This window comes from Oribacterium sp. WCC10 (assembly GCF_900113415.1).
In the GTDB taxonomy this organism is placed as follows: domain Bacteria; phylum Bacillota; class Clostridia; order Lachnospirales; family Lachnospiraceae; genus Oribacterium.
In genome coordinates this window covers 1-57,671 of sequence record NZ_FOPH01000003.1, presented here as the reverse complement: position 1 = coordinate 57,671, position 57,671 = coordinate 1, and the positions used below count along the sequence as shown (strand labels likewise).

46 protein-coding genes, 2 tRNA genes and 1 rRNA gene (1 of these 49 running past the window's edge) are annotated in these 57,671 nt (G+C 41.1%); 7 read left to right on the top strand and 42 right to left on the bottom strand.

All coding sequences use genetic code 11. The features are described 5' to 3' along the window. From BM294_RS02940 to BM294_RS02905, 8 genes are all read right to left on the bottom strand, one after another. Nucleotides 1-386 carry the beginning of an SDR family NAD(P)-dependent oxidoreductase gene (locus tag BM294_RS02940; protein WP_091204790.1) on the bottom strand. It extends 457 nt beyond the left edge of the window, so only the first 386 of its 843 coding nucleotides appear in the window; its start codon is at nucleotides 384-386; its stop codon lies off the left edge, out of view. 451 nt (nucleotides 387-837) lie between these two features. Beyond that, on the bottom strand, nucleotides 838-1,623 hold the full coding sequence (locus BM294_RS02935) for a response regulator (protein ID WP_091204788.1): 786 nt from the start codon (nucleotides 1,621-1,623) through the stop codon (nucleotides 838-840). 10 nt (nucleotides 1,624-1,633) lie between these two features. Next, nucleotides 1,634-2,989 carry a CPBP family intramembrane glutamic endopeptidase gene (locus BM294_RS02930; protein WP_091204787.1) on the bottom strand — a complete coding sequence of 452 codons (1,356 nt, stop codon included), beginning with the start codon at nucleotides 2,987-2,989 and terminating at the stop codon, nucleotides 1,634-1,636. A gap of 248 nt (nucleotides 2,990-3,237) precedes the next feature. Continuing rightward, entirely contained in the window at nucleotides 3,238-4,509 is a 1,272-nt protein-coding gene (locus BM294_RS02925) for a sensor histidine kinase (protein WP_175494466.1), read from the bottom strand. Between the two features lie 361 nt (nucleotides 4,510-4,870). Further along, the gene (locus BM294_RS02920) at nucleotides 4,871-5,524 is read right to left on the bottom strand and encodes a hypothetical protein (RefSeq protein ID WP_091204783.1); all 654 of its coding nucleotides are present in this window, start codon (nucleotides 5,522-5,524) and stop codon (nucleotides 4,871-4,873) included. 289 nt (nucleotides 5,525-5,813) lie between these two features. After that, nucleotides 5,814-7,418 (bottom strand): Na+/H+ antiporter NhaC family protein, encoded by a 1,605-nt coding sequence (locus tag BM294_RS02915; RefSeq protein ID WP_091204781.1) that lies wholly within the window; start codon nucleotides 7,416-7,418, stop codon nucleotides 5,814-5,816. A gap of 209 nt (nucleotides 7,419-7,627) precedes the next feature. Beyond that, nucleotides 7,628-8,707, bottom strand: coding sequence for an OmpA family protein (locus tag BM294_RS02910; protein WP_091204780.1), 1,080 nt, complete (start codon nucleotides 8,705-8,707; stop codon nucleotides 7,628-7,630). 86 nt (nucleotides 8,708-8,793) lie between these two features. Continuing rightward, on the bottom strand, nucleotides 8,794-10,368 hold the full coding sequence (locus BM294_RS02905) for a MotA/TolQ/ExbB proton channel family protein (protein WP_175494465.1): 1,575 nt from the start codon (nucleotides 10,366-10,368) through the stop codon (nucleotides 8,794-8,796). Nucleotides 10,369-10,696: 328 nt separating this feature from the next. On the opposite strand from BM294_RS02905, the gene BM294_RS02900 reads away from it, so the two are divergent. Together BM294_RS02900 and BM294_RS02895 are read left to right on the top strand one after the other, a co-directional pair. Next, nucleotides 10,697-11,278, top strand: a complete 582-nt coding sequence (locus BM294_RS02900) for a chromate transporter (RefSeq protein WP_242944399.1) — start codon at nucleotides 10,697-10,699, stop codon at nucleotides 11,276-11,278. Continuing rightward, nucleotides 11,271-11,825 carry a chromate transporter gene (locus BM294_RS02895; protein WP_175494463.1) on the top strand — a complete coding sequence of 185 codons (555 nt, stop codon included), beginning with the start codon at nucleotides 11,271-11,273 and terminating at the stop codon, nucleotides 11,823-11,825. The genes BM294_RS02900 and BM294_RS02895 overlap by 8 nt, the downstream gene beginning before the upstream one ends. A gap of 212 nt (nucleotides 11,826-12,037) precedes the next feature. On the opposite strand, the gene BM294_RS02890 is transcribed toward BM294_RS02895, so the two are convergent. The 10 genes from BM294_RS02890 to BM294_RS02845 form a co-directional block, all read right to left on the bottom strand. Further along, nucleotides 12,038-15,769, bottom strand: a complete 3,732-nt coding sequence (locus BM294_RS02890; RefSeq protein WP_091204776.1) for an EAL domain-containing protein — start codon at nucleotides 15,767-15,769, stop codon at nucleotides 12,038-12,040. A gap of 506 nt (nucleotides 15,770-16,275) precedes the next feature. Continuing rightward, on the bottom strand, nucleotides 16,276-16,779 hold the full coding sequence (locus BM294_RS02885; protein ID WP_091204775.1) for a QueT transporter family protein: 504 nt from the start codon (nucleotides 16,777-16,779) through the stop codon (nucleotides 16,276-16,278). Between the two features lie 221 nt (nucleotides 16,780-17,000). Then, entirely contained in the window at nucleotides 17,001-18,242 is a 1,242-nt protein-coding gene (locus BM294_RS02880) for a molybdopterin molybdotransferase MoeA (protein WP_091204773.1), read from the bottom strand. Between the two features lie 37 nt (nucleotides 18,243-18,279). Further along, nucleotides 18,280-19,185: a hypothetical protein gene (locus tag BM294_RS02875; protein ID WP_091204771.1), complete on the bottom strand. Its 906-nt coding sequence runs from the start codon at nucleotides 19,183-19,185 to the stop codon at nucleotides 18,280-18,282. A 106-nt stretch (nucleotides 19,186-19,291) separates the two neighbouring features. Next, nucleotides 19,292-21,451 (bottom strand): aldehyde ferredoxin oxidoreductase, encoded by a 2,160-nt coding sequence (locus tag BM294_RS02870; RefSeq protein ID WP_091204770.1) that lies wholly within the window; start codon nucleotides 21,449-21,451, stop codon nucleotides 19,292-19,294. Between the two features lie 12 nt (nucleotides 21,452-21,463). Next, a complete protein-coding gene (locus BM294_RS02865) occupies nucleotides 21,464-22,108 on the bottom strand; it encodes a ferredoxin-like protein (protein ID WP_175494461.1) in 645 nt (214 codons plus the stop codon). An 89-nt stretch (nucleotides 22,109-22,197) separates the two neighbouring features. Continuing rightward, nucleotides 22,198-23,013 carry an FMN-binding protein gene (locus tag BM294_RS02860; RefSeq protein ID WP_091204768.1) on the bottom strand — a complete coding sequence of 272 codons (816 nt, stop codon included), beginning with the start codon at nucleotides 23,011-23,013 and terminating at the stop codon, nucleotides 22,198-22,200. A gap of 312 nt (nucleotides 23,014-23,325) precedes the next feature. After that, the gene (gene fdhD, locus BM294_RS02855) at nucleotides 23,326-24,168 is read right to left on the bottom strand and encodes a formate dehydrogenase accessory sulfurtransferase FdhD (protein WP_091204767.1); all 843 of its coding nucleotides are present in this window, start codon (nucleotides 24,166-24,168) and stop codon (nucleotides 23,326-23,328) included. 21 nt (nucleotides 24,169-24,189) lie between these two features. Then, nucleotides 24,190-24,780: a molybdopterin-guanine dinucleotide biosynthesis protein B gene (mobB, locus tag BM294_RS02850; RefSeq protein ID WP_091204765.1), complete on the bottom strand. Its 591-nt coding sequence runs from the start codon at nucleotides 24,778-24,780 to the stop codon at nucleotides 24,190-24,192. A 103-nt stretch (nucleotides 24,781-24,883) separates the two neighbouring features. Further along, nucleotides 24,884-25,075: a hypothetical protein gene (locus tag BM294_RS02845; RefSeq protein ID WP_091204764.1), complete on the bottom strand. Its 192-nt coding sequence runs from the start codon at nucleotides 25,073-25,075 to the stop codon at nucleotides 24,884-24,886. 444 nt (nucleotides 25,076-25,519) lie between these two features. On the opposite strand from BM294_RS02845, the gene BM294_RS02840 reads away from it, so the two are divergent. The 3 genes from BM294_RS02840 to BM294_RS02830 all read left to right on the top strand — a co-directional run bounded on the left by BM294_RS02840 (nucleotide 25,520) and on the right by BM294_RS02830 (nucleotide 31,684). Next, nucleotides 25,520-29,185 (top strand): AMP-binding protein, encoded by a 3,666-nt coding sequence (locus BM294_RS02840; RefSeq protein ID WP_175494459.1) that lies wholly within the window; start codon nucleotides 25,520-25,522, stop codon nucleotides 29,183-29,185. Nucleotides 29,186-29,546: 361 nt separating this feature from the next. Further along, entirely contained in the window at nucleotides 29,547-29,894 is a 348-nt protein-coding gene (locus BM294_RS02835) for a hypothetical protein (protein WP_091204761.1), read from the top strand. Further along, a complete protein-coding gene (locus tag BM294_RS02830; protein ID WP_175494457.1) occupies nucleotides 29,834-31,684 on the top strand; it encodes an O-fucosyltransferase family protein in 1,851 nt (616 codons plus the stop codon). The genes BM294_RS02835 and BM294_RS02830 overlap by 61 nt, the downstream gene beginning before the upstream one ends. A 242-nt stretch (nucleotides 31,685-31,926) precedes the next feature. Here BM294_RS02830 and BM294_RS02825 read toward each other — a convergent pair whose 3' ends face one another. Further along, complete coding sequence (locus BM294_RS02825) at nucleotides 31,927-32,367, bottom strand: type IV pilin protein (RefSeq protein WP_091204757.1); 441 nt, start codon at nucleotides 32,365-32,367, stop codon at nucleotides 31,927-31,929. A gap of 364 nt (nucleotides 32,368-32,731) precedes the next feature. On the opposite strand from BM294_RS02825, the gene BM294_RS02820 reads away from it, so the two are divergent. Beyond that, a complete protein-coding gene (locus BM294_RS02820) occupies nucleotides 32,732-33,490 on the top strand; it encodes a hypothetical protein (RefSeq protein ID WP_091204755.1) in 759 nt (252 codons plus the stop codon). 268 nt (nucleotides 33,491-33,758) lie between these two features. On the opposite strand, the gene BM294_RS02815 is transcribed toward BM294_RS02820, so the two are convergent. The 9 genes from BM294_RS02815 to BM294_RS02775 all read right to left on the bottom strand — a co-directional run bounded on the left by BM294_RS02815 (nucleotide 33,759) and on the right by BM294_RS02775 (nucleotide 43,131). Continuing rightward, a complete protein-coding gene (locus BM294_RS02815; protein WP_091204753.1) occupies nucleotides 33,759-34,775 on the bottom strand; it encodes an RpnC/YadD family protein in 1,017 nt (338 codons plus the stop codon). Nucleotides 34,776-35,107: 332 nt separating this feature from the next. Continuing rightward, nucleotides 35,108-35,527: a type II secretion system protein gene (locus BM294_RS02810; protein ID WP_091204752.1), complete on the bottom strand. Its 420-nt coding sequence runs from the start codon at nucleotides 35,525-35,527 to the stop codon at nucleotides 35,108-35,110. Between the two features lie 67 nt (nucleotides 35,528-35,594). Beyond that, entirely contained in the window at nucleotides 35,595-36,815 is a 1,221-nt protein-coding gene (locus BM294_RS02805; RefSeq protein WP_091204750.1) for a type II secretion system F family protein, read from the bottom strand. A 293-nt stretch (nucleotides 36,816-37,108) separates the two neighbouring features. After that, nucleotides 37,109-38,161, bottom strand: coding sequence for a type IV pilus twitching motility protein PilT (locus BM294_RS02800; protein ID WP_091204749.1), 1,053 nt, complete (start codon nucleotides 38,159-38,161; stop codon nucleotides 37,109-37,111). Nucleotides 38,162-38,287: 126 nt separating this feature from the next. Next, nucleotides 38,288-39,193 carry a TraX family protein gene (locus tag BM294_RS02795; RefSeq protein WP_091204747.1) on the bottom strand — a complete coding sequence of 302 codons (906 nt, stop codon included), beginning with the start codon at nucleotides 39,191-39,193 and terminating at the stop codon, nucleotides 38,288-38,290. Between the two features lie 2 nt (nucleotides 39,194-39,195). After that, on the bottom strand, nucleotides 39,196-40,890 hold the full coding sequence (locus BM294_RS02790; protein WP_091204745.1) for a GspE/PulE family protein: 1,695 nt from the start codon (nucleotides 40,888-40,890) through the stop codon (nucleotides 39,196-39,198). 512 nt (nucleotides 40,891-41,402) lie between these two features. Then, nucleotides 41,403-41,861, bottom strand: coding sequence for a hypothetical protein (locus BM294_RS02785; protein ID WP_091204743.1), 459 nt, complete (start codon nucleotides 41,859-41,861; stop codon nucleotides 41,403-41,405). A 50-nt stretch (nucleotides 41,862-41,911) separates the two neighbouring features. Next, nucleotides 41,912-42,109: a hypothetical protein gene (locus BM294_RS02780; RefSeq protein ID WP_091204742.1), complete on the bottom strand. Its 198-nt coding sequence runs from the start codon at nucleotides 42,107-42,109 to the stop codon at nucleotides 41,912-41,914. Between the two features lie 203 nt (nucleotides 42,110-42,312). Then, nucleotides 42,313-43,131 (bottom strand): class B sortase, encoded by an 819-nt coding sequence (locus BM294_RS02775; RefSeq protein ID WP_091204740.1) that lies wholly within the window; start codon nucleotides 43,129-43,131, stop codon nucleotides 42,313-42,315. Nucleotides 43,132-43,415: 284 nt separating this feature from the next. Here BM294_RS02775 and BM294_RS02770 point away from each other — a divergent pair, with 284 nt between their 5' ends. Then, nucleotides 43,416-43,586 carry a DUF362 domain-containing protein gene (locus tag BM294_RS02770; RefSeq protein WP_091204739.1) on the top strand — a complete coding sequence of 57 codons (171 nt, stop codon included), beginning with the start codon at nucleotides 43,416-43,418 and terminating at the stop codon, nucleotides 43,584-43,586. A gap of 234 nt (nucleotides 43,587-43,820) precedes the next feature. Here BM294_RS02770 and BM294_RS02765 read toward each other — a convergent pair whose 3' ends face one another. The 14 genes from BM294_RS02765 to BM294_RS02700 all read right to left on the bottom strand — a co-directional run. Continuing rightward, a complete protein-coding gene (locus tag BM294_RS02765; protein ID WP_091204737.1) occupies nucleotides 43,821-44,753 on the bottom strand; it encodes a PfkB family carbohydrate kinase in 933 nt (310 codons plus the stop codon). A gap of 246 nt (nucleotides 44,754-44,999) precedes the next feature. Further along, entirely contained in the window at nucleotides 45,000-45,797 is a 798-nt protein-coding gene (locus BM294_RS02760) for a hypothetical protein (protein ID WP_175494455.1), read from the bottom strand. Nucleotides 45,798-45,834: 37 nt separating this feature from the next. Continuing rightward, nucleotides 45,835-47,232: a HAMP domain-containing sensor histidine kinase gene (locus tag BM294_RS02755; protein ID WP_091204734.1), complete on the bottom strand. Its 1,398-nt coding sequence runs from the start codon at nucleotides 47,230-47,232 to the stop codon at nucleotides 45,835-45,837. Beyond that, nucleotides 47,232-47,939 (bottom strand): response regulator transcription factor, encoded by a 708-nt coding sequence (locus BM294_RS02750; protein ID WP_091204732.1) that lies wholly within the window; start codon nucleotides 47,937-47,939, stop codon nucleotides 47,232-47,234. The genes BM294_RS02755 and BM294_RS02750 overlap by 1 nt, the downstream gene beginning before the upstream one ends. Nucleotides 47,940-48,034: 95 nt before the next feature. Next, complete coding sequence (locus BM294_RS02745; RefSeq protein WP_091204730.1) at nucleotides 48,035-49,285, bottom strand: ABC transporter permease; 1,251 nt, start codon at nucleotides 49,283-49,285, stop codon at nucleotides 48,035-48,037. 53 nt (nucleotides 49,286-49,338) lie between these two features. Continuing rightward, the gene (locus BM294_RS02740) at nucleotides 49,339-50,049 is read right to left on the bottom strand and encodes an ABC transporter ATP-binding protein (RefSeq protein WP_334292724.1); all 711 of its coding nucleotides are present in this window, start codon (nucleotides 50,047-50,049) and stop codon (nucleotides 49,339-49,341) included. A 147-nt stretch (nucleotides 50,050-50,196) separates the two neighbouring features. Continuing rightward, nucleotides 50,197-51,909, bottom strand: coding sequence for a biotin/lipoyl-containing protein (locus tag BM294_RS02735; protein WP_091204728.1), 1,713 nt, complete (start codon nucleotides 51,907-51,909; stop codon nucleotides 50,197-50,199). A gap of 182 nt (nucleotides 51,910-52,091) precedes the next feature. Beyond that, complete coding sequence (locus BM294_RS02730; protein ID WP_175494453.1) at nucleotides 52,092-52,685, bottom strand: GNAT family N-acetyltransferase; 594 nt, start codon at nucleotides 52,683-52,685, stop codon at nucleotides 52,092-52,094. 652 nt (nucleotides 52,686-53,337) lie between these two features. Then, the gene (locus BM294_RS02725) at nucleotides 53,338-54,465 is read right to left on the bottom strand and encodes an aldo/keto reductase (protein WP_207648042.1); all 1,128 of its coding nucleotides are present in this window, start codon (nucleotides 54,463-54,465) and stop codon (nucleotides 53,338-53,340) included. A 525-nt stretch (nucleotides 54,466-54,990) separates the two neighbouring features. Then, entirely contained in the window at nucleotides 54,991-55,737 is a 747-nt protein-coding gene (locus BM294_RS02720; protein ID WP_139225839.1) for a hypothetical protein, read from the bottom strand. A 665-nt stretch (nucleotides 55,738-56,402) separates the two neighbouring features. Continuing rightward, nucleotides 56,403-56,957: an ECF transporter S component gene (locus BM294_RS02715; protein ID WP_091204722.1), complete on the bottom strand. Its 555-nt coding sequence runs from the start codon at nucleotides 56,955-56,957 to the stop codon at nucleotides 56,403-56,405. Between the two features lie 288 nt (nucleotides 56,958-57,245). Beyond that, nucleotides 57,246-57,318: transfer RNA gene (locus BM294_RS02710), tRNA-Thr, on the bottom strand. 4 nt (nucleotides 57,319-57,322) lie between these two features. Further along, nucleotides 57,323-57,395 (bottom strand) — tRNA-Asn (locus BM294_RS02705). Nucleotides 57,396-57,559: 164 nt separating this feature from the next. Then, nucleotides 57,560-57,671 (bottom strand): 23S ribosomal RNA (locus BM294_RS02700); the annotation flags it as partial.

Below are 57,671 nucleotides of genomic sequence, written 5' to 3'. Positions count from 1 at the left end.
TGAACATTCTCAAGATCGATGGTGAACAGAGTATCTGTTCCTTCCTCCCTCTCATGGAAATGATCCTGTGGAACCTGTGCCGCCTTGATGGCACCTCCTGCACAGTTCACAAGAATATTGATATGTCCCCACTTATCAAGTATCTCCTGTCTTGCAGCAAGAAGACTATCCTTATCAAGAACATTACCGGCAACAGCCATGGCTTCTCCACCGTCTGCCTCTATGTCCTGAAGTACCTGTGCCCCGTTCTCCTTATTACGTCCAAGAACAGCAACCTTTGCTCCACAAGCAGCAAGTGTACGTGCATACATACCGCCGATAACACCTGTTCCACCTGTAACTACTGCAACTTCACCCGAAAGATCAATCTTGAATGGTAACTCCATAATTATTCTCCTCTACATATACTATGATGTGAGTGGTAAAAGTATTTGCCACTCACTGGTTAGCGCCAACGCACACATTCGTGTGCGTGCTGAGCATTATCGGCATCGCCACATGGATACGTATGCAAAAATAGTAAATACATACATATGTCCACGAATTGTCATACAATCTTGTACATGATAACAGACTTTTGTATTCTTTTAAATACGCTTTGTTCTACCAAATTTCTTTCCTTCATTTGTTGAATTCGGCAAATTGATAATATTTTGTCATACAATTTGGTGATTTTATCCAATTCTATGCCTCACCTCCTATTATGTATTTTGATGGTCTGATATCTGCCACACAAAAATAACGGAGCAGTCATCGAGACTGCCCCGTTTTATATTTGAAAAACTCCATGAATCCCCATACTTGTGATGAAAACCAAAAAGCATCGAAAAACAAACTCTATTCCAATGCACCCTTACTGTATTCTGCCCAGCTGAACTGATTCATATATTCACCGGTATAACGGACTTTTGCTTTTTCTCTGTCCTTTTTCCATTCATAGAGATCGCACTCCATCTTGTCAGGAACTATAGCTATGGTTCCCCTCTGTCTGACTATCACATCCGGGAAACCGGCTTCAGTAAGTGTCGAGATCATATCCGCACGCAGGTTCTGAAGATATGAGGCCTTCTTTTCAGGATTGGCATCGTCCTCCCATAGAACCCCGAGTATCTCTCCGTTACTGGTAAGGGCACCGCATCGGTCAACAAGATACGCAAAAAGTTCCTTTGTTTTACTGTACTGAAAACGAAGCACCTGATTGTTCTTCAGCACTTCAAAATTGCCGAATGTCTGAACACGCAGAACATCTTTCTTCTGATTATCTTCTATCGGATACCGGAGATCATCTATCTCCTTTCGAAGCTTGTCGAGAGTCACCGGCTTCATGATGTAGCCGCTGGCATGAAGATTCATAGCCTCTCCCACATATTCACTGTATCCTGTTGTAAAGATGACATTGATTCTCGGAAAACGTTCCTTCAGATGATCTGCAAACTGCAGACCGTTTATGTCCCTCATCTCAATATCCAGAAAAGCAATGTCAATATGTTTGCCCTCCAGATCCTCAATAGCCTTGAGAGCATTTCTGTAGGAAAATATCTCTGCTTCAGGCATAGCCTTCCTGATAACGTCAGTAAGACCCTCCAATGCTATCTTCTCATCATCAATAGCAAGTACCTGCATAATTCACTCCTTATCCCCATTCATTGTCACGTGGCTTGAAGAAGCCGAGACTCAGACTGTTTCTTGCAAAGATGTAAAGAACCAGAACACTTACAACCACCTGAAATACCAGTATCTGTTTTGAAAGAATGCGGCTGACATCACCATTTAAGTGACTCAATATGTACCATCCGGATCCGAGAGTCAGATGTAAACCTGTATTCATCAAAAAACTGTAGGTAATATCTGACTTCGCCCCAATTGATCTTTCCATACTGAAATCTGTGATATTGTGATTCTTTTCTACATCCTGCCTTCCATTGAAGTCATTGACTGCCTCTGCCATTTGAGTCTTTACATCCATGTCTTCTCCCACACTAACATCCACGGATTCATTTAGACTCATGGCCTTAGTCTTTTCCTTGTTGATATATCTTGTCTTTCTGCCTTTCTTCATTCTGTCCCTGATTGAAATGATATTGTCTCCCTTCCCCGATGAAACAAAAGCCTTTCTTGCAGCATGTCCGGCCATATAGTAGGACATGTTTCTGGCGCTCTGTGTCCTGTCATATACACAGTTCATCAAAAGTACTACCGGCATGATCATTATCGTAAACAGACTTCCGATATTAAAGAAAGCATAAACCACAGTCACCATGACAGCTGCGGTTATAATGGTTACATCCTTTCTCAGTGCATTCATGTTATGCACACGATAGATAAGTTCCTCTATAAAGGGCACTATAAGAGAAAACACCAAAATGCCCAGATATTCATTACCGCCTCTCCATATGAAACCGGAGTCCTCAAAAAGTCTAATGTAGGCATCTCTGTCCTTCAGCAAAAGGAAAACCCCAAGAATCAGAAGTCCGCAGGAAACACCTGTAAGAAAATGCAGAACATACTGAAGAAGTGCCTTTCTGGCTGTCATCTTCCTGTGTCGTATATCTCTGAACCTCTTCATCAGTCTCTTAAATCTGGCCTTAAAGCCCTTTTCCGTCATGTGAACAAGAATCTTGAAATCCCTGAACAAACTGAATTCCGACCATAAAGTTCTGCCATTTCCCGTCAGAATGATATGGTAAATAAAAAGAAACAGAACATTACCTATGAGATAATACACATTTCCATAACTTCCATAGAAGTCCTCTTTAGTCATACCCATATTAAGCAGAAGACCCGCCTGATATGCAAAGAAAACGCAGAGCATATACAAAAAAGGATACCTCAAAACATCAGAAAGCATCTTAAAAAGAGCTTTCGTATCTCCTATATAAGATGCCTTGATATCAGCTTCCATCCTTTTAGACACAGTCTTGATAATGTCTACTGTCGTTGTTCTTTTTTTCTTCTTATAATACTTTTTCCGATCACTGAATTGTTCCAAAATAACTCCCCTCATTCCCTAAACATAAAACCAGATAATTCTGAGTATATGCACATGAGGATATGTTAATCCTCTACCGTTACTATATTTTTCGTCAGAAAAACGTCAGAAATAACAATTAATTACTATATTTAGTTTGACATTAAAATATCATCCGTTAAATGGTGTATATCATCACCGTATAAGCTGTAAATGCAAACTATAACAGTCATTTTAATGAAGTGAGTGTCAAAAAAAATGCCACTCACTTATCTTTCCTTAGGGATAGTAATGGTTACAGTTGTTCCCTCTCCCGGCACACTTACTATATCAAGAGTTCCCTGGCACTGCAGTTTCAGTCTTTCACGTACATTCTGGATACCGATATGTGAACGTCCGTCATACTCTCTCTTGGCCTCAGTATATCCGCCGACTCCGTCATCATCCACGATGATCTCATACCTGTCATCATACTCCCGTGTTGATATAGTGACCGTTCCTCCATCCGGCGATTTACAGACACCATACTTGACAGCATTCTCAACTATAGGCTGTACACTGAGTGCAGGAAGCTTAAAATTCTTTACCTGAATGTCATATACTATGGTGAGGTCATCATCAAACCTCATCTTTTCAAGAGCAAGATAGTTCTGTATATGATCCAATTCCTTCTCAAAGGGGACAGGTTCCTTGGTTCTCAACGAATCCAGATTGCCACGAAGATAATCGGAAAACTCACCTATGGCCTTCTGTGCCATCTCAGGATCTTTTGTACACAAGTAGTATATGGAATTCAGCGAATTGTAAAGAAAGTGGGGCTGTATCTGACTCATCATGATGGAGAGTCTCTCCTGGGTCAATGCATTTTCCTTTCTCTTAAGCTCGATACTCTGCTGAACATGCATAAATGTATACACCATAAGGATACCAAGTGTTACCGAAAGATATATAAGGAGCGAACCGAACATGGGATACTTCATGGTGATAACTGTTGCAGTCATGGGAAATATCATGAATGAAATAATTCCTATAAAGTCAGATAGTTCAAGCTTTCTGAAATAGATAACGGCCAGTATAAGATCATATACGAGAATACTTGCACCCACTATCTGGGAATGAAGATACAATGGCCCATGTATGTATACACCGTCTTCAATGTAGAACACCTGACCATGAATGGGAGACGTCAGCCACATAAGTATTCCAAACAGGCAGACCGGAATTCCGATTCTCCCAAACCATACTGAAATGCTACATTTCTCTGCCAGGTAAAAATATATGTAATAGTTGAATGCTGCGATAGATGTATATAAAAGCGAAACGGAACTAATCGTGAATATCACATACAGAAAATCCACCATGTTGTTGTATTCAAGTATCCATGTAACCACATCCAACAACAACATGAGATTATTTGCCATAAGTATGATCATCAGGCAGTTTTTCTTTTGGCTTTTCTCATACGTGGTGTAAACTCCCGCAAATAGCACCAGAACAACCAGTGCCGCAAAGAATTCAGACACGATTTTAGCAATTAACATTATCCATTCCTCACATATTGGAATCATCAACCTGTTGTAGTCTAAGGAAATACCGATATAATCAACATTTCCTCAGCGCCTCCGGCGTTTGAGCACGGATTTCAAAAGGTAATTAATGCCTGGCATCGAAAATCCGGCAATGGAAACACCATAATCAGCATTTCTATAAGGTTCACAGAATAGCTCCTGACTAAAACCGGACTTAAAGCATTCTATAAACATATCGACCAATTCATCTGTTTTAATTATCTCATGTATTATTCTTTATGCAACAAAAAACCACTCAGCCCGTATCCGCTTAAAAAGAAGCCTGACACAGCGCGAGTGGTTCCCCCTCAAAATCTATACACTATAATGATCATTACTCCGGACTCTTGACCGGAAAGTCTGAAAATGCACTTACCGGAAGATAAACATTGATAACATCCTTTCCAAATGGACGAAAAGTAACTATCATATGCTTCCGGTCACGACTAGAAAAGCTTTTGGCTATCTCTCCGCGGCTCAGATTCTCAATGATCTCACACACCACCTCAAGAAAATTCATCTTGCTGATCTGCTTCATATGATAGTACTCGAGATACGGCACACCGTTTACATATATTCCATCAACTATCTCCCTGATAGTCGATGGTGCATTAACCAGGTTCCTGCCCTTTTCTCCAAAACAGTCCGTAAATCTTTTTGAATAGGTTTCTATGAGATTACGTGGTCTGTCGCTGGTGTCAGTCCCCCACCAAAAGCCATTGTTCTGGGGACTGAATCTATCATAGGACTTATATACCAAATACAGAAACTCATCATGCTTTTCCTGAGTCTGTTCACCTCTGGTCGCACTTCTCAAATACTCATCAAATTCATATTCGTCCGGTACTGTCGAGCGATTCACCGGCTTGACAAATACAAACTTAAAGTCCGGATTGCCCCTTACCAGGTCCATACTTTCCAGATACATGGAAACAGTTTTCTCCAGGATCACGTTATTCTGTTTTGTATTTGTCACACTTGTTTCCATCTGTAAAACTCCATAAATAAAAAATATTTTTGTCCTTACGCCTATGGTACAACCTGATTCATCACAAAACAGTCACAGTATTTTTAAATTTATTATAACTTTTATCATTTTTTACACAAGACGATATCACCGGACAGACTGAAATCTCTACATCAGATATCCGGACAACGCAGTGTTAACAGATAAAAAAAGAAAAGATGCAGTGCCTGGGCACTGCATCATGATAACAAAAATTTCTTCTAACTCATATACAACCGTAAATGCGATAGCAAAAAACAACTATATATTTTTACTCTTTTTCCTTACCTGTAGTCTTTTGGAAGAAGTAAAGAACAACTACCATCATGATGACACCGGCGATAAGTGAAACAGCCGCACTCTTTGTGATACCGGCCACAAGATATGTGATAGCAGAAATAACAGCTGCTGTAAGAGCGTAAGGAAGCTGAGTGGATACATGGTTGATATGTACGCACTGCGCTCCGGCACTTGACATGATTGTGGTATCAGAGATAGGTGAACAGTGATCTCCGCAAACTGCACCTGCCATACAAGCTGACATGGCAATGATCATCATAGTATGATCTGTACCTTCAAAACAAGCAACTACTATAGGAATCAATATACCGAATGTTCCCCATGAAGTTCCTGTTGCAAAGCTGAGTCCGATAGCGATAACAAAAATGATAACCGGAAGGAATCCGATGAAGTTAACAACCGAACTCTGTACAACACCTGCTACAAACTCCTTGGCACCAAGACTGTCTGTCATAGCCTTAAGAGACCATGCAAAAGTAAGGATAAGTATAGGTGAGATCATCTGCTTGAATCCGTCAGGAAGACAATCCATACAGTCATTGAACGGAAGTACATTGGTGATCAGATAGAAAACGATAGTGATCACAAGGGCTCCAAAGGATCCGAGAACCAGACCTACTGAAGCATCCGAGCCTGCAAATGCATCAATAAAGTTCTCTCCCTCAAAAAATCCGCCGGAATATATCATTCCGATGACGCAACATACTATAAGAGAAACTATAGGAACAAGCATGTTAAGGATATGTCCCTTTGTGTCGTCTGCTTCTTCCTCATCATCACCAAAAGCACGTCCCGGAGTAGTGAACAGATCATCATGTTCTATAGCATTGATCTCATGTGTACGCATAGGACCATAATCAACCTTGAATACAACAAGGAATATCATCATGGCAATGGTAAGTACCGCATAAAAATTGAACGGAATTGTCTGAAGGAACAGTTTCATACCATTCTCGCCTTCTACAAATCCTGATACAGCTGCTGCCCAGGATGAGATCGGAGCGATGATACATATAGGTGCTGCCGTAGCATCGATAAGATATGCAAGCTTTGCGCGGCTGACCTTATGCTTATCTGTCACCGGACGCATAACAGAACCTACTGTAAGACAGTTGAAATAGTCATCTATAAAGATAAGACATCCAAATGCGATGGTTGCAAGCTGAGCACCGGCTCTTGTCTTGATATGGCTTGAAGCCCATCTTCCGAAAGCCGCGGATCCGCCGCTTCTGTTCATAAGCTGAACCATAGCTCCAAGAATAACAAGGAAACAGAGGATACCAACATTGTAGCTGTCAGAAAGAACGGAAATGATTCCATCCTTAAATATATGATTGATGGTTCCCTCGAAATTATACCCTGAATATAGAAGCGCACCTGTAAGAACGCCCATAAAAAGAGAACTGTAAACCTCTTTAGTTATAAGCGCAAGTCCTATAGCTATAAGCGGTGGTGTAAGCGCCCAAAAGGACTGCTGAACAGTCTCCGGCGTAGTCAGAAATTTCGCAAGAATCAAAAATACCACTACAACGCCGAGAGCAGAGATTGTAAAAATGCGATTGCTCTTTTTATCCATATTACTCTCCTCTTAAGTCAAGAATTTTGCTGTTAAACCGATAAGTAAAAAAGGCTGTGATCGATTAAATAGCGAATATGATGATTATAATACACTTCAATAACTATTCATTCAATGCATATGTAAGCACTTTTTTATAATTATGCAATTTATACAGTATTATTAGCATTCAGGATTCCCGCTCTGTTAAATTTAAGTCATTGTCAGCTCTATGATTTCTTATCCTTTTCGCCGGAAACCGAAACTGTTTTGGATGAAGGTGCAGTTGCAACTACCGTACCGGAAGCTCCTTCGTCAGATTCCTTCGTATCACCATCCAAAGAGGAATCCGTACTTTCAGATGTAACGCTTTCCTGTTCATTGAGAATCTCTATCATCTCTCTGATCATATCCTCATCTTTAAGAGTAAACAGGAACTCTACTCTTCTGGATGCATCCATATTTACACTTCCGTCATCGTTAAGTATCGGATCAGTATACGACTTTCCGTTAGTTGATATGAGATCACGCATTTCCTTTTTCTGATCGGCAGAAAGAAGGGATGAATCATCACCCAGACAATACTCCGCAACCGAATATGCTCTCTTCTGCGAAAGATCCAGATTGAAGAGATAGTTACCCTGGGTATCAGTGTGACCCTCTATAGAAATGGAAGAAACATAATCACGATACTTGTCGCTTAGAAGGATTTTTGCATATCGTGGAAGGAACTCAGCCAGGAAGTCCTTACCGGTATCCTTAAGTTCATCCTTGTTGTACTCAAACAGAATGTTTGAATCCATGATTATGGCACCGGTTTTTTCATCAACGGAAATATTGAGACTTGAACCTGTAAACTCCTCCTTGAGTTCCTCGATAAGTTCAGATCTGATACCGATGATTCTGTCCAGCTTTGCCTGCTGCGTCTTCATGATTTCCTCAAACTCTGCGAGAAGTTGTGACTGCTCGTTTAGCGTAGCCTCCTGAGAGTTCAGTTTCTCTTCCTGAGTCAGAAGAAGTTCTTTCTGCGCATTAAGCTTTGCCTGCTGATCCTCCAGTTCTTCCTTCTGTGCAGCCACAACATTCTTCTGCTCGTCAAGTTCAGAAGCCTGAACAACCAGTTCCTGTTCTTTTCCGAGAAGCTGCTGTTCCTTCTGATCAAATTTTATCTGAGAATGAAGAGTGGTCAACGCTATGATAAGTACAAAACACAGGAGAAGCCCAGCCATCATATCAGAATATGAAAGCCAATATGTTGTTTCCCCGTCCTGTTTACGGGGATGCTTTTTGTTATTCTTTATTTTAAGCATATGTTTTCCTTGGTAGCATCCGAAAATGATTACCTTGTTACGGATGCTTAAAAAACGTGATTATACCGACTGTCTTTTAAAATTCATCATACACGCCTTGAGATGCCCGAAGTTCTCTTTGCATCCTGAATTGCAGCAGTGAACTCACTTACAGCTGCATTGGATCTGTCTACTGCATCCTGAAGGTCCCTGTAGCAATTGTTGATAAGCTTCGGAAGCTGATCATTTGCCTTCTTTATCTCAACAACCTGATTTACCAGATGTGACTCAACATTAACGAGGTTGCTGTCGATAACCTTAAAGGTATTATCTATATTCTTTGGAAGCTGATTTACTGACAGTCTGATGGAATCAAGAAGTTCCTTCTGTGCACTTAACTCATTATGTAATATCTTGACGGATTCATTGAGCATACCTCTGTATTTCTCAAGATCTCTCAGATACTGTCGATCATCCGCGATAAGTTTCTGGTTCTTTTCATTGGTAACCCAGAGGTCGTTCATGCTTCTCTTCATTTCCTGCTGAGCCTCATATACACTTGTCGCAAATCCAGCAAGCTGATCACCTATGCCCTTGGCCTCTTCATTAATCCTATGGGCAATTTCCCGTGTGCTTCCTGTCTCATCAAGAATCTGCTTCATGAGTGTCGCATTATTGTTCTGTATGTGATAACACTCGGTGATGGTCTGTGACATGCTTGCAAATGCTCCATCAAGGGAATTGTTCATCTCAACGATGAAAGCATTGACAACTGCCTTGAGAGCATCCGTCTGATTCTGTGTTGCAACATTGGTGAAATCCTTTATTGTCTTATTCATACGGTCAAACTGAGGAATGAGAATCCTTGAAAGGTCATCACCAAGCTTATCGCCCATACGGCTTATAGTGTTAAGCTGTTCCTTCTGAAGCGCTATGAGAATGTTTACACTGTCAAACTCACTGTCAGGCAGGACATACTTGCGGTAAGCATTAACAAAATCCCGTATGGAAGATTCCGCCTCATCAAGCTTACGTTTAAATGCATAATTGAAGGTAAGTGAAAAGATCAAACCATATATAGATGTATGGAATGCTACCTTGATACCGTTCATGAGCGGAGTAATACTGTTGGCAATCTCTTCTGTTGAACTCGTATTGAAGCCCTGAAGTCCCAGAGAAAGACCTATAAATGTTCCCAGGATTCCAAGTCCCGTCATAACACCGGCAACCTGATTCAGCTGATTTCTGTGCATAACATCATCGATGATCTCGTCATTTACAAAATCCTCTATGTCGCACTTGTAGCTGTGCTCCTTCATATCATTAATACGATTGAGCTCATACATATAATCCTGATAGATGTCCTTCAGGTACTGCTCTTCAAACAGCATCTCCTGATTGTCTCTATATGTCTTATAAAGAAATGCATGACTGTTCATGGCATCATTTCTGATCTTCTGAGTGACACGGTCAAAATCTGCTATAATGTGATTCATCGGTACAAAGCAGTTCCTGTCACTGCTGATGAGAATGATGGCAACGATAAAAAACATCGCAGCATTAACAGCGATATTGGCAATGCCCTCTCCCTGTCCGGAAAAGACATTGAGATAGACACAGAGTCCCACCATTGCGATGAAAGTCACCACAACCAGCCATTCATACCACTTCTTGTTCTGCATATTCATTTCCTCCGGAAATCATCTTTTATTACAAAGATTTATTACGTTAATTATATTTTATAGCAGATGATTCTTAAATAGAACTTAATTTACCTAAAACTTAAAATAGGATTACAAATAAAAAAGGAATAATTTTATCAGTATTTCCTTTGTACAAATGACAAAAATGTCATACTAATTTGATGATTTTGGCGTATACTATGTTGCAAGGGTCAAAAAGCCCTTTGATTTCATCGATTAGTTATGTCACCCATTTCTTTTTCCTGCACATGACTTTAATCCTTCGAAATACAGAATATATTCTTGGCTTTCAAAAAAGAGGAAAAACATGATGAATAAACCCGTTAAGTCAAAATCTTCACTACTTACTCTGTTCTTTGATTTCTTAAAATTCGGACTGTTTACATTCGGCGGAGGCTGGAGCATAGTCGCACAGATGGAGAAAATCTATGTTTCCGACAGAAAAGATATAAGCTCTCAGGAACTCATAGACCTGACCAGTGTGGGGCGAAGTCTCCCCGGAACCATGATAGGCAATATCGCTGTTCTCTTCGGCTACAGCCAGCGCGGTATCCCCGGTGCGCTTGTATGTCTCTTCGGCATGATACTTCCGCCATTTATAGTTCTTCTTATAGTCGCTTCCTGCTACACGGCTTTCAGAACAAACTACTGGGTGGCTGCTGCCATGAGCGGCATCCGGTGCGCAGTTGTTCCCATCATAATGTCTGCCGCATTAAAGATGATCAACGGTGCCTTCAGGTTTCCGCCCTGCTATTTTGTTACAATACTCTGTGTCATCCTATATCTCGTGTTTGATGTCAACTGCATTTACCTTGTCATACTTGGTTCCATATTCGGTCTTTTGATAAGTGAGATATACCAGAGAAAGGAGGCACGTAAACATGCATGACCTCATAACAGTATTTCAGCTTTACTGGAGCTTTTTAAAGATCGGTTTCACCAGTTTCGGAGGATTGTCAATGATTCCTCTTATAACCAGTGAAATGATGGGACACGGCTGGATGAAAGCCTCTGAAATATCCGATATCGTAGCCATCGCAGAGATGACACCTGGTCCATTGGGACTTAACTGCGCAACCTTTGCAGGCTTAAAAGCCGCCGGTCTTCTTGGAGCCACTGCTGCAAATCTAGGAGTTCTTACACCGTCTCTCTCCCTTGGCATACTAGGCGCCATATTCTTTGCTAAGTTCAAGGAATCCAATATCATGCAAAACATCCTTGTTGGAGTTCGCCCTGCATGTATAGCCATGGTCATCGGTGTTGTAGTAACTCTTTCCATGTCAAACTACGTGACTGACGCAGGTATCTCACTTATATCCATATGCATCGGTATAGTTGATCTTCTTCTGCTGAGATTCGGGAAACTCGGTATACCAACAGTCATTATCATCAGTGCCATCATCGGCATCATCGTTTTTGGCGTTTTGAACCTCTGATGACTGTATCCCGAATCATTATGAAAGAAAACCCAAAACTGATCCGGTTATTTCTACTCACATCTTATGATGTGAGTGCCATAAGTCTATTTCTGACAGCATCTCAAAATCTCCTGTAGAAATAAACTTATGGCACTTATGTCAAAACAAAACCCCCGATTCTGAAGACCTACTGCAAATCACTGTAAAACACTTCAGAATCGGGAGTTTTTTCACTTCTTACCGCCTTTATCCTCAGCCTCTCCGTACAGCTTTTGTATCTCTTCCATATTGATGAATACGGTTGAGAATGTTCCGACTGTATTTGATGGCGCGGCGATGAAATTCATCCAGTGCTTAAGACTGTAACTGAATGCCCTGTCATGTATGTACTCTCCATAAGCCGCACGATAGCCTATGTCAATCCATCTGTCATTAGGCGGCTGTTCGAACACTTTAGTATAGGTTTTTCCTACAAGCTCTGAAGCACTCTTTCCGGCCACCTCACAGTACCTGTTATTTACATAGATATACTCTATGTCTATAGCATTCTTGTTTTCCTTGTCCATGATCGGCTTAGCCACAACATAAGGAAGCGGCAGGTAATTCACGTAGCCTTTCATCATATTGAGCTTCTTCTCGCCTTCCTCATCACTGTTCTTCAGCTTCATCAGTCTGGTCTTTGCAAGCTCGATAACCTCCTGAACATTCTCTTTTTCAGATCCATGGGCATATGCGTATTCACCGTGAACCATAACCTGACGTCCGTCTATCTCTCTTATCTGAGATATGCTGTCGAGAAGTTTCTTTGCAGACTCACGTACCATATCAGGAGGCATATTTCTCTTACAAATTCCGAAATTACATCCGTATACTCTGAAAATCGATGCAACGCTTCCGAAACATTCAACTACCTTGTCAGCAATCTCCTTGACCAATCCTTCAGCAATTTCTCTTCCGTAATCCTCACGGATCTCCTCAAACTCGGGAACATCAAACACAATATATGCAAAGTCTTCACCGTTGGTTCTCAGATTGTCATCGAGCTGAGTGATGGTAACCATCTGACCGTAAGTATTCATGAAGCCTGTCAAAGGATCTATGAGACTTTCCTTCTTAAGCTCCTGATCCGACTCCACATCCTGTTCAATATCTATCATATATCCCATTAGTCCCGTTATCTCACCACCGTGATAAACAGGGAACTTTGTTGCCGCAATATAATGTGTAACACCGTCAACAATATTCTGTCCGATATTGTTGTGGATGACCTCGCCCTTTTGAAGAACTCTTTCCTCATCACTCATGAACGGCCCGTCGTCTACATGCCATCCAACGTCCTCATCAGTCTTTCCTACCACCACATCCTGAGATTTGAATCCATAATAATCAAGGAAGGCATTGGAAACACCGATAAATCTCCTCTTCTTATCCTTCCAGAAAAATCTGATTCCGGAATTAAGCCTTATGGCCTCCATCAAATCGTCATTGATGTTGTATCCATCACGGACAGGCATACGCATACCCATAGAATCAAGATATGATTTCACATCCTTTTCTATAGAAGAAGGCTTTATGCATACCATCGCCCTTCTGTTCTCTACATCAGACAGAAGCACAACCATAAATTCCATCCATTTATAGCTGCCGTCTGATGATTTCACACGGAATACATCAGAAAAACACATATCCTGACGTTCATTTATCTTTATCTTATATAGTTCAGGATTAATAAAATCATGCCATCTTCTTTCATCATCCGGATGAACCATACCCGGCTTATAATCCTGATAGAATGAGTGAAGATCATATATCACATCTCCGACCTTTTCAGTCTCGAGATTACTGTACATAACAGTTCTTGTATCCTCCTTGAAATCAAGAAGATAAACACAGTCAATTATGGATACAATATTTCGCATTATACGATCATATTCATGAACCTGCTCCTGATCCTCATAGCGCTTTCCGTCTATTGTGGCAAGGAGCATACTGCCCTTACGACTGTCCGCTATCTTTTTGAAGCTTACAAAGAAGTATCTGTCGTTAGCTATAAATGTCATGAATTCTTCTCTATGACTAAGCATCGTTTTTGCTGCAAGTTCATGGAACTTACGTGAGGTGATGGAACTCTCGTCATTAAGGACAGCTTCAATATCCTCATCCGACTCTCTCCTCATCTTTTTGGTGATATCATGATAGTATTCATTACCATAAAGCAGTTTGAACTTTAATTTATCGTAAAACAGTAAAGCTATGGCCTGATCGGTTACAACATCAACAAGACCAACTCTGTCATAAACAGATTTCTCTTCTCTGGTTTCATACATCAGACCATGCTGAATCATATACTTATGAATATCGGAAACCGGAAGAGGTTTGGAATAGTAGTAACCCTGTATTCTTTCACAACCTATCTCTTTCAGAAATTCCAGATGTTCCTCAGTCTCAACGCCCTCTGCCAGAGTATGTATACCAAGCTCTTTGGCCATCTTTACAGCCATTGTAACGATGGTTTTGGACTTCTCACTGAAATCCCTGAGGAAAAGCATATCAATCTTGATTTCGTCAAACTGATAATCTTTAATGACATTAAGTGAAGAATATCCCGAACCGAAATCATCCATCCAGACTTCTATGCCGGCCTCATGGAACCGGTCTATCTCCCGCTTTATGATACCGGTATCATTCATGAGAGCTGTCTCAGTTATCTCAACGGCGATGACATTTCTCCTGAGATTATACTCACTGAGAGCGCTTGTGATGATGTCAACAGGCTTGCAGTTATCAAAGTCAGAGCGTGAAATATTTACGGAAACCGGCACTATGGGATTACCCACGTTAACACTTCTTGCCTGTAACTCCGCAACACGCTTTATGATAAATGTATCCAGCTTATATGAAAGGCTGTTCTCTTCAAGTAAAGGAACAAAATCACCCGGAGATATAAAACCGTATACCGGATCCACCCAGCGTGCCAATGCTTCAAATCCGCACACTCTGCCTGTCAACGTACGAATAACAGGCTGCAGATAGATGGTCACCCAGCCTTCATTAAGGGCCTGATCTATATGGCTCAGAATATACTCGGCCTTCGTGTAACGAAGACCCATCTTTTCGTCGAAACTGCCGTACCTTGACCCGTATTTTCCCTTTTGTGCTTCACAGGCCATTCTTGCATAATCGCTGACAAGATTGGCAGACATTCCGTCACGGAAGATACATGTACCTATCTTTACCGGAAGTGTTTTTCCTGCATTGGCCACATAAAGTTCTTCTATAAGAGCCTTTAGTTTATCCTCTAGTCCGTCATTCGGCGCAAATGCAAAGAAATTGTCCTCTCCGAATCTTGAACAGTTGTCATTATCAAAATATTTCCTTATGAGATCCGCAAAAATGCATAGAAATCTGTCACCTTCTTTTACGCCGTTCCGGGCATTGAAGCCCTTCATGCCGCTCAAATTGAAGGCGATAATAGCCGGAACTTTATCCTCCCCAAGCATTTTCGCAGCATAAGTTTCCGCCCTGTTAAGAAAAGCCCATCTGGAAGGAAGTCCCGTAAGAGCATCCGGCATGGTTTCCATGTCAGAAATAAAGACACAATAAAGCGGGCCTTCGTCCGGATCTATATAGTACCTTCCGAAGTCCTCGACATACTTTATACTGCCGTTTTTGGTAATAATTCTATAGTTCACACGATCATAGTGATCGACATTATTTGCTATCTGAAGCTGAATACTCTCAAGCACATGTTCAACATCGTCCTCATGCACCATTCCGGGAAATGTTCCTCCGGTAAGTTCCATGAACTCTTCTTCAGTTTCGCAATCATAAATCTTCAGTAAAGCCGCATTGGTATATAAGATTTCTTCGTCACCACTACCCCTGTATATGAAAAATCCTCCGGGCATGATCGTCAAACCATGCAGAATAAAATTTTCCTTGATTTTCTGTTCTTGTCTCATACTGTACCAACTATTCCTTAGCTAATTAACAAGTAACGGAATCCTTTCCATAACTCCACCTAACCTAAGTATCGACATAAAAGGGGTAATATAATAGCTTTTGTGAACAATAAAATAGTACAGATGTCATAGATTTCACTCTATGATATCTGTACTATCATTAACAAAAACAGGCTATATCTTTTATCAATCTGTTATGTAACCGGCATTTAACGGTGCAATTTAAGTTTCATCAGATGACGTGAGTGTCAAAAGTATTTGCCACTCACTGATTAGCGCCAACGCACACATTCGTGTGCATAGAGCAGGAATCCTTACAGATTCCTTTGAAGCGCTCAAAGCCGCGTGGCTCCTTCGATTAAAAATCGAAGGCAGTTGTGCTGCTGAACACTCAAACTTGGGTCCTTTTGCTATGCAAAACGACTACGTTATTCGTGTTCGGGCGGGTCATAAAGTCTCAAATCATCGTGCAAGCACGTGATTTGGTACTTTTGACCCTTGTATCATCAGATTCTTTCAAACATATCAGCTTTGAATATTACTTCTCCATGCTTGTTGAGAGCAAAGTATAAAATGCATCCGAGAAGACCACATCCGAGTACCTCACCTAAACCAACGGTAAGTGCCATGAACCATAACGGAAGTGTTACCGCATATGCATAACGAAGTACGAAAGGAACTACTATCATATTGGCAATGATAGGTGGAAGGCAGCCGATAAAAGGTGAACGGTTGCGAAGGAGCCATGTTACATAGGCACCGATAAGTGTTGCAAGACTTCCGCAGATAATGTCAGGAAGAACGGCTCCTCCCATGGCATTACCGATGATGCACCCCACAAAAAGTCCCGGAATGGCAGCCGGTGTAAACATCGGAAGTATGGTGAGAGCCTCGGCTATACGAAGCTGTACCTCGCCGAATGAGATAGCTGCAAACACAAAAGTAAGTGTCACATACAATGCAGCTATCAGCGCAGCCTGCGTGATAAATACTACTTTCTTGTTATTCATATAAATTCTCCTATAGTTTTATTTTACATGAGGAAGGTTTCGAACTCATGTATAACTTTATGTCTATAACAGACAACGTGCTATAAAATACCACTTTTACACAATCTATTCAAGAAAAAAGCATTATCACCATGTTTTTTATCAAATGACGTGAGTGTCAAAAGTATTGCCACTCACTGATTAGCGCCAACGCACACATTCGTGTGCAATGAGCTGTATCATCAAATCAAATGCACCTTCACCTTTGTTCCCTTCATATACGGAACATCGGAAGGGGGAAGTTCTATGAGACAATTGCAGCCCTGCATCGAGAAAAGAATACCGCTTGCCTGTGCCACGGGAGCCGGAAATCTCACATGTCCTTCATTATAGAAGCCTCTTATGAAGCGTCGTCCTCTGTGCTTCATGAAATCCTCGTCAAGCACTGCTTCGACCTCCCTGACTTTATAACCCTCATCTCCTGTAAGCTTTACAAGTGCAGGTCTCACAAGAAGTTCAAATGTAGCAAGTGCCGCAAAAGGATTGCCAGAAAGATGTATCATCGGAACATCACCGGATTTCGAAAAAATGGCGGGAGACCCCGGTTTCATCCTGATTCCCCAGAATATCTTGTCCGCACCGATCTCAGGCAATATAAGGTGAATGATATCCTTTTCACCAACAGACACACCTCCGCTTGTTATGACAAGATCTGATATTTCCGCGGCCTTTCTGAAAAGTGAAGCTCCTGCCCGGACTTCATCCGGAACCTGCTCAGCCATCACGACATCGCAGTTAAGCTCCCTGAGACGATACTTCATCATGAAGAGATTTGAATCATAAATCTTTCCGGGTGCAAGTTTCTCTCCCGGCTCCACAAGTTCGCTTCCGGTTACAAGAACTGAAACTCTGGGCTTTCTGTAAACATTAACATGAGTTATTCCGGAAGAAGCAAGGATACCCTCTTCTATATAACCTATTCTTGTACGATCCTTAAGTACCACCGTATCCTTTTTTACATCTTCTCCCTTAAAACAGTAATTGTCCCACTTGTGAAATTCATAAGGTATCTTTACAGTATCTCCGACCTTAAAAGGAGTGAATCTTTCTTCATCCTTCCATCCGATTATATCCTCCTGCCTAATGATGCAGTCAGCACCATCGGGGATAGGAGCACCTGTCATGATACGAACGGCCTCCATCTCATCCACCGTACAGCTGCTGCAGCCACCGGCATAAACTGTATCTATGATCCTGAAGCATTTCGGAGTCTCATGAGAAGCCCCTTTTGTATCAATGCTTCTTACAGCAAACCCGTCCAGCGGTGAACGTGGAAAAGGCGGTTGATCGAAACCAATGCTTACATCTTCTGCTGCCAATGAAGAAAACGCAGCCTCTGTGTTGACAAGCTTTGTCTCCGTTATGGCAGAAACATTATCCTCTATAAGCTCAATGGCTTTTTCTAAACTTATATCACTATACATATTATTCCAATCTTACTTTTTCATGGCACATTGCACCTTAGTCTGTAAATTCCTCGGGATCAGCAAGCGCACGGGCATACTTTTCCTTCATGAACTTATCAGAATAGAAGTAGTCCTGTCCCACCTTGTTCGTAAACTGATGTACATCCTTATACTCTTCCCTTGCCATCATAAGCGTGATGGCACGATTAAGCTGCGGAATTGAATAATTATACGGACTTCTGGTGAAATAAAGAAGCGGTGTAGGAGCCGGATATGTCTTGCAGTTGAATCTCACCATACTTGCTATCGTCGCGGGAATATCCTTATCCTCCACCAGTGAAGCAAGCATTGCATAGTTGTCACTCATGTATGCATTGGAATAAAAATACTCATCCTTTGCACCTTTATAAGTAACTATATCACTGCATCTCTCATTCTTCGAAAATGCTTCTATTCTGGCCTCTGCGTCCTCCACTTCTCTCAAAATATCGGCCTTAGCTGTAAGTAGGGCACCAGCCGAACGTCTGCGGATGTAATCAGCAAGTAATTCTTCCGGTGCATTCTCTGCATTAACCTCTTCCTCGACTTCACCGGCACTGAGAACTCCGTCAGGATCCGGAGCATCGGGGAGTGAATCAAGATACGCCATAAGTTCAGGCTTTTCATGGCCGTCCACTAATGCTGAATCGGATGTAACGCCTCCGGCAGCATCAGTTTCTGCAGCGGATGACTGAACATCCTGAGTACTTTCCCTGTCTCTTCTATCCGTATAACCTTCTCCTCCATCGATAGGTTCCGTCATAGCGGCTGCCATATCTCTTGTCAATGCTCCCGGATTTGCAGCATTAACCTTAGAATCCGAAGCCACAGCATCCGGAGATTCATTTCCGGAATGATCCATAGCCCCTGTCATCTTTCTAAGCTGCTCGCTGAAACCGGGTTTTCTTCTACCAAATAACATAGCTGGTCTCCTTAAAATATATAGATATGATATCTGATACAGTAAATATCAAATATAAATTCCCCCGGGAACCACCAAATGGGGTGGTGGTTCCCGGGGAATTTATTTACTTAAGAGGAATTCCTCTATTCTCCATATCTGTTGCCATATCATCAAGATCAAACTTATGAAGAGTTGCCTTTGTAGGGATACCTGTCTCTACATCCCAGCCCATGGCCTCATACCACATATCCTTGGCCTTCTCCATATCTTCACGATCCATCTTGATGGTACCTTCTTCAAATGGCTTGAAATCAGGCTCTTTATCAAAGATCCATGCAGGAATTGCATCATGAGTCTCTCTCAGGTTAGTGATTCCATACTCACTGAAGAATGATATTGCAGTCATGCAGCGAAGCATATTTGAAATTCTCTCAGCCTGCTCTTCAAGCTCTTCTCTTGTGATTTCGATACCTGTAACTGCACTGTAGAACTTGGCTTCAAGATCCAGATCTCCGGCATAGTTACGCTTCTTTGCAGGTGACTGTGTCATCGGCCACATCCAGTTACATACTGTAAGTGAATCATGAAGCTGCTTACCGTTAAATGACCACTTTGCCACCTTGATCTTGTTCTCGTTGATTGGTGTATAGTTCTTCTGGGCATCCCAACAGCCTTCACCGAAGAATCCTTCCATAACCTTCTTCTGAACCTCATACGGAGAACCGGACTGGGCAACATTGGTGCAATGATGTGTCATACAGTCACGGTTGTACATAAGGTTGAAAAGAAGACCGATCTGTGCTGAATCCTCAGATGAATGATGCTTTGGATATCCGTTGTATGTTACGTTCTGGTTCCATGCACCGTGAGTATCATCAAAGAACTCCTGACCAAGTCCCCACTTCTCTGTCCAGAGCAGTGTTCCCATAGCAAGATCAGAAAGCTTACCTACCTTATATGCCAAACGGCGCTGAATCTCAACTACGAATCTTGGATCACCCGTCTTCTGCCACTCCCATGGAATGGAGTTAAACTCTTCATCGTCGATGAACTCATGAATTCTTCCTGATTCCATGAGCCATCTGAAATCACGGTTAAGGTTTCCGTAGTTCTCCCAGAGACCAAGGTCATCCATGGAATGAGAACCTGCACCGTTAATAACGATTCTTGCATCTCCGTCGTACTTGAAATCCTTTATATAGTTTACAGCCTTGCCGTCCTCAAGATTATAGTAATAGTACTCATTGTAAAGAACAGGCATGCAGGTATTGGATACATATGTAGGAAGATCATAATCTGCAAGAGGATCCATATCGTACTCTGTGTAGCAACGTACAGGACATGACTGACATCCGCCTGATTTGATTGCATAATGCTGAGCTACCTCACCGAAATCGAAGTATCCCTTGAAGCATCTGTATGCGATCTTGTTGATATCATCGTATGGCTGCTCACCTGTATCGATAGGGCCGCCCTCTGCCTTCTCATAGCATCTGCCCGGAGCACCTGCCCAACGGTTATTGCCGCTTACTGCAGAGTACTCTGCCCAGCTCTGAGGAACAGCAGGAACATTGTGGTTGTTATTACCGCCGATAAGCTCTGAAAGCATGTAGTTATTAAGCTCCTGAAGCTTCTTTACATCAGCGATGTGTACAGCATGTGTTCCTCTTACAGCGATAGCCTTAAGGTTCTTTGAACCCATCATGGCACCGATTCCTGCTCCGGCTGAATTTCCGAATGCTGTATTAAGAGTTGAATAGTTTACAAGATTCTCACCTGCAGGTCCGATGGAAGCAACCTGGAAGTCACGTCCACACTCCTCTGTAAGTCTCTTGTTTGACTCAAATGTTCCCTTACCCCAAATGAAAGAAGCATCCTCGATGGTAATGTTGTCATCCTCGATCTTCAGGTAAACAGGCTTGCTTGCCTTACCTTTTACGACGATGGCATCCCAGCCTGCATACTTGAGCTCAGGACCGATATGTCCTCCCATGTGAGCATCAATGATGGAATTACCCTTTGTCCATGTGGAACGAAGAGTAATGTTCATTCTTCCTGAACAAGGCACGCCTGAACCTGTGAGAGGTCCTACCGCATAAATAATCTCTGATGAAGGGTCTCTTGGAGGTACCTCCATAGGAACGTCATCATACATTATCTTGTAGCCAAAGCCCATTCCACCGATGTATTTCTGATATTTTGCATCATCCTCAGATGTTACTTCTCCTGTGGTAAGATCGACACGGGCGATCTTTCCCATCCAGCCATATGTTACGTCTGCCATAATTTATACCTCCTAAACGATTTCCTGTGCCGCTGATGTAACCTCATCCCATGGAATGATCTGCAATGCACCTGCCGGGCAACCTGCCACACAGGCACCGCACTGGATACATTTGCTTGACTTATGGGTCTCAGGATTTACTGTAGGCATATGCCATGGGCAAGCCTCGTGACATGCACCACATCCCACACATTTGTCCTGATCCACCATTCTTATTCCGCGACTGTCGGCATAGATTGCGCCCTGAGGACAAGCCTCTCCGCAGGCAGGTACCTTACACTGACGACAGGTATCCGGGAAGTATGTGAAATTCTGGTTGTACATACCGTCTTTTCCGTGAATGAAAAGATTTCTCGCCATCTTGATACGTGAAATATAGGATCCGCACTCTCCGTCATTTGTAAGTGTGCAGTTAATCTCGCATCTTCTGCAGCCTACGCAGCGGGCACCGTTTACTACAAGAAGACCGTTTGGTGTTGCCCATGTTGTTACGGCTCCTGAATCCACCTGCTCCTGTGTACAGCCGAAAAGATTCAGCATAGTCATGGTAAGTGAAAGTCCTACAAGGCTCTTTCCGGAAACCTTGAGAAACTGTCTACGCGTCATCTGATTCTTGTCAAACTCTGACTTTCTCTCTCCTGAAATATTTCCTGACATTTTATTATCCTCTTTCCCGGAAACATCAGCTCTTCCGGATATTTAAAGAACTGACATAACCGTAATTAACAAAACTTTTATGCTCTATATCACCTGGAAAGCTGTTCTTTTATAAAGAAGTACGCATCATTCACCGCGGTTACCGCGCCCTTTGATGAGAATGTTGCGCCCGAAACTCCGTCGATAGTGGTTCCTACAGAAACGGCATCACCGGTTTCTCCGGATGTTTCCTCCTCTTTCTTTGTAAGGAGTCCGGCTCTTCCAAGCTCGATCTCTGCCTGCACCTCAGGTGACTTATCCTTCATTGCATCAGGCTCTTCTCCATACATATAGCTTCCGGTGAGACCTGCCTCATAGAGATCACGATATGCCTTTGCTTCCGGTGAAGCATCCTCCGGTCTGATAGAATCCGCAGAAACAGCCTTGGTGAACATCTCTCCATCGGCCTTTGCAGAAGCAGTTTCACTTCCTGACGCTGCCACTGTTGCTCCTGTAGGAGATACCGGAACCAGATCCTTTACAGCTACGGGTGTCTTGATTCCTGCAAACTGATCCTTGAAACTCTGATCGGTTATCTGTGAACCTATACCATCTGTATCTGCCTGGCTGACAATGTTTATGGACTGAATAGTCTCTGCATCAGCCGAGAAAAGAGTATCTACTGTGATGTCACTCTGGAAACCCTTCGAAGTTGATTCAACCAGATAGCTACCGTCTGCCTTTTGCCATACAGCCGAAACCTGATATGAATCTGCATTAAGCCCTGATATATCGACAACAGAACCACGCTGTGCATCATTAACTGCAGTACAAAGCGGTTCAGACGCAAATGCAGCTCCACCTCCGATAACTGCCATGACCACTGCAGCTACCGCCTGGTTTCGAGTCCGAGTTTTTATACCCATAATTTACCCTCCTTGTATAAAAAGCTCTTCCAAACCCTAAAATAATATCCTTAAAAATGATGCCGGTCATGGTACTCTGTACCCGATAATGACGTACAGCACGCACACTCCAATGTACGTGCTGCCCCATTGCATCATCGATAAAATATTAACACTTTTTATGGTGATTTACGAATATCAAATGAAAATAATTCGCTTGATTTATATGAAAAATTCACAAATTTCAATCCACCGATAAATTTAAAAAAGCCCGAAATAACGCAGTTTTTTCGGACTCCTGATTTCATTTTTTGATTTTCCGGAATTTTATGTTCATTTTTTTATACATTCGTTGAAGACCATAATGTCATCTCTTTTGGCATTACCGATAAGAACAGTTCCGTATTTCGAAGCAAGCTCTATGGCCTCTCTTGTGGGATACTCCTTGCTGACAAGCATTGGCACTCCCGCTCTTATGACCTTCTCCATCATATCTGTAGGAACTCTTCCGGTTGTGTAGAGTACACATTGTGAAAGGTCATAGTCATTTCTCAATGCATAACCTATACATTTGTCAACTGCATTGTGTCTTCCTATATCTTCACATACAAACCGGATAACACCATCAGTCATCAGATATGCGCTATGTGTTGAACTTGTTGATTTATGTACCGGGGTGTCTTTCCGGAACTCCGCAATAAGTGTATCTACCCATTGTCTCTTCCAGTTTATACCCCGGGAAACCTTCAGTGCCTTATCATGCACAAAATAATCATTGAGAACATGATTCCCTGTGCAGCAGGTAGGAGTAGTCTCAACGAAATCTCCAGAACTTGAAAGCTCACAGCTTCCTGCATTAACTCCGTTGTCCTTCTCTTTGTTTTGATTTTTTAGAAGCACCTTGGCTCTTGCACCTTCCCTGCAGATATAAATCATCTCCACATCATCACAGGATTCGATGATTCCCTCCGTAAGCATTCGCCCGAGAACCAGTTCCGACAGATATTCGGGAACGCATACAAGCTTCATGGTCAGGTGATCGTTAATGTATACATCCATGAGATGCTCATAAAGCACATCTTTCTCTTGTGTTCTCCTGCTGCCATCCGGTGCAATGACAGTCACCGGCACCCTATATATCTTTTCTATATTTTCATACTGCTCGTTAATTATCATAATTTCCAAAGTTCTCTTTCATCAGGTATGCATCAATATTGAGTCAGCTATACTCCGTATATCGTTCATATCAAGTATCTCTTCAGTTGTGAGCCTCCATCTTAATTTAAGTTCATCTAAAGTTTCTCTTTCATTAACGCATTCAGATGCAGGTTCAGTTTCATCATGAACCATATCTCTGTTTTCACATGAAATATGATCCGTCACAATAAGAAACCTGCCCTCAGGATCAGACGCAGGACAGTCCGAAATACCCTTTCTTATGATCTCAAGTTTCTTATACTTTGATGCCTTGAATCCCTCCATAAGGATAATGTCAGCTTCCGGAAATATCTCACGAAGATATTCTTCATTTTCCCCACATCCTATCTTATGAACAAACATCCTGTATGCGGAAAACACAGCCGCACCGTATGCCCCCGCCTCAGTAAACCTATAGCTGTCTGTATCCGGAATATCGCAGCTGAAATCATGCCCGTCATGCTTGATAGCCGCAACTTTGAGTCCACGCCCGGTAAATTCCTTTATGAGTTTCTGCACCAGTGTTGTTTTTCCTGAATTCTTGATGCCGGATATAACGCATATCCTCTGTTTTTGATTCACTGTCTTCATATCTTACTCCGGTTTGCACTTTAAGTTTCTGCAATCCCAATAATTAAACAAAAAAAATCCTTCCGAATCAACCTAAAGATGATCCGGAAGGATAATACTTAAATCACTGTGCAATGATTCCGTCTATAGAATAGTTACTAACACCAACTTTTACTCGATTTCCAATTACGTGTCCATAGAACGGGTTATTGAATCCTTTCACCAAGAACTTTTTCTTGTCCCCCGTCTCGCAATCTGTGACACAAACAAGGTTATTGTTTCTGACCATTTCCTCACTAACTGACTGTCTGCTCATATTTATAGCCTTTCCTGAAAATAAAAAACTAACTTTTTGCGATTTGTTAATCGATAATCAATCGTTTGACATAGTATAAACCAATTTTTTAAAAATGGAAGAGCTTTTTTGAAATTAATTAATTTTTAATCTAATTATGCTGTATACAGTATCTTTTTTAACAATATTCATATTACTCATTACTTTTAGATATAATGAATTTGTGCTTAATGTCTCTATATCACATGTTTATGTTAAAAACATTGTATATTTTGACAGGTTTAATAGTTAAATATTTTGATATAATTTCATACAAGGAGGCTTTCTGAACATTTTCTAGGTAGAATGTTCATTTATGCACTAATTTGGCCTATTTATTCAAAAACTCTCAAAACACACACTCAAAATTCACAAAAGCACAAGCATAAAGAAAACCTCCCCATTTTTAGAAAAAAGGAGTTTACAATGAATTTTAGTAATGAGCATATCGTAATCGATAACGCAGGTCATCCGGAAGTCAGATTTGAAGAAACCCACAGTCTTTATCAGCTTTTGGAAAATGCAGGCAGAGTCTTCGATGATAAGGTTTTCCTCACATGGGCTTACGATGACACTATCTATGAGAGAAGTTATAAAGAACTGGCCAATGAATCAAAAAAGATCGGTGAGTGGGCATCTCAGCTTCAGAATACTCTCGGCCATACCATTCACGCAGGTTTCTACGGAAAAGCAGGCTTCAATTACCTTGCCGCCCTCTTTGGTGTAAATGGTGCCGGCGGTGTATGCGTTCCGCTTGATGTTCAGTTATCCGCATCAGACCTTCTCAGAAATGTTAATAATGCTGATGTTGATATCATTTTCTATGACTTTGATAATATCTCTCAGGTTTCTTATCTTAAGGAACAGGGATCATCAGTAAAACAATATATATGTATTCAGAATATAAAGGATCAGGACAGCGTTTCCTCAATCCGCAAATCCTACAGCGGACAGGGATTTGTCGACAGCTCAAAGTCTGAAGACTGCGCTATCATACTCTTTACATCCGGCACCACAGGTGATCCCAAGGGTGTCATGCTCTCCAATTCCAATCTAATCGACAATGTTTTCTGTAATGACGATCTCGGTGACCAGTATAGTGAGGTCGTTCTCAACGTACTTCCGATTCATCATGTGTACTGCATGAACGGAGACGTATTCTGTCTCATGCGATACGGCTCCACACTTGCCATATCAAGTTCACTTCAAAAACTTTTTAAAGAGATCAAACTCTTCCGCCCTACTTATATAAGAATGGTTCCGATGATGCTGAAGCTTATCAACAACCGTCTTCAGCTTACCAGAAAGCAGCATCCTGAATGGTCCATAGATTCTGTACGTCAGGAAGTTCTGGGAGACAGACTGTATAAGCTCATCAGCGGCGGCGGATATCTGGCACCGGAGCTTGCCGATTCCATCCATGACTTCAACATTGTCATCGGACAGGGTTACGGAATGTCTGAGACTTCACCGAAGATCGCGGTTCCTGATTATGATCGTCCGGAAAAACGTGCCAGTGTCGGATTCATCGTAAGGAAATGTCAGACACGTATCGTTAACGGAGAACTTCAGGTTAAGGGTCCGTCTGTCATGATGGGCTATTACAAGGATCCCGAAAGCACAAAGGAAGCATTTACAGAAGACGGATGGCTTAAGACCGGTGACCTTGCACGTATAGATGAGGATAATTTCCTTTATCTCACAGGTAGAAAGAAGAATCTCATCATTCTTTCCAACGGTGAAAATGTCTCTCCCGAAACCATCGAGAATCTCTTTGACGGAGATTCACTCATTACTGATATCGTTGCACTGGGTGAGAATGACAAGATCATTGCAGAAATATATCCAAACTTCGAGTATGCCGACAGCGTAGGCATCAAGGATCTGAAGGCTGCCATCGATGAAATCGTTACCGCCCACAATCAGGAACTTCCGACATTTGCGAGAATTTCACAGGTTGTCATCAGAAACAAGCCGTTTGAGAAAACATCTTCAAAGAAGATCATCAGAAGCAAGGTTAAGGCTGAACGTGAAACTGCAGAAACCCAGAAGGATGTCATCATTAAGCCTAAAAACGAAAATCAGGAGAAGCTTCTTGAGATCATCACCGGACTCATCGACAACGACATGATCGGCATAACCACAGACCTTTTCTCAGCCGGTATGGATTCAATGGCTTGCATACAGCTTGTCGAGGAAGTTGAGACTCAGCTTGGCAAGATCATCAGCTATAATGATCTCCTCACATACAACACCATAGAGAAACTGGATGCATTCCTTGGTGTTACAAAAGGCATGGAGGTTCATCCTTATCAGGATAAGTATCCTCTCACCGGCATGATGATGTACTTCGCTTACGTTATCCCCGGTAATACCACAGGAAATCTGCCATTTACATTTGAACTGGATCCTTCCATCAATCTGGACAGGATGAAGGCTGCCATAGTCGAGACTATCAACGCTCACCCTGCATTGAAGGGCATGATCCAGCCGGATCCGGAGACTCATTATCTTGCACTTTTCAGACATGATGACTGGGAGCCGGATGTACCGATCATAGACGTTAAAGATGCGGAGTGGCCGGAAACAGAAGCCGGGCTCCTACAGGCATTCAGATACGATGGTACCGACAAACTCTACCATATCCGCCTCTACAGAACAGAAACCAGAAAGTTTATGCTTTTCGATGTCAGCCACATCATGGGTGACGGAATCAGCATGAACATCCTTCTTGAAGATGTGAACCGTGCCTACTCAGGAAAACCTGTTGAAAAGGAAATATATACTTTCTATGACTACATACTGGATGATCAGCAGATGATCTCTAACGGCGGTTTCCGTAAGGGCGCAAACTACTATGATAACCTCATGAGGGGCTATTCTCTTGAGCGTTCTCTTCTTAATAAGAAGGATAAGGATGACCTTAATCATGCAGAAAAGGGCGTCATACGCAAGCGTTTTGACAAGACTTCAAAGCGTCTCATCCAGAGCTTCTGTAAGCTTAACGGTGTTTCCGAAAATGTTCTTTTCCTGACATCATTCAATTACGCTGTAAGCCTCTTTGCTGACGAAAAGGATATGACCACCTGCAGTATTCATTCCGGACGTACAGACGGACGCTGGAGAAGACTCGTTGGACCACTGTTCAAGACCTACTATCTCAGAACAGAACGCAATCCTCATGAGACCTCCAATACATTCCTGAAGAGAGTCGGAAAGCAGATCATGGATTCAATGCAGAGTCCGATAAGCTTAAGCCGTGAGGGCGAAATGTTCTTCCAGTATCAGGGCGAGATACTTCATATACCTGAGATCGGAGGCCTGCCGGCTCGCACTATACATTTGCAGCTTGATTCTCTTCCGTTCCATATGAACGTTCATGAGGATGACAAGGGTTACTACACAGAGCTTCGTTTCTGGAAGAATCGTTTCGATGATAACCAGCTGAGACTTTTCCTTGAGTGTTATGAAGCAATACTCAATACCTTCACCACTGAGACAAGTGCGCGTAAGGTAAAGTACCACATGCCGGAGGATGTTTATCCTCACGCATACAAGGTAACAGCAGGTGAGCTTAATGCAGAAGCCGGAAAGGAACTCATAAAGCTTTCAGGGACCGATCATGTAAAGGCTTATATACTTGATGATCACTACTCAAAGAAGCCTTACGGTGCCTGGGGAAGACTTTTCATCAAGGATGTTCCGCCTGTCGACTACGTTGACATCATCAATGATCCATGGCGTGACGGAAGACTCTACGACACAGGTATCACCGCAAGAATCCTGCTTGACGGACGAATCGACTTCCTTGAGAACAGCGGACGTGTTGTCATGACCGATGGTTCAAAAGGACGTAAATACTACGACGTTGGACTTCTTGAAAAGTCACTTGAGCAGATGGAAAACATCGAAAAGTGCAGGGCTTATCTTGTATTCGACAAGGAGATCCGCGAGATGAAACTCGTCATCAATGTTGAAGCAAACCATGACTCCTTCATCAACCGTATCAGAAGCTTTGCCGGAACAACTGCCGGCGACGACATGATACCGGCTGTTGTAAACATCACAAGTAACTATAGAAACACTGACTAAATCAGCGTTTCCCTATAATCCTAAGGGATAAACATCAGTTAAGGGACGGTTCAAGCGAACCGTCCCTTAAAACTATCCTGATATTCTCTTTCTTTTTTTCATCCCATAGAATGATGTGGGTGTCAAAAGTCGATATAGAATTGTTTCGCCCTTTGCGCTACTGGAAACGTCAGCCCATTTAGTTCGCTTCGCGAGGGCTGAAGCTGCATGACAGATTCCGTTGGAATCTGCCACAAGGCTCACGGCTCTCCCACATTTAATTTACACAATTCCTTATATAAATCTTATTAAATGTCGATAATTTAAAATAGTGTTTTTAAAAAGCCTATATAAAATCATACTTATGTTAGGAGTGTGTACTATGTTTAAGATAGAACCTTTTGATCCTGATGTTAAAACTAAAATCCTGAAACTCAACGAAAACCTTTTTCATGAGGCCTTGAAAGAAACACCGAAAAGCATGGAAAGATTTCATGTAGAAAACAGTCATGGAGAGAATTTTGACATCGTCTACTGGGATAACAGCGATGATCTTGAAAATGCCGCAGGGTATCCAAAGTATGTCAGGCCACCTTATATGCCCAAATATCTGACTTATGATGAAACGGACGCTGAAACTCTATACCTGGATTTTCTGAATTCATTGTTATGCTCTATAAGACAAAGTTCTATATGCAGCTGCCGGCTACCTTGGAGGATACTTCCATAGCTCCCGGATTTAAAAATGAAATGGACGAATACTTTGATGCAGTTCTGGGGGACAAGAAAACTCTCGGTGTCCTTCTCCGAGGATCTGATTATCTCACCAACAGTCTGGGAAGTTTGAGAAAGATGGCTACCGTCGAACAGATGACTCCTAAAATCCATCAGTGGATGGAGGAATATGGCTATGAAAAGATATTCCTTGCAACAGAGGATTCGGATATCCTTTCCAAGATGCGTAAGGAATTCGGGAAAGATATGGTAGCACTGGCTCAAGACCGTCTTTCTGCCAGCGACTTAAAAAGTGGTCAGATCATCACCGATTATGAAAAAGAAACCGGCGGTGAGAACTATGCAGCAAAGCTGGAAGATACCACCATCAATTACTTCTACGCCTTATACATTTTGTCAAAATGCGATGCATTCCTTTGCTCCGGTCAGTGCAACGGCTGGGATAATGTTGTCAGCCTGAACTCCGGCAGATTTGAGCACTGCTATAAATTCACCGTGGGTGTGACCGGAGATCCGATGACAGAGGACTGGAAGGAAGTGCGGCAAGTAACAGCAGGTATGATCAGCAGAGCCTCATATCCGACAAGCAAGGCATTCTTTATGACATATCGTTTTGATCTGGCAGAAAAAGTTTGCCCTGACAAAGTTATGGAAGCCTGGAACAAAACTCTTAAAGCATATCCGTATATGAGCTATGGTGTCATCGCAAGGAACGGCAGACTGGTATTAACTGAAAATCCTCTTCCATTTATCATAAGGGAAACCGGAGAAGTTATAGAACCTTTCGAACGGGCAGGTAATTTCCATACTGTGACATTTGCATATCTTGGTCAAACATTATGGATTTATGCTGATCTTGTGCCTATTGATGAAATCGGATTTAACAGGGTGATGGAAACATTTTTCTATCACTATTATTGCCTTGTTGACTGTAAGGAATATACTGTACCTGATGGCGTATTTACAGAGAAGGACGGTCCGGTTCCGGGGCAGGACACAGATGGATATCTGAATGTCGATGCTGTTGATCCGTCATCTATGCTTGAAAATATGAAAGCATCGGATTCATTTATATTACCGGAATTTTCCGACAAGTCTGAGGTATTTGCAAACAAGTCTGACTGCAGAGGATATTGTCTGTCAGTTCCGAGCGACGAGATGATGGCTCATGCAAGAGAAGCAGGCGGCAGTCCGATGTCAGTACTTGCTGTGACTTTCTCCAAGGCATTACAAAGGGTACATCCTGAAAATACCCGTGCTATCAAAGTACTGTCATCTGTGAGCATCAGAAAGGTTATGGGAAATGATAACTCCTTACTGCATCAGGTGGTACATGCAATGTATGATTTTGCTCCGTCGGACCTTTCAGAAAAGAGCGATACGGAATTGAATCAGGCTTACAGAACCTTCCTGAAAAGTTTTTCCTCTGAAGAGAATATCCGTATGCTCTCCGGCGTCTATCGCGGGATCTGCGAAGGCTATACAAAGGCCTTTGCCTACGGGGCACTTGATAAGATCACCATGGAACAGCGCCAGAATGCAGGTATCTCCTACGGAGTCAGCTATGTAGGTACATTACGTACCGGCGGCTATGGCAACCGGATACGAATGACTGCTTTCCACCTCATGCCTGAAAAGAGTATCTCGCTGAAGGTAACTGAGGTAGGTGATACATTTTATATCGACTGGTATCAGGGATTCCATGATACGGCTTATATCCTGGCAATGCGTGATGTACTTTCTGATATGGGTATGAAAGGACTGATGATCGAACGTGTAGAGTAAAACCTTTTCATATTATGATATGACGGTTATGTTACTTTCATGTATCATAACCGTCTTTCTTTTTATTACTTTGACTAAGCATCCTGTGCTGTTAGTTTTATGATATCATCGGGATCAGTCATATGCAGAACAAATGAGCTTCTCAAAATCACGCAGAAAATGAGCTTACCAAAAGTACCAAATCACGTGCTTGCACGATGATTTGAGACTTTATGACCCGCCATAAAAACGGTTGATTTTACCTATAATGCCTCAAAAGAATATATCGTACCGTCAAAGGGATCATTCCAGTATATAACAAACTTTTTATAGACCATATCTCCTGCTTTATGCGTATCATATGTATGTCCGGCCGGATCCGAAGATTTCCAGTCTGCTATACTGTTATTAAACTTCGCCAATGTTCTATCACTTATATCAATACCGGGATGAAATTGCCCTGTTGCCACATCATAGATTCCCGCATCCTTATATTCCTGTACATTCGTATCGGAATTTTCAATATACCACGCCATAGCTGCTGAATAAGCCGCTCTGGCATTTGCCTGATTTGTGGCAAGTCTGGCCTTCTTCAGCTGATTTGTAAAAATTGGTATACTTACAGCTACAAGTACACCTATGATGGCAACAACAATTAAAAGCTCTGCAAGAGTGTATCCCTTCTTTTCAAAACATCTTTCCATAAATTACTCCTGTCCGATGTAGTAAGCATAAAACAATCTACAATTAACGCATAAGCTGTATATTACCACCAAACGCCATATATTGTCAGCAAATTATTTGCACATTTTAATGTTTTTTATAAGTTTTTGCCACCATCCTTTCCTTCATTGTGGCATTATCAGATTCTGCTTAAATACTTTTGCAAAAAATTCGATACTATATTCCACATAAAGTCGATATTTAAGGCCAGGGTAAATAATATTCAAAACATCCTATATATTTATCCAAGCACTATATACATTGAACAATTTATTATTTTATTGCTGATTATTACATGTTATCATATACATGAATATTAAATTTTTATTATTTGGGAGGATTTTTATGAGTTTTACTGAAGTTTTTTCTAATTTTTTTCTAAATGCAACTACCGCAGAAACTATTGCCGGCGCTTTGTTTATAGCAGGTTGTACAGGCGCTTTTACGTACATTAGCAAACGATCAAGCCATAAAGCTGAAATACTGGAAAATGAAAAAGCAGCATTTGAAACAAAAATGAAAGAAACCTATTTAAAATTTAGTGAATCTTACCACAATTATATAAATTTGGACATTCATAATTCAAAACTCGATGGTGAAAAAACCAATGTTAAAAATTCTATTATATCTCTAAGGAATATTTTGGCACTCAATCATAAACATCTTAAAAAACATTCATCAGATGATTTAATCAAACTTATTGACACATTTTCTTATTCACTTGAAAGCTATCATACTAATTGTTCTGCTTACGCTAAAATAGAAGACGAATATAAAAATTGCGTAAAATGCAAAATCAAAGTGGAGTATAATATTGATCCAGACGTCATCGAAGATATTATATTTGATATAGTGGATGGAAAATATCATGAAATCCCGGAATATGATGAATTAACCACAGAAGCACTAACTATTGGTGGTGTTGATTGGTTCCCTTCTGATATCGAATCTCGCCCCTATTGTGATGAGCTTGATTATTATCAAGATGTATGCAACAATAAAATGTCCTCATTTAAGTCCACAACTTTATCCTATCTTAGAAGCGAAGAATCTTTGGCAGATGCATTTAACAAACTTTCTAAAGCCATTCAGAACTGTTTATAAACACATATTACTTTCAGGCTAACAGAGGTAGGCTATCATAATAGAGATTGCCAGCCTTGTTGGACATATGCTCTCAAAAAAAGCCGATAAGCACCCTAAATACTTATCGGCTTATCATAGAAGGCTATTTACAGAAAAACTTTCACAGTCTCTCATAATATGAGATACGCCTCCTCCTTTACAACATACAGTGTATATTTAAACTAAATTATAAAGACAGCCTATTAATAATAACTGGTAAGTTTAATTACATTTCAATTTGTTGTATTCATAACTGTTTTTTTGACATATCCTTCTTTTGCTCAGCAATATAGGCTTCCATATCCTTTAGGAACTGATCTTCATCCTTACCTGCTCTTTTGGCTGCTACAGAAGCATCTATAACTTTATCCATCACCAAGGAATATAGCAACGATTGCGTTCCAAGCTCTTTTCCTTTTTCTATGCCTTCCTCATATCCCTGCTTTAGCCATCTGTCTTCCTGCAGTTCAAGCACCTGACCACCCAAGATTGCCACCATCCTTTCCTTTAAATCCGAATTAAGTCTTCTTGATATATGTTCCAAAATGATTCTTGAAAGTTCAGCAATTTTACGGGTATCGTTCTCGGAGATAATCCCGGATTCGCAGGCTTCCAATAATCTATCGTAATATGTCTTTAGTTCTGAATATATCTTATCATATTCAGGATCATTCTTATCTGATATTTTTATTAAACGCGACTCGTATCTGATGGCATAAAACGGAATAAGAAAATACAGACCATTGTCAAATATATCGTCTGCAGAATATGCCTGAATGTTCATCACAGGTACAGGCATTATTATTTCCTGATCAGTGTAACAATATTTAATTTGCATCTCGGAAAATTTGGGAGAGTCCGAAGAACTTCTTAGATTTATAAGACCTGAATTTGGCAGAACAATACGTACGGAGTAATCTGATTCAAGTTGTTCAGCATTGTCCAATGCTATTCGCATGTTATATTCCGCAAGCCGAAAAAGAATACTGCCGTCTTCGGTAGACTGACATTCGATATGGTAATATCCTCCGGCAATTTTAAAGCAGTTATCGGTAAATCTTTTTGAAACTTTACTTTGCGATTTATTTATGAGATAGCGTTCATTAGCAATACGTTCTATTTCTTTTATATCAACAATTTCTGCTTTGACTTGAAACATCTGCTCTATAACAGTAACAAGCAAGTGCCCCATTTTCTCGGCAGCTGTCTTGAACACATCATCAAAGGGCGTACCGGATAATTCTTCTTTGTCATCATTTGTCATGATTATAATTATGTCCTCCTAAGTAATGTAGAAGGATGATAACAGAATTTATCATGTTTTCATATTGTCTAAAATCAGACTATATGATGATATGTAAAAAATCATTTCAAAAGGTAGATGAGTAAATCAGTGCCCAAGGGCACCCATTAAAAAACGGGGCGCTTCGTCAAAAAAATCTAATAACCTTTGATTAGCTAAGTATCATGCCACTACAATATAATCACCCCAAATAAAGGGTCAGTTTATATACCTGACCCTTTACCAACCAAATAAAATTATTATTAAGTATTAACTCTCTACCAAGACTGTAAAGAAAAATCAAGATACTATGATTAAGCATAAACAACCGTAACAGTATTTGAACCTTCTGTAACAGTAATTGTACAAGTTCCTCCTGCAGTTACACTTCCAGTCGATGCAATACCAGCAACTGCTTTATCAGCATCAGCTGTTTTCCATCCATTCTCACTCTGAGTCATATCTACTACAGCAGTATAAACATATGCACCAGCAGAACCAGTTCTAGTATAAGTAATTTTATCTGTATTAGCAGGCACATCATCTTCAGTCAATGCAGCAGCAACTATAGTAGCATATGCAGCACGAGCATTTGCAAGATCAGTTGCTTCCTTAGCCTTCTCCAACTGACTAGCAAATATAGGTATTGAAATCGCTACGAGTACACCGATGATAGCAACTACGATCAGCAACTCAGCCAGTGTGAAACCTTTTTTGTTTAACTTCTTGAACATTTTAGTCCTCCTTAAAAATCATTTATAAGAACTGCATCTTGCAGTACTTTACAAAAGTTACAAAACATCAGAACAGGTTGTACATCGTAAACATCGGTAGATATATCGATATTACAAGAAAACCTGCAAAGATCGCCATGACAACCAGCAGTGTCGGTTCCAACATGGTTATCGCCTGCTGCACACGTCTTTCCGCCTCAACTGTGAAGTAATCACCTATTACCTCAAGTGTCTGATCAAGTTCACCGGTCTCTTCACCGACTGAGCACATGCTCTTGAGTGATTCCGGAAAGTATTCACAATCCTTTATACACTCGCCGACCGGTTTACCTTCCTCGATCCTGCCTATCATCTTTTTGACATCCTTCTGCAGAAGATAGTTGTCCAGAACCTTGGCCGTAACCGAAACGGATTTGTCAAGTGTGAGTCCTGACGCAAGCATTGTCGCCATTGTGTTGGCAAACTGAGCCGAACCGCTCATTACATTGATCCTGCCGATAACCGGGAGACTCAAAGCAAGTTCTGCTTCAAGTACCATACCTCGCTCGGTTTTGGTAAAAATCTTCCAGCCTATCAGAAGTAATATAACAACTATTAGTATGAACACCCACCAGTCTGCAAAGAAGTTGGCCATGTCAATCATAATCCTGGTCATTAGCGGAAGATCACCTCCCAGACTGCTGAAGACTTCAGCCAATGCAGGAATGACCTTAACCATGATGATGATAAGAACTATAACTGCAATACAAACTACAAATATCGGATAAGTCAACGCGCTTCTGATCTTCTCACTGTTCCTCGCACTGGTTTCATAATACTTATGCATCCTTGCGAAGGAATTCTCCAGTGTACCGGAAACCTCTCCTGCACGGATAGTCTCCAGAAATGTAATCGGAAATGCCTCGTCATAACGCTCCAACGCTGTTGTCAGGCTGGAACCACCGAGTACATCTTCAGAAGCTTCTGTAAGTATCTTATGAAGTTTCTTGTCTTCTGTCTGCTTTGCAATCATGTCGATCGCTCGTCCGACCGGCATACCTGCCTGAAGTGTTATCGCGAACTGAGAACACATAAGTGCCAAAGCCCGGGTCTTGATACGAGGACTTCCCACCTCCATGGTCAGGATGTTCTCGATCTTACGTATGTCTGTATCTACCGGTCTAAGATTAACGACTATGGGGCACTTCTGTTTAATCTGTGTAACGGCAGTGTACTCGTCCGGGGCCTGGATCACACCCTTGGTCTCTATCCCGTCCTCAGTCAATGCCTTATAAGAATATGTAACCAACTGAAGTCACTCCTATCTAAAAGTCTATAATGCCAAATCCCTCACTACATATACGTAACACTGGACGTTAATTGCATTTAATGAAACAATCACCGTCAATAATACTACTTAATATTTTCTCCCCTATTTCATAAATCGGTAAAAATTTCATTTTTCATAAATGTATTCTACATGTTTTACATATATATTTCAAATATTATTCTTTATATTTTTTATATTGCGGGCTGTAAAAAACACTCGCCCCCTCTGACAGGCGCCAATGCTCACATCGGTGTGAAGCAAGCCGACCTGACTCAGCATCTCAGCTTCTTTTCAACATAGTCCTCATCTATCGCAGCCTGAATAGCTGTTTCTGTTTTGATCTTTCCTTCCTGAGCCATCTTAATGAGACAGTTGTCCATGGTAATGGAGCCCTGATCAAATGATCCAAGCATGAAACTCTGCATCTGAGGTGTCTTTCCTTCTCTGATGAGATTCTGTATAGCCGGTGTAACTATCATTACTTCAGCCGCAACAGTTCTTCCCGAACCGCTTGCACGAATGAGAAGCTGCTGCGAAAGAACAGCCTTAAGCGTAGTGGAAAGCTGAAGCCTTATCTGCTGCTGCCTGTTCTCGGGAAATACACTTACGATTCTGTCAATTGAACTTACAGCACTGTTTGTATGAAGTGTTGCAAACACAAGATGTCCGGTCTCAGCCGCAGTTAGAGCAGTCTCTATAGTCTCAAGATCTCTCATTTCACCTATGAGGATGACATCAGGATCCTCTCTCAGTATCGCCCTCAGTCCCATCCCGTAACTTTCGGTATCCTTTCCGATCTCACGCTGATTTATGATGCTCTTGTCAGACTGGTATACGTACTCTATCGGATCTTCAAGTGTGATGATGTGATCATTTCTTGTATGATTTATCTTATCGAGTATTGCCGCAAGTGTTGTTGACTTACCTGAACCGGTCTCACCTGTAACAAGTACTATTCCCTTCTTATAGTTTGGAAATGTAGAAACCACGTTAGGCAGCCCCAGAACATCCAGCTCCGGAATCTTATCAGAAAGAATTCTGATGGCCGCAGACACTGACCCCTGCTGCCTGAACAGATTGATACGCACACGCTTGTCTGCGATGACACCGCCGCAGTCAAGCTCTCCCATTATCTCTATCTTCTTGTATTCATTTCCGGCGATTTCCTTTGCCAGACTTTCACAGTCCTCGCTTGTGAGAACATTGCTTGCGAGATCAACTATCTGTCCGTCCTTGCGACATTTGATTCTAAGCCCGGCAATGAGGTGTATATCAGAAGCCCCCTTCTGTGACGCCAATGAAACAATATCTTTTATATGTACCATATCTTCTCCATCCAATGTAATTACACTCTTTAGCCATCAGCATCATAAAGCAAACAAACCAAATGTTGGGATGTGAGTATCAAAAATATTTGCCACTCACATCTATGCTTCCTATTCATTATCGGTTCATCTGAGAATTTGATAAATCAAAGTGAGCACAATCAGATGAATAGGATAAAATAAATAAAATCCGTACTTTGAAACCTTACTCTTTTTTCCTTCCGTTCCGTCATAGAAATACGTGATCAAAACGGCAGCCATAATGACTCCGGCATTTACCAACACCGCCTCCGGAAAGGTTTTCCCTGAAAGAAGATCCTCAACTATGCACAGTAAAATGCAGCACACCCATGCAGCTTTAAGTTTCCCTCTATCAAACAGAAAACGTCCATTTCGGTTCACTTTATCGCTTACAGAAAAAAGGCCGCCATGATAATGCTTCTTATCATTTTCATATCCAATATCCCGGCTCTCCAGCTCCCTTAACAACTGTTCCCTGTTCACCGGTTCATGTGCCCCCCTGATACTTTCACGATTATCCATTGCTCTCAAAAGTATCAATGTAAAAGGCACAGCCAACATGCTCCAGTCTGTATACATATTCGCCAGAAGAAGCAGAATCTTAAGCATTATCCGAATATTCACATCACTGGTTCTGTAATGTACATGCACCGTCATGAGACACAGGGCCAATGAAAACATCATGTTGAGCAGGTTTATCTTAAATGCCATGTAAAAGGGATACTGTGACAAAAGTCCAAACAAAATAAGACGCAGAAGATACTTCTTTGCGTCCTTTGTATAATGATAGCCCTCTATCACTCCGAAGATCATGACAGCACCTGTCATACTTCCGATACCGATAAACATCTGTTTCAACAGTTCCGCAACAGGTACAGACAGGTGAAGGTTCATAAGAATCTGACCTTCACCCTTTAGTCCCGGAATCAGAATGATCTCAGAGATATGATCAAGCACCATGGCAAGGATAGCTAAATATTTTAAATGCTTTCTGTCTATAGATATGGTCAACCCTAGTAATCCTCTAATTCTGTAACGGTTCTCATAACCTCATCAACAGTGGTGATGCCGGCTTCCACCAGGCGGTCAGCATTTTCAAGCATGGTAACATATCCTGTTTCCTTCGCGAGACGCTGAAACTCCTGCTTGCTGTCACTCTTTGTAATGCATTCTCTCAGAGCATCATTCATGACCAGTACTTCGAAATCACCGATACGTCCTCTGTAACCTGTATTGAAGCACATATCGCAGCCTCTACCGTGGTAGAATATGCGTCCCGGTCTCTCCTTGATTCCTGCCATTCTGAGTCTTTCAGGCTCCACCTTCTCTTCTTCCTTGCAGTTAATGCATATGCGTCGAAGCAGTCGCTGCGAAATGATTCCTCTCAGGCCTGCAGATATAAGGTACGGAGCAACGCCCATATCCTTAAGTCTGTCAATAGCACTGATTGCATCTTCGGTATGAATGGTAGTGATAACGAGGTGTCCCGTCATAGCTGCTCTCATGGCAATCTCTGCAGTCTCACTGTCACGAATCTCACCTACGCAGATGATATCCGGATCCTGACGGAGTATGGAACGAAGTCCTGAGGCAAATGTAAGTCCCACCTTCTCATTGATCTGCACCTGAATGGCACCGTTGATATTGTACTCAACCGGATCTTCCAGAGTTATCAGATTGGTGGATTCGGAAAGAAGCTCATTTACAAGCGCATACATGGTGGATGACTTACCTGAACCTGTAGGTCCCACGATCATGATAACTCCACTGGTAAGTCCAAGGAGCTTTGAGATCTTTGCATCCTCTTCCTCAGGTATTCCGATACCTCTTCTGTTAAGTTTCGAACCGTCGCGGCGAAGTATACGGATAACTATGTTCTCACCGTAAATCGAAGGAAGCGTAGAGATACGAAGGTCAATGTCCTGTCCCTTGATGCGTACTCTTGCACGTCCGTCCTGTGGCAAACGCCTCTCGATGATGTCCATACGGCTCATGATCTTGATTCTCGAGATGACCGGCTCCATCAGGTTACGTGGTATGGTCAGAATCTTGTGAAGACGTCCGTCTATTCTCATTCGGATGATCAGATCTCCATCAGTAGGCTCCCAGTGAATATCGGAGGCATTCTCAATATATGCACGCTCGATGATGGAGTTTACGAGACGAATAGTCGGAGCTGATTCCTCACTTGAATCTATGGTTTCATCTTCGGGTGAGGCAATCTCATCATCTGTTATTCCGGCTTCAGCACGCATCTGCGCCATTGCCTGGGCGGCACCTTCATTTCCATATAAAGTATTGATGGCATGGTCAACAGCATTACCCGCCGCTATCATGGGGATAATGTTCTTTTTACTTGCCTTTTTGGCCTCCTCTATAGCCATGAAATTGGTGGGATCCGCCATGGCAAGGAAGAGATTGTCTTTTGACACAGAAACCGGAACCATTCGGTTCTGCTTTGCAAGATTTTTAGGTATGTACTGAGACATCTCCGGTGCTATATCTGTCTTCGTCAGATTGATATAGTCGATACCAAGCTGCATACGCAGAGCCTCTACCATCTGGGATTCGGTAATGTATCCATGCTCAACCAGAGTGGTTCCAAGTCTCTCATGTTCTTTTTTCTGTATGGATAATGCTTCGCTAAGCTGCTGCTCAGTAAGGAGATTGAGCTCAACAAGCATATCACCAAGTCGTTTAGTCCTCATATCTACACACTTTCATTATATGTGAAACATGTGATGCACAGCTCCGCATCTTCACGATCTACGCTTCGCTGAACAAAACATAATGAAAAACAGTCAAACAACCCTATATGAAATTTCTATACTTATATTTATTTTGACATACAGAGAAAGAATTTTCAATAATCTAGCCTCGTGAGAAATGAGTTTTTGAAGTCATTTTGTAAGCATTCAACCGGGGCAGGAATCAGGGCTACCCAAGTGGGGACGATATAAGACCGAGGTGCAGAAGCGGAAAGATCAAGAATCTGATCTCTAAGTGGTTAAAATAATATGTATTTTTATAAAACAAAAGAGCCAGACTTTGCGCCCGGCTACCTAAACCCTTGTGGTTTCCTATGATTTAATATGATACTTGATTAACAAAAAATTAACAAGTATCTTCATTGATTTTTTGTATAAATATTTTTAATGTATCTGTAATTTTTTTGTAATTATTTGCATGTATTAATTCATATACAATCCAACATCACAGATCACTTATCGTTTAACACATCATCAATGAAGAAAAGAAGCTCCAGTACACTCTGGAAATTCTTTTTTTCATCGGCTTCAGCATGTAACGCCTTACCCTGCCAGGTTGAATGTTGTCTCATCTCTGTAAGTATCAGAAATGTAGCAAGATCCCCTCTCTCCGAAGTGATATCCCGAGACTCTATATCTCTTGCAAAATTCACAAGTCGCTTCTCTGTCTCATTCTCCCTGACAGTATCCTCTGCATTTATACGACGCATGGTGAAACTTCTTGTTTTCTCAGACTCCTCAGGAAACCCCCATTCATTGTACAGTTCCTCAAGTTCTCTGATCATCCCCATACTGGAAGTAAAGATCAACTCCTTGTCATCATACTGATTGATGATTCTTCCGCTGAAATCATGCTCCTCGCTGCGATCCACCAGCACACTTACAAGATTGATACCGTTCAGCCTTTCCATAAAATCCCCTCTCTAAATCGTAATAATATCCGGTCATCGAATTTCAAATATCAAAGGCTTTCCTGTAGTTCATCCTCAAGCAGCTCATCCGAAGCTTCTGCATTATCAAGTGCCCCGTTCAACATCTTGATGAGTTCGAGTGTGGAACGAAAATACTTGGTCTTGGATTTCTGTGCCCAGGTTACTTTTCCCTGCCATGTTGAGTTCTCACGGCACTTAACATTAACAATAAAAGTTTCACTATTCATTTTTACCCCTCTTTTTAAAAACCCACTCTAATGGTTGAATAAAAGTACCACCGGAAAAAATTTTCTCCATAAAAATACCCAAATGATACATATTAAACAAACCTTATAAATGATGATATACCCAGAAGTATTATGGTTTTGATTAAATAGTATTACAATTTTGATTAGTTTTTCAACTTAAAAATTGTTTACTATTGGATTTTTTAAGAGACAGATTCTGCTATCAAAGCACCATGCACAACAAAACGTTCATTCCCCCCTGCCTGTCCTATGCATGTTGACAAAGTTACAATACCGGGTCTTTCAGAAAAGTCTATTCTGTTCCTGTATCCCTTAAAATATGAATTTCCAAGGCAGTAGGAAATATATTTATCATATCCTTTATCATCGGTGAAACTTTGATATGTTGTTCCCTCACTTGTTGTCTGATAGAAAGAGAAAATCTCATACTTTCTTACTTTTCCATCTGTATAAATATAAAAATACGGATGCTTTGATGCAGTGTCCGGATCCGACTCAAACTTCTTAAGTCTTCCAAACATGGAACCATTCTTCATATTGTGTCCGAATATAAATGTATGCTGTCCCCGGAAATCCTTTTCACTTTGATAATCGTAGAATATACAGCCCGAACTGTTATAGTTACCCTCAAAGGTTCTGTGAAGATATTCTTCATTATCCGCTGAATACACTACCGGATACTGTATCTTCAAAACAGGAATATAGAGAACACAGGCCAGATCACTGTTTACATTCCTGAGTCCTTTGAAATCTATATTGAGATCAGGAAAAAATGTGAGTCTTGCCGGGTCATCCTGTGAATCATCATCTGTATAGTCTGATGTCCCCGTATCATCTTTGATATAATCTGAATCAATCCTCTCGTACTCATCTACCGCTTCCTTGTATTCCAGATAATCTCTTGCAAACAGCCTTCCGAAAAACAGAGCAGCCACAGCCGCACATACCGGAATCATATAAAAAATGACTGTTCCGATTGAAATTTTCTTTTTTTCTTTCACAATGCCCCCCTATAGTTTGATGTCTTTAGTATTTATCTCCGGATCTTATTCATATCCAAGTATAACAGAAAATATTTTTCTTAAAAGTATACAATATATACCCCATCTCCGCAGTATGAATTAGTTAGTTATAACTAAATTTATTTTCCAAAAAAATACAATATTCGAAAATTATTTCATTGTACTTTTGAGAAAACTATACTACACTATCCGTATAGATGAGATTGAACACTTCATCGAACACTAAGTTTTGAATTTTTATATTATTTCAAGGAGGAACACCCATGTCACATTTTATCAATGATGAGTGCGTTAGCTGCGGATCATGTGCTTCAGTTTGTCCAGTAGAGGCTATTTCAGCTGGAGATTCAAAGTACGTTGTTGATGAGGATACATGTATCGATTGTGGTGCTTGTGAAGAGGCTTGTCCTACAGGCGCTATCGCTGCTAAGTAATTCTATAAATCAAAACTTTCATAGATCGTTGATATCGAAAGATATCAACGATTTTTTTTGTTCCGATATTATGATGATGCTTATTACATTATTACTGTTAAAAACAGCCGAAGGGTTTTCTTACCCTCCGGCTGCTGCCTGTTCTGTACTATATGTGAATATCAAGTGATGAATTTCTCACTATTGAGCACTCACCCAATCTTTAAACATTTCTGTCTACTGAATTACTTAACATCATCTCTGAACATCTATTCCGAATTCCTTCGGCATAAATCTCGGACATACATTATCTGTTGTAGAAATAACCGAATTTGCAAGGCGTGTACCGATCATGCAAGCCTCTCCAAGTGACTTTCCATATGTAAGACCGATGGCAACACCCGAGAAGAATGCATCTCCGGCTCCTGTAGTATCGATAACACCCACAGGGATACTCGGGCAGAATCCCGGCTCACCGTCCATTGAAGCATATACCGCACCCTTGGAACCCATGGTAACTACCATACGAGGATACTGCGCTGACTTAACCTGTCTGTCAAGTATCGTTACAAGTTCTTCAGGTGTCTTATCACAATAGTCATCCGAGAACAGCATACCTGCTTCCTGATCGTTACATACTATAACACCTGTTCTCTTGAGAAGATCCCGTCTCTGCATAGCAATGGACATATTGGAAACAACTGCAAAAACCTGCTTCTTATACTTATCCGCAAGCTCAAAGATCTGCTTAAGTATAGCAGAATCCATATCTATCTCTACAACAACACTGTCTGCATTGCTGATGATCTCATCTCCCTGTTCCCTTAGAATCGTAGAAACCTCAGTGAGGTCAGGTCTTCTTGAGATAGAGGCTATAACATCACCTTCATTGGAGAATACAGCAAGCCATGTTCCCAGTCCGCCATCAACCCTTCGAATATACTGAGTGTTTATCTTGTGACGATTAAGCTTATTGATAACATCAGTACTTGTACCGCTGTTATCAACTATACTTACAAATGTAGGTTTCAGCTCAACATTGGCGATATCCTCTGCCACATTGCGGCAAACACCACCATGAACCTCAACTACGGTTCCGGCATTTCTTCCGTTAGGAACATATACTTCCAAAGGATATCCCTTAATGTCTACAAATGTTGCTCCAATTACTACTATTCCGTTTGTCATAGATCTCCTCTTTAAACTCTTTATAAGAAAATGTTTTTGCATTATACATCTATAAAGGAGATGACACAAGTTTTGTATTGTACTTTAATAAATATTAAGACGTGAGTGTCAAAAACATTTGCTACTCACCGATTTAGCGCCAGCGCACACTCGTGTGCATAGAACAGGAATCCTTACAGATTCCTTTGAAGCGATCAAAGCCGCGTGTCTCCTTAGGTTAAAAATCGAAGGCAGTTGTGCTGCTGATTAATTGCAAAGCTTACCCGATTGGTCAAAAAAGTATATCTGTCCCCCCTGATATAAATATCCGGTATGCATCGTTCCGTCCGGATTGAAATAATACTTATATCCCGTTGCATTATCCGTGTACCAGCCTGTATCCATGACGCCGCCTGTGAAATGATACCAGTCGGCATCCTTAAGCTTAAGCCATCCATCAGTCTGCTTTACTGCTGCATTACTCTGATTTACAGCCTGTCCGGGATTTGAAATCTGATTTGCAAACTGCTTACCTGTAGCAGTCGCCGCCGGATCATTCAGCTTCATAAACTTCATCCTGTCATAACTGTAGGTTCCGAATATGGTCTTCGGATGCTCCTCTATATACTTATCCTCGATTTTGTGGAACATAGCCCAGTCGATATTTACTGTTTCGGAAGCCTGAGTTTCATTTTCCTTAAGGCCTGTAACAGTAAAGATATAGTTTCCTATACCATTCTCTATACACAGCTTTGTAAAATCATAATAATCCTTGTTAGTTACCGTAACAGAAGGCCCGACTTTATTCTCCACCGCAACAGAATCTCTGTAAAGCTGAAGTTTATAATGCTGATCATCCTCTGATCTGTCCCAGTAAGCCATCATGAGATCATCGCCGGTATCCCACTGCAGTGATGAAAATGCATAATCCTTCTCATCAGTGGAAGCTGCATAGACAGGAAATACAGAAATCTGCGATACCATTCCTGTTCCGATTATAACAGCCATGGCAAATACTGCTACATGACGTCTCAGATTCTTTTTTGATTCATCCATATATCTCATAATCATCTCTCCTCCAGAATTTCATACCGAATGTTTTTTATTTACCGGGAAGAAGTATCTCGTACTCCGTACTGTGATCAGTATTCTCCTTAGATCTAAGATGAATATAACCACCATGAGCCTCGACTATCTTTTTCGAAATTGCAAGTCCGAGTCCTGATCCCTTTCCGGATTTTCTTGATTCATCACCTGTGACAAAGGGATCAAATATTGTCTTCCTGATATCTTCCGAAATGCCGATTCCATCATCACCAAAAAGTATCCTGATCATCGGTTTTACCTCCGATGCTCCCACCAGAAGGCCTTGTTCTCTCTCAAGACTTACATATATAGTGGTACCCTTGGGGTTATGTCTTAATGTATTATTGATGAGATTCTCAAACACTCTCTTTAACTCTGTATGATCAAATTCCGCATATATAGCATCATCAGGAATGCTTACCTCAAGATCAAAACCCGCTATGGCCAGCTCATCGTAACGGTTTGCAATATACTCCCTCAGGTACTCACCGATATCTCCCCGTTTCTTTCTAAGTACAAAGTCAGGATGCTCAAGTCTGCTGTACTCATGAAAAGTATTGATAAGTTCGGAAAGAACGAGTGACTTCTTATATATTGTCTCTATGTAGGTCATTTCATTTTGAGGCGGAATTGTACCGTCAAGAATGGCATTGGCATAGCCCTGGATAACAGTCACCGGAGTCTTTATATCATGAGAAATGCCTGCAAGCATACGTTCACGGCCTTCCTCCAGTCTCTTCCTCTCCTCATTGCTCTTTTTAAGCTCGTGAGCCATGTCATTATATGATTCACAGATTTCCTGTAGTTCATTCGGTCCTGTATATTCAATTGGTTCAAGTTCAACCTCATTCCTGTCGAATCTCTCCAACGCACTTTTCAACAGATTCAGAGGTCTCAGAACACTCTTGTTCATTTTGAAAACAAAGAACAGCATCAGTGCAAATTCCCCTGCCACCAGTAATGCAGCTGTCGATGCATCTATTCCTGCCTTTTCCTTGTTATAAATCTTCAGCTTTGATAAGTAGTCTGCCGAATCCTGTGATTCTTCGATATGCTGCTTTAATATATTCAGATTCATAGGTCTGTTTCTGTAAATGACATTTCCCTCATCATCAAGAATCACGAGATACTTGAGGTTCATCTCAAGTTCTTTCTCATTTTCATTGTATGTGTATTCATATTCCTGAATCAGAGTATTCTCTTTTCCGTTTTCCGAAGCCACCTGCTCATCATAAGCAAAGTAGTCATTGTTATTATCTGAAAAATATTTATTTTCCAGACTCTTTGTCATGACATAGTTTCCGGAATAAAGTACGGCAATGAGTATAACCGTTCCTATAATAAATCCCAGGAATCCACGCATGATGAGAAAATAGAGACTTCCCGTTGTATTTTTAAATGTGAATGCTTTCATTATTTCTTCTCGAACTTATATCCGAGTCCTCTAATTGTTTTCAGATATACAGGCATCTTAGGATCAGATTCTATCTTTTCCCTGATGTTTGAAATGTGAACCATAACTGTATTCTCATCATTTTCCACATAGTCACCGCTGGCATGCTGATATATCTGAATCTTGGTGAAAACCTTACCCGGATTCTGCATCAGGAGATGCAGTATCTTATACTCCATTGGAGTCAGAGCAATGTCTTCATCGCCCTTTTTGAGAGTCATGTTATTTACATCAAGGATAAGTTCGCCTACTCTGATTTGACCTTCATTATCGGAAGAACTGTCATTCAGGTTGTAGAATCTTCGTATGTTCGATTTGACTCTGGCTACTACCTCCAGGGGATTGAATGGTTTAGCAACATAGTCATCCGCCCCCAGATCAAGCCCAAGAATCTTGTCGCTGTCCTCTGTTTTGGCTGAAATGATTATGACCGGTGTGTTGTGGTGTTCCCTCATCTTTCGCAGCAGTTGATAGCCGGTCATCTCCGGCATCATGATATCCATCAGCACAAGATCTATATCCTGTTCTTTTTCGAGACATTCCCAGGCCAGGAGCCCATTCTCCGCTGTAAGCACCTCAAACCCTGCATTTTCCAGATAAAGCGAAAGCAGGTCTATGATGTCTCTGTCATCCTCTGCCACAAGTACTCTGTATCTTTGATCTTTCATATATTCATCTCCGTTTGTATCCCGATAGCTTTGATTTTTGCCACTCTCTGATGATGCTCAATCCCCCATACCTCTACTTCATTATATCTGACACATCATTCATATCTCAATGCTTCTATAGGATTCATCTTTGCCGCCTTGTTTGCCGGATAATAGCCGAAGAACAGCCCAAATGCCATGGAGAACAGAACGCAAACCACTATACCACCTACAGATGCAGAGCCCTGGAAACCCATCACCTTCGTAGCCAGTATTCCAAAGGAAAGTCCGACTATGATGCCTATCATTCCACCAAGCAGACAGATCATCATGGCTTCAATGATAAACTGAATCCTTATATCATTATTCGTCGCTCCCAGTGCCTTTCTGGTTCCGATCTCTCTTGTTCTCTCCGTGATAGAAACTATCATGATATTCATGACACCGATTCCACCTACCAGAAGCGCTATAGCACCTATGGCCATAAATGCATTCTTCTGAGTATTAAGCATCGCATTCATCTGCTTCAACTGTTCCTTCATGCTGTATGAATAGCTCTCGTAGGCATCATTATCCTGATAAAATGTAGTATTTATGTAATCCTGAATTTCCATAGAAAGCGAAGCCGGATCAGTTCCGTTTGAAGCTTTCACTGAAAACTCGTCATACAGATCACCGTTCTCCACCTGCATCTGAGCAACAGAAAACGGAATATAAACTATCGTCGATATATCTTCCTGGGAAAATCCTGCTGTCATACCACTGTCAACATACTGATATACTCCCACTATGGTATATGTATAATACTTGTTATCTACCAACACTTCTATCTCTTTGCCCAGGGCCGAAGCATTATCATCCTGAAATATCTTCTGAACATACTTATCCGAAACAAGAGCAACCTTCGCAGAAGCCTCCTCATCCTTTTCAGTGATGCTGCGTCCGCTGAGTATCGTCAGATTTTCACCGGCAAGAGCCATAGGATTGAGTCCCCTGATATCTACATTGGCATACAGCTTTCCATTTTCAACCCGGGATGAACCAATACTTTTTGAAAGAGCAATTCCTGTTATTCGTCCTTCAAATTTATTACTAAGTTCTTCAAACATTCTGTCATTGAAATAATCACTGTTTTTCATCTCACGACTTGTCGAATCATCGTATGACTTCTGAGTCAGAAAAACCTCTATTTTATCCGCGCCCATGCTTCCCATAGAAGACATTACCGATTTGTTCATCGCATCACTTACCGTCATAATGGCGATCATTGCCGCGATTCCGATGATGATTCCCAGCATCGTGAGAAATGTTCTTATCTTGTTAGCCATAAGCCCGGTGAGGCACAGCTTAATGTTTTCAATCAGCATAAATCTATATAACACTTTCTATCACACATATAACTATGGAAACTATGATTAAATCAATGTTTCCTTAGATCATGATTTTTAGAGAATTTTCCGACAGTCTCTCCGATGATATTACCGTCTCTCAAAGTGATGACTCTTTCAGTCTCTTCCGCCAGCTCATTAGAGTGGGTAATGAGAACGATTGTGATCCCGTTTTCCTCATGCAGCCTGTGAAACAGATCCATAACGATACGTCCCGTATTAGAATCAAGCGCTCCTGTAGGCTCATCCGCAAGTATCATTGACGGATGATTGACAAGTGACCTTGCAATTGCAACTCGCTGTTTCTGTCCTCCCGATAGTTCATCTGGAGTGTGATGCATCCTCTCCTTCATTCCCACTAGTTCAAGAAGCATTTCCGCTCTTTCCCTACGTTCTCTTTCCGGTACCCTTGCATACAGCATCGGAAGTTCAACATTTTTCAATGCACTGGTTCTGGGAATCAGATTGTAAGTCTGAAAAACAAATCCGATTTCCTTATTTCTGATGTGACTGAGCTCATTGTCCGCCGCACTGCTAACATCGATGCCATTAAGCTCATAATCACCGCTTGTAGGTCTGTCCAAAAGCCCCAGTATATTCATAAATGTCGATTTTCCTGAACCACTTGTGCCTACTATGGAAACAAATTCTCCTTTATGTATGTCGAGATCGATTCCATGCAGAATCTCGAGTTCGTTTTCCGTTCCTATATTAAAGCTTTTTCTAATGTTCCTGGCCCGCATTATTGTTTCAGCCAATTTTCTTCCTCCTGTTGTCATATCAGATATCTGGTATCAAGAACTAAAGTAAAACCAATTTTCGCTGCGGGTACATAACTTGTTGTATTTTAAACAAATGGTAACCGCTGATATTACGATGTGAGTATCATATTATTGAACACTGATCTCAGTCTCTGTTGAAGAGGAAACAACATTATCCCCCTCCTTTAGTTCATCGGATTTAACCTCTATATAGTAATCAGTCTTTAGTCCCGTCTCTACCTTCACAGCCTTTCTGCTTCCGTCATCTTCCATCACGTAGACTATGCTGTTTCCCTCCTCATCGGTATCAATGTAGGTGCCTGGAACAGCCAGTACATCCTTCACCTCTTTTTCCAGAATCTTTATCTTGGCAGACATTCCGATACGAAGCCTGTCACTTGGATCCTGAAGAGTGACTTCTATAGGATAGTTACTGCTCGATGACTTTGCATTGGTAGTACTCGAATCCTTACCTGTACTTGTCACACCCGGAATCGGTGAAACAAATGTTACCTCTCCGTTCATCTCAGTGTCTCCCGTAGTCTTTGTGGTGACAGTTGCCTTCATATCAGCCGCAATATCACTGATATCATATTGATCGGCCTCAGCACTCGCCTTAAACCCTGATGTATCCTGTATAACCGCGATAACATCGCCCTTATAAATGTCTCCGACAGAAACATTCAGATTGGTCACAACACCATCTATAGGCGCCGTTATCACTGCCTCATTGATCTGCTTCTGCACCTTCTCCACATCGTTCTGAGCATTCTTTTCACTGTATTCGGCATTCATCTTAGCCATGGCGATTCCGGACTCGCTGTCCTGAATGGATTTCTGATTACTTGTATTGGTTTCAGCCAGTGTCATCTGTGATTTCTGAAGAGTCTGATTGTAGCTGTCAATGTTATCCTTTGCACTCTGCAGCTTAGTCTCAGCTTCCTTCCTTTTGGACTGTGCCTCGGACAACTTTGTCTTGAGCTCACTTATATGAGATTGTCTGTCACTCTGTGAATTGGTGATCTGATCTATATCAAGCTGAAGCTTTGTTGTACTGCTGTCCCCGTGATCATCATCACCGTCATCCTCACCGCTTTGAAGCCTTGTAAGCTTACGCTGCTTGTTTCTGAGAACCGCCTGTTCAGAATCATATATATCCTGACAGCTGTCGATCTCAGTCTGAAGCTGATTTTCTTCCAGAAGGTACTTCTGAATATCCTGCTGTGCGTTGAGAACATCAGTCTCACTCTGATGAAGTTTTTCAGTAGTTGTATTAATGTCCAGGGTTGCCTGCGCCACCTGATTTGACATTGTCATTTTTGCATTTTCTAGATTTCTTCCTGCTTCATCTATATCATTTCTGTTCTTTTCTACAGTATTATTGAGCTGCGCCTTTGCAAGCTCCAACTGCTTTTCGAGGTTGTCAGTGCTGAGTATCGCAATGGTATCTCCCTTTTTCACCCTGTCTCCGACTTTGACCATCACAGACTTAACTTCAGCATCACTTACAGTAGATGAAATGCTCTTACTCTCCGCACTCATGATAGTTCCGTTCAGAGTAATGCTTTTGCTTAGATCAATTCGCTGAACCGGTATGGTGTCATCCATGATATTTACCTGTTCCGCCGCTCTCGCACTGATGCTATGCCTTACAAAAAGTCCACCGGATACTACTGCCATAAAACATAATGCCGCAATGACTTTTACTTTTCCCGTTACTTTAAATCCCTTTGATGCCTTAACACCTGTTTTTTTCAGATTATTGCCTATATTGTTTTTACTACCGGATATTGAATCCCTGAGATTAATATCATCCGGTTTGGATTTCATTTTATTTAACATCAAAAGCCTCCATGACTGAACATTTTCGATGTTCACATCATAGAGGCTTAACCTTTATTGACGCCTAAAGTAATCTAAAGATTTCTTTAGGGAAATGCTGTTACCTTAGTCGTATCATGAAGTCTGTCGCTGCTTTTGTGCAGCCACTGAGTTAATCAGTATTTACTTATTTTTGCATTTCCTCAGTATTTTTCAAAATCTATCTCATCCAGCACTTCATCAAAACGACGAACCGGTGGCTGCTCTTCCAAATGCTCTCCGATAGGTTTCTCCATCCATACCATATTATACCATCGTTTAAACTTATATCCGCATTTATGAAATTCACCAACCATACTGTATCCCAGATGTTCATGAAACATTACACTATTCCTGGTGAGATGCTCATCCTCCATATCTGGATAAGCTATACATGCATTAAGATTCAGTATTCCCTGTTTTTTCAGAATATCCTCAAGGGCATAGTACAATCTCTTTCCGATACCTGACCTTTTCTGACTTTCTTCTATATAAATAGACGTCTCCACACACCAGTCATACGCTGCACGCTCATGAAAAGGACTTACATATGCATATCCCACCGGTTTACCATCCTGTTCAGCAACGATGTATGGATATCTTTCAAGTACCTTCCCTATCCTTCTCTCAAACTCCGACAGTTCCGGAACAGTATATTCAAAAGTTATCGCCGTTTTCTCCACATATGGCGCATAAATATCAAGAAGCTCAGCCGCATCTTCAATTGAGGCCTTTCTCACAATTATGTCGTTTTTCATAGTCAAAATCTCCTGTCCAAATTACGGTATGGCATCTTCATATTATGACGTTAGCGTCAAAAGTATTTGCCACTCACTGATTAGCACCAACGCACACATCCGTGTGCATAGAGCAGGAATCCTTACAGATTCCTTTGAAGCGCTCAAAGCCGCGTGGCTCCTTCGATTAAAAATCGAAGGCAGTTGTGCTGCTGAACACTCAAACTTGAATTCTTTTGCTGTGCAAAACGACTACGTTATTCGTGTTCAGGCGGGTCATTAAGTCCATAACCCACACTTGTGTGAACAATAGTATATCGAATAATAAGTAACCGGCACATAGCACACTGCTCAAATGAAGTATCAAAGCGTCTTCTATGGTTTTTTATGTTCCAGGAATATAATAAACGCTGTACTAGTATATCGAATAATAAGTATCTGACACATTAAGCACTACTTTATAGCAGAAATACTAGCCTGACATTACAGCAAGGATGTATCAGAAACTTAATTTATGCTGTACTAGTACATCAGATAATAAGTACCTGACACGTAATTCATTGTTCAAACACTTAAATGCACAGCCATCATTACAAATATGATGTATCAGATACTTAATTTATGCTGTACTAGTGTGATAGACTTATGACACATATGTCATTATACATTCCGGCTAATCTTTTTCGAATTCTTCAGCTACATCCTTCAGCAGCTTTCTTATAGGTAAATGCTGTGGACAAACTCTCTCGCAACCACCGCAGTTTATACAATCACTTGCTTTACCGTTTCCTACAGTCAAAACATCTTCATAATAATAATCCTGATTCCAGCTGTGGAAAATCATTTTTTTGTTCATGCATGTAAACATATCAGGAATTAGAATATGCTTCGGACAATGATTCTCCTCAACACAATATCTGCATCCTGTACACGGAATGGAATTCAAACTTTTGAAAATATCCCTCACCTTCCACAGTGACTCAAACTCCACATCCGATAAAGGCTTGAAATCCTTCATGTAACTGATGTTATCCTCAATCTGCTCCATGTTGCTCATACCGGACAACACCATCTCCATACCCTCAAAGCTCGCTGCAAATCTGATGGCATAGCTAGCATTGGAGCCACCATCAAGCTCGCGCAAAACGTTATCAGCCTTCTCAGGCAGATTCACAAGACTGCCGCCCTTAACAGGTTCCATAACAAGCAGCGGCTTCCCATGCTTACGGACCACATCATAAACCTTTTTAGATTCCACGGATTCATCATCATAGTCAAGATAATTGAACTGAATCTGAACCACTTCTATATCAGGATACTCTGTCAGAATCTGATCAAGCACCTGAGCTCTGTCATGGAAGGAAATGCCTACATGACGCACTTTACCTTCTTTCTTCAGTTCAAATGCAGTTTCATAAGCATGGCATGCCTTAAAATGTTTAAAGTTCGTCGCATTTTGAGAATGCATCAGATAAAAATCAAAATATTCAACACCGCATGCCTTAAGCTGACTCTGAAAAAACGGGCGTATATCAGCCTTGGATTTAAAATATTGCCCCGTAAGCTTATCTGTCAGCAGAAACTCATCTCTGTTATGCCTTTTGACCAGACACTCCCGCACTGCCAACTCTGAAAGGCCATTAATGTATCCATGAGCAGTGTCAAAGTAATTGAACCCGTTTTCGAGAAACAAATCAACCATCCTTTTAACTTGTTCTATATCAACAACGTCTCCCTTCATAGGAAGACGCATCATACCAAAACCCAGTTGCTTTTTCATCTCCGGAAACACTCTATCCATAATTATCTTCCTGACCTTCCTTCCAACCACTATATCATTAGCGTTACAGCCGAATCCATCTGACATAAAAGATTCAGGGAAACATTAATTAAACCGTTTCCCTGTCAGGATTTTCGATGCGAAGAATCAACTTCCTTTGAAAATCCTGATCCAGACGTCTGAGGCTCTAAGTAAACACGGATATAATCGGTGTTTACTTAGAGAAAGTCCACTACAGCTATTTCTTAATAAGACGTGAGTGTCAAAAGTATTGCCACTCACTGATTAGCGCCAACGCACACATTCGTGTGCAAAGGGATTATCTCCGAGAACGATACCCGAAAGATATGAGCAGGAATCCTTACAGATTCCTTTGAAGCGCTCAAAGCCGCGTGGCTCCTTCGATTAAAAATCGAAGGCAGTTGTGCTGCTGAACACTCATAACTCACGTCCTTTTGCTGTGCAAAACGACTACGTTATTCGTGTTCGGGCGGGTCATAAAGTCTCAAATCAACGTGCAAGCACGTGATTTGGTACTTTTGACCCTTACATCATAATATCATTTTTGTAAATTATATTATGTACAAATCTACAAAACAATTCCAGGCTCTTTTCACTTGGCGACGTAATATAATTCTTTAAATGCTCATTATATTTCTCAATGTTTTTTTTGATAAACCTGTCAGAAATCCCCATATCTCTCTTTCTTATTTTAAAATTAGCCATGTAGTCTTTAAAAAACAAGTCATTTCCATTTCGATAAAACTCAAGATACTTGTACGCTGTAACACTTCTTAGCAACAGTGAATCCGACATATTTTTGAAATTTTCCGGCTTTATATTCTTAAAATCCCAAAATCTTTGTTGATAATTCACTATTCTTGCATTAACATTTTCTATTTCATTAATTCCCGAATCATCCAGACTCTCGAGAACTCTTTTACATACATCTATAACTAATATCTCTTTTATCTTTTTTTTATCAACAAGATACTCAAATTTATATGGATAATAATTATCAATATATTCTGCAAGACTCATGTCAAATTCGTCAGCAATCTCTTTAAAACTATCCGACGAGGCCACGCCCACACACTTGTCCGATTTTGTGATAGTAGATTTTTCCTGCTCCACCTTGTCAATCAGGTAAAACTCATCAGTTTCAAAATATATTGCATTTTCTGGAATTGTTGGAGTTATAAGACATGTATTTATAAATGCCGTGTCAATAAAATCTGCATTTACACAATATACTGCATCGAATCCCAGATATTCATTTATTCCGCGTTCCATGTATTTCTCACGCCAATCATACGGTTGAAAAGTCAAAAACCTCATAATATATTAGTAATCCTTCTGTAATACTATGATTTAGATGTCTAAGCAAACTCTGATTACAGCTTTTCACCGGTCAGATTATATATACCAATAAATCTCTATGAAAATCCGCACCACAATCCCGGAGTCATTTTAGAAAGCTCTAATCTGAAAAGTTTTTTTTAAATATAATTGTGTCACCTTATATATCGTGAAGTAATATAAAATATATAAAGCAAAAGGCTTCAGTATCATCCTTATAAGATACTGAAGCCTTAATCAGACAAGGTGCCCCCATTGCCACCACGAAAGCTATTGCCCCCACCACGCCCCCATGGAGATAAAAAAGCATGAGGTAATACTTGAGACACAAGTAAAACCCCTAGTATCTAAGCCATTTTGATACTAGGGGTTTACCTTTCGTGTGGTCTTCTCATAAATAACCTCACATTCTATATTTTATGTACAAAGAAGATACGATACTATGGATTAATACATAACCACCGGATCTCAGTTCCGGATTGTAAATATTAAATTTGCTCGTGTATCTCAAATCTTCTTGTACAATTATACTAACATCCGAAATATTTTTCGTCAATTGATCAAATATAGAATTAATTTTTATTTTATGCTTTTAAGGTTTACTTTATAATCTGTGCCTTTGCATTTTCATGGAACGGAATCATATGTGCCTTTCCAAGCGCCAGCATGATTATTGGGATCAATACGAGCTGCAGAACTATACCGGGAACTGTTTTTACAAAGTACGAAGTTACAAAAACAGAAAATGAATACTGACCACCAAGTAACAAAGCCTGAACGATACCACCCACTATTCTGCCTGCAATCATAGCCGGAATCATAGCTTTATAAACCGCCAGCACACACTTCCACTTTGATTTTTCATATAAGTACCCAGTCACAAATCCATACGTTGCCAGCTCAAATGCCATAGCAATAGCTCCCGGAAAAAGTTTTGGCATACCGAAAATAAATGAACGAAGTAATGGTACTATAAGTCCCACAATAGCTCCATAAATCGGACCGCATACCAAACCACATAGAATAACAGGTAGATGCATCGGTGAAAGTAACTGCCCTATGGTCTGTATCTGCATTGTGACAAAAGGTAATACCAGGCCTATAGCAATGAACAATGCTGAAAGTGTAAGTTTCTGTACGTCAATTTTCTTCATGATTAATTCCCCTTCTGACTACCCAAATTATGATCACAATTAACCCCCCATTATATTATGAAATAATGATATTGTGATATGATGATAAAAAACTCCCCTCTCATTATTATATTCTCTCAAATCCATAATGGTAAACCTCTACTTTTATGAAGTACCTTCTAAATAAATGACACAGTAAAAGTTACTATTTATCAAACATACTTTATAATTTCTTTGTCTCGCCAGACTTTCATAAAGAAGCTATACAAAAAAAATAAAAAGCCTTGAGATTTCTCTCAAAGCTTTCGAAGCCGGGATTCGGACTCGAACCGAAGACCTACTGATTACAAATCAGTTGCTCTACCAACTGAGCTATACCGGCACAACTCCTCCAGTTGGACTCGAACCAACGACACCGCGGTTAACAGCCGCGTGCTCTACCGACTGAGCTATGAAGGAATATGTTTTAATTTGTAGGAATCTTTCCGACTCCCTTTAACTGCCCAAAGCCGTGCGACTCTTTTAATCGAAGATCAAAAGAAGTATCGTGCCTTGAAAACTGCGTACCGAATGCAAATAACTTATTCTCAGTAATCCATCTGTTATCCAGCAACCAAACCACATTGGTCAAACCCTCGACCTATTAGTAACTATCACCTGAATGCTTTACAGCACTTACAGCTTAGCCCTATCTACCTCGTAGTCTTCAAGGGGTCTTACTCTTGCGATGGGATA

What these genes read in the sequence shown, in the direction of transcription:
- BM294_RS02905 (WP_175494465.1), bottom strand. Translation starts at nt 10,368, where the DNA reads ATGCAGAACAAGAAGTGGTATGAATGGCTGGTTGTGGTGACTTTCATC.
- BM294_RS02755 (WP_091204734.1), bottom strand. Translation starts at nt 47,232, where the DNA reads ATGAAAGCATTCACATTTAAAAATACAACGGGAAGTCTCTATTTTCTC.
- BM294_RS02845 (WP_091204764.1), bottom strand. Translation starts at nt 25,075, where the DNA reads ATGAGCAGACAGTCAGTTAGTGAGGAAATGGTCAGAAACAATAACCTT.
- BM294_RS02820 (WP_091204755.1), top strand. Translation starts at nt 32,732, where the DNA reads ATGAGTTTTACTGAAGTTTTTTCTAATTTTTTTCTAAATGCAACTACC.
- mobB (WP_091204765.1), bottom strand. Translation starts at nt 24,780, where the DNA reads ATGAAGACAGTGAATCAAAAACAGAGGATATGCGTTATATCCGGCATC.
- BM294_RS02800 (WP_091204749.1), bottom strand. Translation starts at nt 38,161, where the DNA reads ATGGTACATATAAAAGATATTGTTTCATTGGCGTCACAGAAGGGGGCT.
- BM294_RS02785 (WP_091204743.1), bottom strand. Translation starts at nt 41,861, where the DNA reads ATGGAAAGGCTGAACGGTATCAATCTTGTAAGTGTGCTGGTGGATCGC.
- BM294_RS02875 (WP_091204771.1), bottom strand. Translation starts at nt 19,185, where the DNA reads ATGTTATTTGGTAGAAGAAAACCCGGTTTCAGCGAGCAGCTTAGAAAG.
- BM294_RS02770 (WP_091204739.1), top strand. Translation starts at nt 43,416, where the DNA reads ATGTCACATTTTATCAATGATGAGTGCGTTAGCTGCGGATCATGTGCT.
- BM294_RS02915 (WP_091204781.1), bottom strand. Translation starts at nt 7,418, where the DNA reads ATGGATAAAAAGAGCAATCGCATTTTTACAATCTCTGCTCTCGGCGTT.
- BM294_RS02865 (WP_175494461.1), bottom strand. Translation starts at nt 22,108, where the DNA reads ATGTCAGGAAATATTTCAGGAGAGAGAAAGTCAGAGTTTGACAAGAAT.
- BM294_RS02810 (WP_091204752.1), bottom strand. Translation starts at nt 35,527, where the DNA reads ATGTTCAAGAAGTTAAACAAAAAAGGTTTCACACTGGCTGAGTTGCTG.
- BM294_RS02745 (WP_091204730.1), bottom strand. Translation starts at nt 49,285, where the DNA reads ATGCTGATTGAAAACATTAAGCTGTGCCTCACCGGGCTTATGGCTAAC.
- BM294_RS02840 (WP_175494459.1), top strand. Translation starts at nt 25,520, where the DNA reads ATGAATTTTAGTAATGAGCATATCGTAATCGATAACGCAGGTCATCCG.
- BM294_RS02925 (WP_175494466.1), bottom strand. Translation starts at nt 4,509, where the DNA reads ATGTTAATTGCTAAAATCGTGTCTGAATTCTTTGCGGCACTGGTTGTT.
- BM294_RS02825 (WP_091204757.1), bottom strand. Translation starts at nt 32,367, where the DNA reads ATGGAAAGATGTTTTGAAAAGAAGGGATACACTCTTGCAGAGCTTTTA.
- BM294_RS02910 (WP_091204780.1), bottom strand. Translation starts at nt 8,707, where the DNA reads ATGCTTAAAATAAAGAATAACAAAAAGCATCCCCGTAAACAGGACGGG.
- BM294_RS02890 (WP_091204776.1), bottom strand. Translation starts at nt 15,769, where the DNA reads ATGAGACAAGAACAGAAAATCAAGGAAAATTTTATTCTGCATGGTTTG.
- BM294_RS02715 (WP_091204722.1), bottom strand. Translation starts at nt 56,957, where the DNA reads ATGAAGAAAATTGACGTACAGAAACTTACACTTTCAGCATTGTTCATT.
- BM294_RS02870 (WP_091204770.1), bottom strand. Translation starts at nt 21,451, where the DNA reads ATGGCAGACGTAACATATGGCTGGATGGGAAAGATCGCCCGTGTCGAT.
- BM294_RS02790 (WP_091204745.1), bottom strand. Translation starts at nt 40,890, where the DNA reads ATGAGGACTAAACGACTTGGTGATATGCTTGTTGAGCTCAATCTCCTT.
- BM294_RS02900 (WP_242944399.1), top strand. Translation starts at nt 10,697, where the DNA reads ATGATGAATAAACCCGTTAAGTCAAAATCTTCACTACTTACTCTGTTC.
- BM294_RS02740 (WP_334292724.1), bottom strand. Translation starts at nt 50,049, where the DNA reads ATGCGGGCCAGGAACATTAGAAAAAGCTTTAATATAGGAACGGAAAAC.
- BM294_RS02720 (WP_139225839.1), bottom strand. Translation starts at nt 55,737, where the DNA reads ATGGAACGCGGAATAAATGAATATCTGGGATTCGATGCAGTATATTGT.
- BM294_RS02935 (WP_091204788.1), bottom strand. Translation starts at nt 1,623, where the DNA reads ATGCAGGTACTTGCTATTGATGATGAGAAGATAGCATTGGAGGGTCTT.
- BM294_RS02735 (WP_091204728.1), bottom strand. Translation starts at nt 51,909, where the DNA reads ATGTTAAATAAAATGAAATCCAAACCGGATGATATTAATCTCAGGGAT.
- BM294_RS02730 (WP_175494453.1), bottom strand. Translation starts at nt 52,685, where the DNA reads ATGAAAAACGACATAATTGTGAGAAAGGCCTCAATTGAAGATGCGGCT.
- BM294_RS02760 (WP_175494455.1), bottom strand. Translation starts at nt 45,797, where the DNA reads ATGAGATATATGGATGAATCAAAAAAGAATCTGAGACGTCATGTAGCA.
- BM294_RS02830 (WP_175494457.1), top strand. Translation starts at nt 29,834, where the DNA reads ATGCTCTATAAGACAAAGTTCTATATGCAGCTGCCGGCTACCTTGGAG.
- BM294_RS02880 (WP_091204773.1), bottom strand. Translation starts at nt 18,242, where the DNA reads ATGTATAGTGATATAAGTTTAGAAAAAGCCATTGAGCTTATAGAGGAT.
- BM294_RS02780 (WP_091204742.1), bottom strand. Translation starts at nt 42,109, where the DNA reads ATGAATAGTGAAACTTTTATTGTTAATGTTAAGTGCCGTGAGAACTCA.
- BM294_RS02815 (WP_091204753.1), bottom strand. Translation starts at nt 34,775, where the DNA reads ATGACAAATGATGACAAAGAAGAATTATCCGGTACGCCCTTTGATGAT.
- BM294_RS02885 (WP_091204775.1), bottom strand. Translation starts at nt 16,779, where the DNA reads ATGAATAACAAGAAAGTAGTATTTATCACGCAGGCTGCGCTGATAGCT.
- BM294_RS02765 (WP_091204737.1), bottom strand. Translation starts at nt 44,753, where the DNA reads ATGACAAACGGAATAGTAGTAATTGGAGCAACATTTGTAGACATTAAG.
- BM294_RS02895 (WP_175494463.1), top strand. Translation starts at nt 11,271, where the DNA reads ATGCATGACCTCATAACAGTATTTCAGCTTTACTGGAGCTTTTTAAAG.
- BM294_RS02750 (WP_091204732.1), bottom strand. Translation starts at nt 47,939, where the DNA reads ATGAAAGATCAAAGATACAGAGTACTTGTGGCAGAGGATGACAGAGAC.
- fdhD (WP_091204767.1), bottom strand. Translation starts at nt 24,168, where the DNA reads ATGATAATTAACGAGCAGTATGAAAATATAGAAAAGATATATAGGGTG.
- BM294_RS02920 (WP_091204783.1), bottom strand. Translation starts at nt 5,524, where the DNA reads ATGGAAACAAGTGTGACAAATACAAAACAGAATAACGTGATCCTGGAG.
- BM294_RS02835 (WP_091204761.1), top strand. Translation starts at nt 29,547, where the DNA reads ATGTTTAAGATAGAACCTTTTGATCCTGATGTTAAAACTAAAATCCTG.
- BM294_RS02860 (WP_091204768.1), bottom strand. Translation starts at nt 23,013, where the DNA reads ATGGGTATAAAAACTCGGACTCGAAACCAGGCGGTAGCTGCAGTGGTC.
- BM294_RS02725 (WP_207648042.1), bottom strand. Translation starts at nt 54,465, where the DNA reads ATGGATAGAGTGTTTCCGGAGATGAAAAAGCAACTGGGTTTTGGTATG.